The 56,569-nt window shown below is 68.1% G+C and carries 51 protein-coding genes (2 of these 51 only partly in view); 23 read left to right on the top strand and 28 right to left on the bottom strand.

What is annotated here, in order from left to right; translation table 11 throughout:
* A protein-coding gene (gene ileS / locus VES41_RS12095) for an isoleucine--tRNA ligase (protein WP_324816969.1) crosses the window boundary here: on the bottom strand, positions 1-22 show its 5' end (the start). The gene continues 2,840 nt to the left of window position 1, outside the view; only the first 22 of its 2,862 coding nucleotides appear in the window; it begins with the start codon at positions 20-22; the stop codon falls past the left edge of the window.
* A gap of 204 nt (positions 23-226) precedes the next feature.
* Positions 227-1,252 (bottom strand): bifunctional riboflavin kinase/FAD synthetase, encoded by a 1,026-nt coding sequence (locus VES41_RS12090; protein WP_324816967.1) that lies wholly within the window; start codon positions 1,250-1,252, stop codon positions 227-229.
* Positions 1,253-1,399: 147 nt separating this feature from the next.
* On the opposite strand from VES41_RS12090, the gene VES41_RS12085 reads away from it, so the two are divergent.
* Positions 1,400-1,960, top strand: coding sequence for an HNH endonuclease (locus tag VES41_RS12085; RefSeq protein WP_324816965.1), 561 nt, complete (start codon positions 1,400-1,402; stop codon positions 1,958-1,960).
* A 61-nt stretch (positions 1,961-2,021) separates the two neighbouring features.
* Here VES41_RS12085 and VES41_RS12080 read toward each other — a convergent pair whose 3' ends face one another.
* Together VES41_RS12080 and VES41_RS12075 are read right to left on the bottom strand one after the other, a co-directional pair.
* Positions 2,022-3,137, bottom strand: coding sequence for an acyl-CoA dehydrogenase family protein (locus tag VES41_RS12080; RefSeq protein WP_324816963.1), 1,116 nt, complete (start codon positions 3,135-3,137; stop codon positions 2,022-2,024).
* Positions 3,138-3,156: 19 nt separating this feature from the next.
* Positions 3,157-4,338 carry an acyl-CoA dehydrogenase family protein gene (locus VES41_RS12075; RefSeq protein ID WP_324816961.1) on the bottom strand — a complete coding sequence of 394 codons (1,182 nt, stop codon included), beginning with the start codon at positions 4,336-4,338 and terminating at the stop codon, positions 3,157-3,159.
* Positions 4,339-4,425: 87 nt separating this feature from the next.
* Between VES41_RS12075 and purN the strand changes: the two genes are divergently transcribed.
* The 4 genes from purN to VES41_RS12055 all read left to right on the top strand — a co-directional run bounded on the left by purN (position 4,426) and on the right by VES41_RS12055 (position 9,670).
* Complete coding sequence (gene purN / locus VES41_RS12070) at positions 4,426-5,019, top strand: phosphoribosylglycinamide formyltransferase (protein ID WP_324816959.1); 594 nt, start codon at positions 4,426-4,428, stop codon at positions 5,017-5,019.
* Positions 5,020-5,128: 109 nt separating this feature from the next.
* The gene (locus tag VES41_RS12065) at positions 5,129-6,982 is read left to right on the top strand and encodes a M48 family metallopeptidase (RefSeq protein ID WP_324816956.1); all 1,854 of its coding nucleotides are present in this window, start codon (positions 5,129-5,131) and stop codon (positions 6,980-6,982) included.
* 52 nt (positions 6,983-7,034) lie between these two features.
* Positions 7,035-8,306 (top strand): RsmB/NOP family class I SAM-dependent RNA methyltransferase, encoded by a 1,272-nt coding sequence (locus tag VES41_RS12060; RefSeq protein WP_324817039.1) that lies wholly within the window; start codon positions 7,035-7,037, stop codon positions 8,304-8,306.
* A 146-nt stretch (positions 8,307-8,452) separates the two neighbouring features.
* A complete protein-coding gene (locus VES41_RS12055) occupies positions 8,453-9,670 on the top strand; it encodes a DesA family fatty acid desaturase (protein ID WP_324816953.1) in 1,218 nt (405 codons plus the stop codon).
* 231 nt (positions 9,671-9,901) lie between these two features.
* Here VES41_RS12055 and rpmG read toward each other — a convergent pair whose 3' ends face one another.
* The 3 genes from rpmG to trxB form a co-directional block, all read right to left on the bottom strand.
* Positions 9,902-10,075: a 50S ribosomal protein L33 gene (gene rpmG / locus VES41_RS12050; protein WP_007830291.1), complete on the bottom strand. Its 174-nt coding sequence runs from the start codon at positions 10,073-10,075 to the stop codon at positions 9,902-9,904.
* 22 nt (positions 10,076-10,097) lie between these two features.
* A complete protein-coding gene (gene rpmB, locus VES41_RS12045) occupies positions 10,098-10,331 on the bottom strand; it encodes a 50S ribosomal protein L28 (protein WP_093381525.1) in 234 nt (77 codons plus the stop codon).
* 222 nt (positions 10,332-10,553) lie between these two features.
* Positions 10,554-11,504 carry a thioredoxin-disulfide reductase gene (gene trxB / locus VES41_RS12040; protein ID WP_324816918.1) on the bottom strand — a complete coding sequence of 317 codons (951 nt, stop codon included), beginning with the start codon at positions 11,502-11,504 and terminating at the stop codon, positions 10,554-10,556.
* A gap of 176 nt (positions 11,505-11,680) precedes the next feature.
* Here trxB and VES41_RS12035 point away from each other — a divergent pair, with 176 nt between their 5' ends.
* The 3 genes from VES41_RS12035 to lolA all read left to right on the top strand — a co-directional run bounded on the left by VES41_RS12035 (position 11,681) and on the right by lolA (position 15,579).
* Positions 11,681-12,355, top strand: coding sequence for a Crp/Fnr family transcriptional regulator (locus tag VES41_RS12035; RefSeq protein WP_324816915.1), 675 nt, complete (start codon positions 11,681-11,683; stop codon positions 12,353-12,355).
* A gap of 168 nt (positions 12,356-12,523) precedes the next feature.
* Positions 12,524-14,920, top strand: coding sequence for a DNA translocase FtsK (locus tag VES41_RS12030; RefSeq protein ID WP_324816912.1), 2,397 nt, complete (start codon positions 12,524-12,526; stop codon positions 14,918-14,920).
* 14 nt (positions 14,921-14,934) lie between these two features.
* On the top strand, positions 14,935-15,579 hold the full coding sequence (gene lolA / locus VES41_RS12025) for an outer membrane lipoprotein chaperone LolA (RefSeq protein WP_324816910.1): 645 nt from the start codon (positions 14,935-14,937) through the stop codon (positions 15,577-15,579).
* A gap of 16 nt (positions 15,580-15,595) precedes the next feature.
* On the opposite strand, the gene VES41_RS12020 is transcribed toward lolA, so the two are convergent.
* On the bottom strand, positions 15,596-16,240 hold the full coding sequence (locus VES41_RS12020; RefSeq protein ID WP_324816907.1) for a dihydrofolate reductase family protein: 645 nt from the start codon (positions 16,238-16,240) through the stop codon (positions 15,596-15,598).
* 158 nt (positions 16,241-16,398) lie between these two features.
* Between VES41_RS12020 and VES41_RS12015 the strand changes: the two genes are divergently transcribed.
* The 5 genes from VES41_RS12015 (at position 16,399) to VES41_RS11995 (ending at position 21,640) form a co-directional block, all read left to right on the top strand.
* On the top strand, positions 16,399-17,733 hold the full coding sequence (locus VES41_RS12015) for a replication-associated recombination protein A (protein WP_324816905.1): 1,335 nt from the start codon (positions 16,399-16,401) through the stop codon (positions 17,731-17,733).
* 264 nt (positions 17,734-17,997) lie between these two features.
* Positions 17,998-18,927, top strand: a complete 930-nt coding sequence (locus VES41_RS12010) for a branched-chain amino acid ABC transporter permease (protein ID WP_324816902.1) — start codon at positions 17,998-18,000, stop codon at positions 18,925-18,927.
* A 13-nt stretch (positions 18,928-18,940) separates the two neighbouring features.
* Entirely contained in the window at positions 18,941-20,131 is a 1,191-nt protein-coding gene (locus VES41_RS12005) for a branched-chain amino acid ABC transporter permease (RefSeq protein ID WP_324816899.1), read from the top strand.
* Positions 20,132-20,146: 15 nt separating this feature from the next.
* On the top strand, positions 20,147-20,917 hold the full coding sequence (locus VES41_RS12000) for an ABC transporter ATP-binding protein (RefSeq protein WP_324816897.1): 771 nt from the start codon (positions 20,147-20,149) through the stop codon (positions 20,915-20,917).
* Positions 20,918-20,920: 3 nt separating this feature from the next.
* Positions 20,921-21,640, top strand: a complete 720-nt coding sequence (locus VES41_RS11995) for an ABC transporter ATP-binding protein (protein ID WP_324816896.1) — start codon at positions 20,921-20,923, stop codon at positions 21,638-21,640.
* 19 nt (positions 21,641-21,659) lie between these two features.
* Here the strand turns inward: VES41_RS11995 and VES41_RS11990 are convergent, their stop codons facing one another.
* Together VES41_RS11990 and VES41_RS11985 are read right to left on the bottom strand one after the other, a co-directional pair.
* Positions 21,660-22,634: a tripartite tricarboxylate transporter substrate binding protein gene (locus VES41_RS11990; RefSeq protein WP_324816893.1), complete on the bottom strand. Its 975-nt coding sequence runs from the start codon at positions 22,632-22,634 to the stop codon at positions 21,660-21,662.
* A 51-nt stretch (positions 22,635-22,685) separates the two neighbouring features.
* A complete protein-coding gene (locus VES41_RS11985; protein WP_324816891.1) occupies positions 22,686-23,747 on the bottom strand; it encodes a CDP-6-deoxy-delta-3,4-glucoseen reductase in 1,062 nt (353 codons plus the stop codon).
* A gap of 38 nt (positions 23,748-23,785) precedes the next feature.
* On the opposite strand from VES41_RS11985, the gene VES41_RS11980 reads away from it, so the two are divergent.
* A complete protein-coding gene (locus VES41_RS11980) occupies positions 23,786-24,712 on the top strand; it encodes an NAD-dependent epimerase/dehydratase family protein (RefSeq protein ID WP_324816888.1) in 927 nt (308 codons plus the stop codon).
* A 20-nt stretch (positions 24,713-24,732) separates the two neighbouring features.
* Here VES41_RS11980 and VES41_RS11975 read toward each other — a convergent pair whose 3' ends face one another.
* The 3 genes from VES41_RS11975 to VES41_RS11965 form a co-directional block, all read right to left on the bottom strand.
* Positions 24,733-26,241, bottom strand: coding sequence for a class I adenylate-forming enzyme family protein (locus tag VES41_RS11975; RefSeq protein WP_324816886.1), 1,509 nt, complete (start codon positions 26,239-26,241; stop codon positions 24,733-24,735).
* Positions 26,238-27,254: a tripartite tricarboxylate transporter substrate binding protein gene (locus tag VES41_RS11970; RefSeq protein ID WP_324816883.1), complete on the bottom strand. Its 1,017-nt coding sequence runs from the start codon at positions 27,252-27,254 to the stop codon at positions 26,238-26,240. Before VES41_RS11970 ends, VES41_RS11975 begins: the two co-directional genes overlap by 4 nt.
* A 79-nt stretch (positions 27,255-27,333) precedes the next feature.
* Positions 27,334-29,673 (bottom strand): acyl-CoA dehydrogenase, encoded by a 2,340-nt coding sequence (locus tag VES41_RS11965; RefSeq protein WP_324817037.1) that lies wholly within the window; start codon positions 29,671-29,673, stop codon positions 27,334-27,336.
* Between the two features lie 215 nt (positions 29,674-29,888).
* On the opposite strand from VES41_RS11965, the gene VES41_RS11960 reads away from it, so the two are divergent.
* From VES41_RS11960 to VES41_RS11945, 4 genes are all read left to right on the top strand, one after another.
* Positions 29,889-30,764, top strand: coding sequence for an FAS1-like dehydratase domain-containing protein (locus VES41_RS11960; RefSeq protein WP_324816882.1), 876 nt, complete (start codon positions 29,889-29,891; stop codon positions 30,762-30,764).
* A gap of 16 nt (positions 30,765-30,780) precedes the next feature.
* Positions 30,781-31,944, top strand: coding sequence for an acyl-CoA dehydrogenase family protein (locus VES41_RS11955; protein WP_324816880.1), 1,164 nt, complete (start codon positions 30,781-30,783; stop codon positions 31,942-31,944).
* Positions 31,945-32,034: 90 nt separating this feature from the next.
* Positions 32,035-33,225: a CaiB/BaiF CoA-transferase family protein gene (locus VES41_RS11950; RefSeq protein WP_324816878.1), complete on the top strand. Its 1,191-nt coding sequence runs from the start codon at positions 32,035-32,037 to the stop codon at positions 33,223-33,225.
* Positions 33,226-33,257: 32 nt separating this feature from the next.
* Positions 33,258-34,622 carry an MmgE/PrpD family protein gene (locus VES41_RS11945; protein ID WP_324816876.1) on the top strand — a complete coding sequence of 455 codons (1,365 nt, stop codon included), beginning with the start codon at positions 33,258-33,260 and terminating at the stop codon, positions 34,620-34,622.
* Between the two features lie 8 nt (positions 34,623-34,630).
* Here VES41_RS11945 and VES41_RS11940 read toward each other — a convergent pair whose 3' ends face one another.
* The 3 genes from VES41_RS11940 to VES41_RS11930 form a co-directional block, all read right to left on the bottom strand.
* On the bottom strand, positions 34,631-35,527 hold the full coding sequence (locus VES41_RS11940) for a LysR substrate-binding domain-containing protein (protein ID WP_324816874.1): 897 nt from the start codon (positions 35,525-35,527) through the stop codon (positions 34,631-34,633).
* Positions 35,528-35,593: 66 nt separating this feature from the next.
* Entirely contained in the window at positions 35,594-36,499 is a 906-nt protein-coding gene (locus VES41_RS11935) for an SDR family NAD(P)-dependent oxidoreductase (RefSeq protein WP_324816872.1), read from the bottom strand.
* A gap of 123 nt (positions 36,500-36,622) precedes the next feature.
* Complete coding sequence (locus tag VES41_RS11930; protein ID WP_324816870.1) at positions 36,623-37,582, bottom strand: LysR substrate-binding domain-containing protein; 960 nt, start codon at positions 37,580-37,582, stop codon at positions 36,623-36,625.
* A 91-nt stretch (positions 37,583-37,673) separates the two neighbouring features.
* Between VES41_RS11930 and VES41_RS11925 the strand changes: the two genes are divergently transcribed.
* Positions 37,674-38,654, top strand: coding sequence for a Bug family tripartite tricarboxylate transporter substrate binding protein (locus VES41_RS11925; RefSeq protein WP_324816868.1), 981 nt, complete (start codon positions 37,674-37,676; stop codon positions 38,652-38,654).
* Positions 38,651-39,553, top strand: coding sequence for an alpha/beta hydrolase (locus VES41_RS11920; RefSeq protein WP_324816866.1), 903 nt, complete (start codon positions 38,651-38,653; stop codon positions 39,551-39,553). The genes VES41_RS11925 and VES41_RS11920 overlap by 4 nt, the downstream gene beginning before the upstream one ends.
* 3 nt (positions 39,554-39,556) lie before the next feature.
* Here VES41_RS11920 and VES41_RS11915 read toward each other — a convergent pair whose 3' ends face one another.
* A complete protein-coding gene (locus VES41_RS11915; RefSeq protein ID WP_324816865.1) occupies positions 39,557-40,555 on the bottom strand; it encodes a bifunctional enoyl-CoA hydratase/phosphate acetyltransferase in 999 nt (332 codons plus the stop codon).
* A gap of 28 nt (positions 40,556-40,583) precedes the next feature.
* On the bottom strand, positions 40,584-42,410 hold the full coding sequence (gene xsc / locus VES41_RS11910) for a sulfoacetaldehyde acetyltransferase (protein WP_324816862.1): 1,827 nt from the start codon (positions 42,408-42,410) through the stop codon (positions 40,584-40,586).
* Between the two features lie 192 nt (positions 42,411-42,602).
* Between xsc and VES41_RS11905 the strand changes: the two genes are divergently transcribed.
* The 3 genes from VES41_RS11905 to VES41_RS11895 are packed head-to-tail and all read left to right on the top strand — an operon-like array spanning position 42,603 to position 46,188.
* Positions 42,603-43,457: an IclR family transcriptional regulator gene (locus VES41_RS11905; RefSeq protein ID WP_324816859.1), complete on the top strand. Its 855-nt coding sequence runs from the start codon at positions 42,603-42,605 to the stop codon at positions 43,455-43,457.
* Positions 43,458-43,498: 41 nt separating this feature from the next.
* On the top strand, positions 43,499-44,473 hold the full coding sequence (locus VES41_RS11900; RefSeq protein WP_324816857.1) for an AAA family ATPase: 975 nt from the start codon (positions 43,499-43,501) through the stop codon (positions 44,471-44,473).
* A gap of 8 nt (positions 44,474-44,481) precedes the next feature.
* Positions 44,482-46,188, top strand: a complete 1,707-nt coding sequence (locus VES41_RS11895) for a cobaltochelatase CobT-related protein (RefSeq protein ID WP_324816854.1) — start codon at positions 44,482-44,484, stop codon at positions 46,186-46,188.
* On the opposite strand, the gene dnaJ is transcribed toward VES41_RS11895, so the two are convergent.
* The 10 genes from dnaJ to VES41_RS11845 all read right to left on the bottom strand — a co-directional run.
* The gene (gene dnaJ / locus VES41_RS11890) at positions 46,185-47,318 is read right to left on the bottom strand and encodes a molecular chaperone DnaJ (protein ID WP_324816851.1); all 1,134 of its coding nucleotides are present in this window, start codon (positions 47,316-47,318) and stop codon (positions 46,185-46,187) included. The two genes, VES41_RS11895 and dnaJ, sit on opposite strands and share 4 nt — an antisense overlap.
* 91 nt (positions 47,319-47,409) lie before the next feature.
* Positions 47,410-49,413, bottom strand: coding sequence for a molecular chaperone DnaK (gene dnaK / locus VES41_RS11885; protein WP_324817034.1), 2,004 nt, complete (start codon positions 49,411-49,413; stop codon positions 47,410-47,412).
* 47 nt (positions 49,414-49,460) lie between these two features.
* The gene (gene grpE / locus VES41_RS11880; protein ID WP_324816848.1) at positions 49,461-50,060 is read right to left on the bottom strand and encodes a nucleotide exchange factor GrpE; all 600 of its coding nucleotides are present in this window, start codon (positions 50,058-50,060) and stop codon (positions 49,461-49,463) included.
* Positions 50,061-50,238: 178 nt separating this feature from the next.
* On the bottom strand, positions 50,239-50,589 hold the full coding sequence (locus VES41_RS11875; RefSeq protein WP_324816846.1) for an FKBP-type peptidyl-prolyl cis-trans isomerase: 351 nt from the start codon (positions 50,587-50,589) through the stop codon (positions 50,239-50,241).
* A gap of 148 nt (positions 50,590-50,737) precedes the next feature.
* Positions 50,738-51,085, bottom strand: a complete 348-nt coding sequence (locus VES41_RS11870; protein ID WP_324816843.1) for a winged helix-turn-helix transcriptional regulator — start codon at positions 51,083-51,085, stop codon at positions 50,738-50,740.
* 197 nt (positions 51,086-51,282) lie between these two features.
* Complete coding sequence (asd, locus tag VES41_RS11865) at positions 51,283-52,146, bottom strand: archaetidylserine decarboxylase (protein WP_324816840.1); 864 nt, start codon at positions 52,144-52,146, stop codon at positions 51,283-51,285.
* A gap of 77 nt (positions 52,147-52,223) precedes the next feature.
* The gene (locus VES41_RS11860) at positions 52,224-53,213 is read right to left on the bottom strand and encodes a tripartite tricarboxylate transporter substrate binding protein (protein WP_324816838.1); all 990 of its coding nucleotides are present in this window, start codon (positions 53,211-53,213) and stop codon (positions 52,224-52,226) included.
* Positions 53,214-53,263: 50 nt separating this feature from the next.
* Positions 53,264-54,028 carry a glucose 1-dehydrogenase gene (locus VES41_RS11855; protein ID WP_324816835.1) on the bottom strand — a complete coding sequence of 255 codons (765 nt, stop codon included), beginning with the start codon at positions 54,026-54,028 and terminating at the stop codon, positions 53,264-53,266.
* 59 nt (positions 54,029-54,087) lie between these two features.
* Positions 54,088-55,695: a galactarate dehydratase gene (garD, locus tag VES41_RS11850; protein WP_324816833.1), complete on the bottom strand. Its 1,608-nt coding sequence runs from the start codon at positions 55,693-55,695 to the stop codon at positions 54,088-54,090.
* A gap of 27 nt (positions 55,696-55,722) precedes the next feature.
* Positions 55,723-56,569, bottom strand: partial view of a lactonase family protein gene (locus VES41_RS11845; protein WP_324816830.1) — the 3' portion only. The gene runs 167 nt beyond the window's last position; 847 of the gene's 1,014 nt are visible here — the last part of the coding sequence; its start codon lies beyond the right edge, outside the window; its stop codon occupies positions 55,723-55,725.

Here is a 56,569-nt window from a genome sequence, read left to right as displayed (position 1 = left end):
CATCGTCAGGGGTGTCGGCCATGGTCGTTCGTTCGAGAAGTGGTCTCCGGACGGATCCGGAAGGGCGCTGCCGGACAGCGGCATGCGCGGGGGAGATCGATCGGCGAGCCGCCGGCGCTGGGGTGGCCGGCGCACTCGATGAAGTGCGGAGATCGGCGGAGGGATTCGGTCCGGGCAGCGGCGCGGGCAATGTGCCGGGCAGGTGCCTTGCGAGGCCATCCGCCGCTCAAATTCGGTCGCGGGTCGTCTGCCGATGGGTGGACGCGAAGAACGCACGGGCATCGTCGCGATCCTTCGCGATGCCGGCCGTGAGGGCCTCGAGGCTGGTGTAGCGCAGCTCGTCGTGAAGTTTGTGCAGCAGTTCCACGCGGGCAATTTTACCGTAGGCGCCTTCGTCGCCGAGGTTTTCCGGCCATTCCAGGCAATGCGTCTCCAGCAGCACCCGGCCGGCATTGACGTCATTTGCATCCAGCGAAGGCCGCACGCCCAGGTTGGCGACCCCAGGCAGCGGCTGCTCCGACAGGCCATGCACCAGCACGGCGAAGATCCCGCTGGCGGCCGGCTTCCAGTGCTTGAAGCGCATGTTGAGCGTGCGAAACCCGTCCTGGCCGCCCGGCTGGCTGGCCCCCAGCGCCCGGCCCAATTTGCGGCCATGGACCACGTGGCCGGAGATGGCGTAGGGCCGGCCGAGCAGCGCCTGGGTCAGGGACATGTCGCCCGCCGCCAGCGCCTCGCGCACGGCCGAACTGGACACGCGCTGACCGTGCACTTCGTAGCTCATCATGCGCGCCACGTCGAATCCGCTGGCCTCGCCGGCGGCATCGAGCATCGCGTAGTCGCCCGCGCGCTTGGCGCCGAAGCGGAAATCGTCGCCCACCAGGACGTATCGCACCCCGAGGCCGTCGCGCAGCACGTCCTGGATGAAAGCATCGGGCGAGAGCGACGCCAGCCGGGCGTCGAACGGCAGCACCACGGTCTGGTTGACCCCGCACGCGGCCAGCTCGCCGAGCTTGTCCCGCAAGGTGCCGATGCGCGCCGGGGCCAGGTCGGGCTTGCGCATGGTCTGGGCGAAGTAGTCGCGTGGATGCGGCTCGAACGTCAGCACGCAGCTCGGCACGCCGCGCTGGCGCGCCTCGTTGGCCAGCAGGCCCAACATCGCCTGGTGGCCGCGATGGACACCGTCGAAATTGCCAATGGTCAAGGCGCACGCCGGGGCAATCCCGGGATGGCGAAATCCTCTGAAGATTTGCATCGGCAGTTATGGTTTTGATAGCACGTCATCCCCGGGTGATGCCCGGTCGCAGACGACTTGTCATGAAAGCGGGGTAATATTGTGACTCGTTGCGACGAATTGTTTGCCTGTAGTTTCTTTTCTCTCCCAGTCGAGAAGGAGGCGTTGGTGGTCAAGGTGTTGAAGCTGTCGGCCCAGGGGCTGCCGCAGTCGTGGATCTCGCTGGAGCAGGCGGTGATCCACTACGCGGCGGACGAGGTACGCTGGGAAGTCGGCGCCCAGGTCGCCGTGTTCCGCGGCGGGCACAACGCCGTGACGGGCCAGCAGTCGCAGATCGCCATCAACAGCATCATCGGCACCAAGGGCGTGCCGAAGATCAACCCCTTCGAGCAGCGCCCGGGCCTGACCAACAGCAAGCTGTTTGCCCGCGACCGCAACATCTGCGCCTACTGCGGCGGTCATTTCGCCGACGAGGATCTCACGCGCGAGCACATCCGCCCATTTGCCCAAAGCGGCGTCGACAACTGGATGAACGTCGTGACCGCCTGCCGCGCCTGCAATCACCGCAAGGCCAACCGCACGCCCGAGCAGGCCGGCATGTCGCTGCTGTATACGCCGTACGTGCCCAGCCTGTGGGAAGACTTCATTTTGCGCAACCGCCGCATACTGGCCGACCAGATGGAGTTCCTGATGGCGCACCTGCCCAAGACGTCCCGCCTGCACGGCTGACGATCCCCCAAGGAAAAAGCCCGCCGGATCACGGCGGGCTTTTCTCATTGGAGCGATGGCATCAGGCGAAGACGCCGGCCGTGTCCTGCATGCGATCGGACACCTGGCCCAGGTGGTACAGGCTGTCGCCGAACGTCATTTCCATCTGCGTGAGCCTTCGGAAGTAGTGGCTGGCGATGTACTCGTCGGTCACGCCGATGCCGCCGTGCAACTGCACGGACTGCTGGCTGACGAAGCGCATCGACTGGCCGAGCTGGTACTTGGCGCGGGCGATGGCCTGGCGGCGTTCGGGTGCCGGGGCATTGAGCTTGAGAGTGGCGTAGTAGCTCATCGAGCGGGCCAGCTCCAGTTGCATCTTCATGTCGGCCATCCGGTGGCGCAAGGCCTGGAAGCTGCCGATCAGCACGCCGAACTGTTTGCGGGTGTTGAGATATTCGGCGGTGACGGCCAGGGTCTTTTCCATGACGCCCACCGCTTCGGCGCAGAGCGAGGCGATGCCGATGTCGACTGCGTGCTCGAGCACCGGCAAGCCGTCGGCCGCGACCAGGGTGGCCGACGCGTTGTCGAACACCACCTCGGCGGCGCGGCTGCCGTCCTGGGTGCCGTAGCCCCGCGCCTCGACGCCGCTGGCGTTGCGCTCGACCAGGAACAGCGCGATTCGGCCATCGGCCTGGGCCGGCACCAGGAAGGCGTCGGCCTGGTCTCCGACCGGCACCAGGCTCTTGGTGCCGCTCAGGGTCCAGGCACTGCCGGATTTCTTCGCCTGCGCCTCGCACACGTCCAGGCGGTAGCGCGCCTTGCGCTCCTGGTAGGCCAGCACGACCAGGGCCTGCCCGCCAGCGATGCGCGGCAGCCAGTTGTCCTTCGTGTCCTCGTCGGCATGTCCGGCCAGCACCGCGCCGGCGATGAGGCTCTGCGCCAGCGGCTCGAGCACGATCCCGCGCCCGAGCTCCTCCATCACCACCATGCCCTCGACCGGGCCCATGCCCAGTCCGCCTTCATCCTCGGGGATGTAGAGCCCGCCCAGGCCCAGCTCGGCCAGTTCGTCCCAGGCCTCGCGCGAGAAGCCGCCGGCTGCCTCGATGCCGCGCCTGCGCTCGAACGCATAGGCCTTTTCCACCCACTTGGCGACCGCGTCGCGAAGCTGTTGCTGGTCGTCGGAAAAATCGAAGTCCATTTGTCTTTCTCTTTCTTCTTCAGCCCAGCACGGTCTGGGCGACGATGTTGCGCTGCACTTCGTTCGAGCCGCCGTAGATGGTGGTCTTGCGCATGTTGAAATAGGTGGAGGCCAGCGGCGCCAGGTTGGCCTGGCCGCCAGGGAAGTTACCCTGCCAGCCGGCTTCCATCGCCTCGCGGACGAGTGGCAGCGCATAGGGGCCGCCGGCCAGCATCATGAGTTCGGAATAGCGCTGCTGGATTTCGCTGCCGCGGATCTTCAGCAGGCCGGCGATGTCCAGCGGGTTCTTGCCCGATTTCTCGGCCGACAGCACGCGCAGCACCAGCATCTCGAGCGCAACGACGTCCACCTCGAGCTTGGCGATCTCGTCGCGAAAGCGCGCATCGTCCCACAGGCCTTCCTGCCGGGAGATGCGCTTGAGGCGCTCGAGCTCGCGCTTGGCGCGGTTCACGTCCGCGATGTTCGTGCGCTCGTGCGACAGCAGGTGCTTGGCGTAGGTCCAGCCCTTGTTCTCTTCGCCGATGAGGTTCTCCGCCGGCACTTCGACGTTGTCGAAGAACACGTCGTTGACCTCCACGCTGCCGTCCATGAGCTTGATCGGGCGGACCGTGACGCCGGGTGTCTTCATGTCCAGCACGATGAAGCTGATGCCGGTCTGCGGCTTGCCCTCCGTGCTGGTGCGCACCAGGTTGAACATCCAGTCGCCGTGCTGGCCGAGCGTGGTCCAGGTCTTCTGGCCGTTGATGATGAACTTGTCGCCCTTGCGCTCTGCCCGGGTGCGCAGCGAGGCCAGGTCGGAGCCGGAGCCCGGCTCGCTGTAGCCCTGGCTCCACCAGACTTCGCCGCTGGCGATGCCGGGCAGGAATCGCTTGTGCTGCTCGGCATTGCCGAAAGCCATGATCACCGGGGCCACCATCACCGGGCCGAAGGGAATGATTCGCGGCGCGCCGGCCAAGGCGGTTTCTTCCTCGAACAGGTGCTTTTGCACCGCGGTCCAGCCCGGGCCGCCGAACTGCTTGGGCCAGCCGTAGCCGAGCCAGCCCTTCTTGCCCAGGATCTTGGCCCAGCGCTGCATGTCGTCACGCGTGAGCTCGAGCGCGTTGTGCACCTTGTGCGACAGGTCCTTGGGCAGGTTCTCCGCGACCCAGGCGCGGACTTCTTCGCGGAACTTCTGTTCTTCAGGGGTAAAGGCCAAATCCATGTGGACGTCTCCAGTGAATCCGAATTTTTAGCACGATCGTTCGGGCCCGCGAGTCAGCCCGGCGACAGCTGGATAATCCGCGCCGGAATGAACCAGAACATTGTGATCCTGATCTCCGGCACCGGCTCCAACATGATGGCCGTGGTCAATGCAGCGCGTGCCGCTTCTTGGGAGCGCAGATTCGGTGCCCGGGTGGCAGCCGTCATCAGCAACAGAGAGGAGGCGGGGGGACTGGTGCTCGCGCGCGAGGCCGGGATTGCGACCGGGGTCGTCCCGCACCGGGACTTCGCCACGCGCGAAGCCTTCGACGAGGCGCTGGCCCGCGCCGTCGATGCGCACGCACCGCAACTCGTGGTCCTGGCCGGCTTCATGCGGATTCTCACGCCCGCTTTCGTCGACCGCTATGCCGGCCGGCTGCTGAATATCCATCCGTCGCTCCTGCCGGCGTTTCCGGGCCTGGATACCCATCGCCGCGCGATCGAGGCAGGGTGCAAGGTGGCCGGCGCGACGGTCCACCAGGTCACGGCGGCACTGGACCACGGGCCGATCCTGGACCAGGCCGTGGTGCCCGTGCTTCCGGACGATGATCCGGCCAGCCTTTCCAGGCGGGTCCTGGCCCAGGAACACACGCTGTTCCCCCGGGCGATAGAACGGTTTCTCCTGGCCCGCCGCGGCGGCTGACGCATCGGCGCCACGGAGATAAGTTACGAAAAGCGAGCCATTCCGCGGCGTGAGGTAACAATTTGTATTCAGACCACTAATATGTACTGAATGCTTCATTGAACCTCCTGTGGATCGCGCCGACTTCGTCCATCTCGTACGCATCAGCGAACACGACAGCGCCCGCAACAGCGGCCGCTATCGTCGCGGCGTCGCCGCCTTTGCGGCGCTGGGCTTCGCCTGGGTGCTTGCCTGCCTGGCCCTGGCCGTCGGTCTGTTGGCCTGGGCTTGGAGTGCCCACGGCCAACGGGCGATCACGCGCGGCTGGGTGGCCTTGTTCGCCATCGGGCTGTTGTGGACGACGGTGCGAGCGCTCTGGGTGCGTTTCGACCGGCCGGACGGCGTGCGCCTGGAACGGGCTGACGCGCCGCGGCTGTTCGACGCGCTCGATCGCATCCGAGAGCGGATCGACGGTCCGCCGGTCCATCACGTCTATCTGGACGACGCGTTCAACGCCAGCATCCGGCAATTGCCTCGCTTCGGGCTCCTCGGAGGCGCCGTCAACTACCTGAGCGTGGGCCTGCCGCTGCTGATGGCGCTGGATCGCCGGCGTCTGCTGTCGGTGCTCGCGCATGAGTACGGCCACCTGCGCGGCAACCATGGCCGCCTAAGCGCCTGGATCTACCGCACCCGCATGTCCTGGATCAGGCTGGACGAAAGCCTGCGCCGCGGCGAGGGGGTGATGTCGACACTGTCGCAATTCTTCTTCCGTTGGTACGTGCCGCGCTTTGCCGCCAAGACCTTCGCGCTGGCGCGGCAGGACGAGTACGAGGCTGATCGCGTCTCGGCCCGATTGCTGGGCACGTCGGTCGTCGCCGCGGCGCTGGCCGAGATCGCCGTCAAGGGGCATTGGTATGCCGAGTGCTTCTGGACCGCGCATTGGGCGCGTGCCGCGAGCGAGCAACTGCCGGTGGGCCCTTTTGGCGCCCTGCGCGAACAGCTGCGCGCCGCACCGGAGCCGGTGTTCGCCCGCGGCGCGCTGCGCGAGGCATTGCGGCGCCTCAGTGACGTGGACGACACCCACCCGGTCTTGCGTGACCGCCTGGAGGCCCTCAATGAAAAGCCCGGCGTACCCGAATGGTCCGTCAAGCCGGCGCTCGACATGTTTGCCGACAAGGGCGACCGGTGGATTGTCCATTTCGACCGCAAGTGGCGCGCCGAGCATGCCAGCGACTGGAAGCAGCACTTCCAGCATCTGGCGCGGGTGCGCGAGCGCGTGCAGGTGCTGGCCGGCAGCGCGGCGCGCAACAACGCAGACGAGATGGTCGAATGGGCGGACCTCGAGCGTCGGCTCGACCCCCACGCCAATGTTCGCGACCGGTACGAACGGGCGCTGGAGCTGGCGCCCGGGCACGCAGGAGCTTTGCGAGGCCATGTCCAGATGCTCCCTCCACTCGACCGGAACGCGCGGCTGCCGGCCCTCGACCGGTTGTACGAGACCGGAAGCGGCAGCCGGTGGTGGGCCGCCCGCTGCGCCGTGCAACTGCTCGAAAACCCCGATGCCGGCGCACATGACGAGGCGGCGCTCAAGCTGTGGCGCGGCCGGCTCAAGGAGGCGGACGAGGCCGAGCGGCGGGCGTGGGAGGAACTCACCGAGACATCCTTCTTCAGCCATGTCGCGCCGCACGACCTGAGCGAGTTCGAGGCGGGTGAACTGCGGGCCGACCTGGCCCGCTGCCACTCCGTCGCCAGCGCCTGGCTGGTGCGCAAGAAGCTGCACGAGTTTCCGTGGCGGCGCGCGTACATCCTGTTCCTCGACCTGCCTGGACTGGCGGATGAAGAACGCCATGCCTTGTGCCGCCACCTGGAGCAGACCTCGAGCCTGCCAGGTGTCGCGCTGGTGCTGTGGGCCGGCCTGGCGCCGACGCGGCAGGAGATCGAGCGCAACGTGCACGCGCCTTTCTGGCAACGCGCCGCTCGCTGAACCTTTTTGCCGCCGACGCCGTCAGGCGGCGTGCCGATGGGACAATCGGCACATGCATCCCAGAGCCCTGTTGGACGCGGCGGCGGAACTCGTCGCACGCGTCCTGCGTTTCGACCATCCGGCCGACGCCATCGTTTCCCGCCATTTCCGGGAAAACCGGTCGCTGGGCCCGCGCGAGCGGGCCACACTGGCCGAAACCACCTACAACGTGCTGCGGCGCAAGCTGCAGTACGAGCATTTCGCCGCCTCCGGCAGTGGGTCGCGCGAGCGCCGCCTGGCCATTCTCGGATTTCATGGGCCGCGCGACTTCCTGCGCAGCGCGCTCACCGATACAGAGGCCGCGTGGCTTGCCGCCTGCGAATCGGTGTCGCCGGCAGAACTGCTGGACAGGCATCGGCACAATCTGCCGGAATGGCTGGCCGGCCCCCTTCGGGCTGAATTGGGCGACGATTTCTGGCCCCTGGCCGAGTCGCTGCTGCGGGCCGCACCGCTGGACCTGCGCGTGAACGCGCTGGCCGACAAGCGTGCGGACGTCCGCAAGGAACTCGAACTGGCTGGCATCCACGCCGTGACGACCCCGTATTCGCCGTGGGGCCTGCGCATCGACGGCAAGCCGGCGCTGACGCGGCTGGACGCGTTCGCGCGCGGCGCCATCGAAGTTCAGGATGAAGGCTCCCAGCTGCTGGCGCTGCTGCTCGACGCCAAGCGTGGAGAGATGGTGGTGGACTTCTGCGCCGGCGCCGGCGGCAAGACCCTCGCCATCGGGGCCAGCATGCGCAGCACCGGCCGCCTGTATGCCTTCGATACGTCGGCGCACAGGCTGGACGCGCTCAAGCCAAGGCTGGCGCGCAGCGGCCTGTCGAATGTCCACCCGGCGGCGATTGCCCACGAGCGCGACGACCGGATCAAGCGGCTGGCCGGCAAGATCGACCGGGTGCTGATCGATGCGCCGTGCTCCGGCCTGGGCACCCTGCGGCGCAATCCGGACCTGAAATGGCGCCAGTCGCCCAAGTCGATCGAGGAGCTCACGGCCAAGCAGGCGGCGATCCTGCAGTCGGCATCGCGTCTGGTCAAGCCCGGCGGACGCCTTGTCTACGCCACCTGCAGCGTCCTGACACAGGAAAACGAGGCGATCGCCGAGGCTTTTGGTGCGGCGCATCCCGAATTCGAACCGGTCGAGGCCGGCGAATTGCTGGCCGGGCTGAAGGTGGAAGGCGCCGCGGCGCTGACCAGGGGCGGCGCCTCCGGCCAACGCTACCTGCGCCTGTGGCCGCACCGGCATGACACCGACGGTTTTTTTGCCGCTGTCTGGAAACGCGCCTAAACGCCCCAAACTATTCAATTCGGCCAACTCTTTTGAATGCCCTTCCTTTTCCTGATGAAAATCAAGGGTCTTTTTAGGCCATGGACCGGTAAAATCGCTATTTCTACGAACAGGCCGTCGTCATGTGCGGCCATGGAGAACCAAAGTTGTTTTTCCCTGACTCCGCCGTATTGAATGCGGCCGTCGACTGGCTCGCCAACGGGCTGTGGAACCTGAGCTGGTGGGAGATCGTGCTGTACACGCTCTTCACCACCCACATCACCATTGCCGCGGTCACCATCTTCCTGCACCGGACCCAGGCGCACCGCGCCATGGATCTGGGGCCGATTCCTTCGCATTTCTTCCGTTTCTGGCTGTGGCTGGGCACCGGCATGGTCACGCGCGAATGGGTTGCCATCCACCGCAAGCACCACGCCAAGTGCGAGACCGAGGACGATCCGCACAGCCCCCAGACGCGCGGCATCGACACCGTGCTGTGGCGCGGCGCCGAGCTGTATCGCGCCGAGGCCAAGAATGCGGAGACCATCGCCAAGTTCAGCCACGGCGTGCCCAATGACTGGATCGAGCGCAACCTCTACAGCCGCTACAGCTGGCAGGGCGTCGGCCTCATGCTCGTGATCAACGTGGCCTTGTTCGGCGCGCTCGGCCTGACGGTGTGGGCGGTCCAGATGCTCTGGATCCCGATCACGGCGGCCGGCATCATCAACGGCATCGGCCACTACTGGGGCTACCGCAACTTCGAGGCGCCGGACGCCAGCACCAATATCTCGCCGTGGGGGCTGATCATCGGCGGCGAGGAGCTGCACAACAACCACCACACCTACCCGACGTCGGCCAAGTTCTCCGTCAAGAAGTACGAGTTCGACATCGGCTGGGTCTACATCCGTGCCTTCGAGGCGCTCGGCTGGGCCAAGGTCAAGAAGGTGCCGCCCAAGCTGCAGCTGGGCGCCGTCCAGCCTGTGGCCGACGAGAAGACGCTCGAGGCGGTCATCGCCAATCGCTACGAGGTCATGGCCGGCTACGCCCGCGGCATGCGCAGCGCCTGCAAGGCCGAGATCGTGCAACTCAAGTCCAAGGGCGCCGACCTGTCGCTGCTCAAGGCCGCCAAGCGCTGGCTGCACCGCGACGACGACAAGATGCCGGCTTCTGCCCGCCAGACCCTGGTGCAGGCACGGGCGGCACATCCGGCGCTCGACAAGATGCTGACCATGCGCGAAGAATTGCGCCAGATGTGGCTGAACACGTCGCAGTCGCGCGAACAGCTCACCGCCGAACTCGCGGCCTGGTGCCATCGCGCCGAAGCCAGCGGCATTGCCGCCCTTCAAGAGTTTTCGGTTCGCCTGCGCGCTGCGCGGGCCGCCTGACAGCAAGGTCGCTGACCACCACCATCTTGCTTGCCGGCGGGCTCGGTCTCTCTGGAGACTGTGCCAATCGAACAAAAGCCGCCCTCGGGCGGCTTTTCTTTTTGCTCGTCACGGAGCGAATTTCAGCGCCCCTGAACCCCCGCAAACGAAACAACCCGCCGGGTCATGGACCGCGGCGGGTTGCTTGAAGGCTTTGGGGAAACGGCCGGGCCGGTTGGCCTGGCAGCTGAATTACTTCAGCTTGATTTCCTTGTATTCGACGTGCTTGCGTGCCTTGGGGTCGAACTTCATGATCGACATCTTTTCAGGCATCGTCTTCTTGTTCTTGCTGGTCGTGTAGAAGTGGCCGGTACCCGCGGTGGATTCCAGCTTGATCTTTTCGCGTCCGCCCTTGCTCGTGGCCATGGTTGCGCTCCTTAACTAGTGATCAGGCTTGGCCGCGCGCACGCAGGTCGGCGAGCACGGCGTCAATGCCATTCTTGTCGATCAGGCGCAGGGCCGCGCTCGAAACGCGCAGGCGAACCCAGCGGTTTTCGGTCTCGACCCAGAAACGGCGATATTGCAGGTTCGGCATGAACCGGCGCTTGGTTTTGTTGTTGGCGTGGGAAACGTTGTTCCCGACCATCGGGCCCTTGCCCGTGACTTCGCATACGCGTGCCATTTGGGACACTCTTTCTTCAAACAGCTGGCATCGGTCCGCGCCGGGCGCATCGGCGATGCGCCTGAGGCAATTTGCGGGCAAAGCGTGGGTGCCTTGCCACAACGCCGGACCGGTGGGTTACAGCTTGACCTCGCCAAAATGATCCGGGTGGCGGGTTCCCGGCTCTGCCAAATCCGGCAAAGCCAAGCATTATAGCCCGAATGCCGATCTGGCGGCGGGCGCTTATTCCTGCTCGAGGAAGCGCTGGGCGTCGAGTGCCGCCATGCAGCCGGTGCCGGCGCTGGTGATGGCCTGGCGATAGACATGGTCCTGCACGTCGCCGGCGGCGAACACACCCGGAATGCTGGTCATGGTCGCGAACCCCTGCAGGCCCGACTTGGTCAGGATGTAGCCGTCCTTCATCTCGAGCTGGCCCTGGAAGATCTCGGTATTGGGCTGATGGCCGATGGCGATGAAGCAGCCTTTGAGGTCGATCTGCTCGGTGGCGCCGGTCTTGGTGTTCTTCAGCCGCACGCCCGTCACGCCGGAATCGTCGCCGAGGACCTCGTCGAGCGTGCTGTGCAGCTTCAACTCGATCTTGCCCTGGGCGACCTTTTCTTCCAGCTTGTCCACCAGGATCGGCTCGGCCCGGAACTTGTCGCGGCGGTGCACCAGCGTTACCTTGTTGGCGATGTTCGACAGGTACAGCGCTTCCTCGACCGCGGTGTTGCCGCCACCGATGACGCATACCTCCTGCTCGCGGTAGAAGAAGCCGTCGCACGTTGCGCAGCCCGATACGCCGCGCCCCATGAAGTTCTGTTCGGACGGCAGTCCCAGATACTTGGCCGAGGCGCCGGTGGCAATGATCAGCGTGTCGCAGGTGTAGGTTCCACTGTCACCCGTCAGGGTGAACGGGCGCCTGCCCAGGTCGACCTTGTTGACGTGGTCGAATACCACTTTTGTCTTGAATCGCTCCGCGTGCTCGAGGAAGCGCTGCATCAGTTCGGGGCCCTGAACGCCGTGAACATCCGCCGGCCAATTGTCGACTTCGGTGGTGGTCATCAACTGGCCGCCCTGGGCCATTCCGGTGATCAGCAGCGGCTGAAGGTTGGCGCGGGCCGCATAGACTGCAGCGGTGTACCCGGCGGGGCCGGATCCAAGAATGAGGACCTTGGCGTGTTGCGTGTTCGACATGAGAAACCCTGTGTGACGTGATAAATACACGCGCCGAGCGTGTACATTTTGGAGCCAATCGGATGGATACAGAGTATCCGGTCCGGGTTCCGGCGGGAGGCCGGAGTGTTTTCAATGCGTGCGATTGTAGGAATCCATCGCCATCCTCGATCGCGCCACATAAAAGGGATCCTTGAATGTCGATGCTTTCCAATATCGATCTCCTGCGGCGCGTGCCGCTGTTTTCGGCGCTGACCACGGCGCAATCGGCAAGCATCGCCGACGTCATCGTCAAGCGCCGCTTCAAGCGCGCAGAGGTGATCGTGGAGCAAGGCAAGAAGTCGGATTCCCTCTACATCATCCTGACCGGCAGGGCCCGCGTCATGAGTACCGACAACCGCGGCCGCGAGGTCATCCTGGCCACGTTGCAGCCAGGCGACTACTTCGGCGAGATGAGCCTGATCGACGACGAACCCCATTCGGCAACGGTGCGCACCGAGGTGCAGACGGACGTGCTGATGCTCGGGCGCGACGGCTTTGCGCGGTGCCTGCCGGAAGTCAACTCGATGCCCTACAACATCCTGCGCGGACTGGTCGGGCGCCTGCGCCACGCCGACCGCAAGATCGAGTCGCTGGCCCTGATGGACGTCTACGGCCGCGTGGCCCGGTCGCTGCTGGAGTTCGCCTCGGACGACGGGCTGGGCAACATGAAGATTCGCGAGAAGATCTCGCGCCAGGACCTGGCCAAGATGGTCGGCGCGTCGCGCGAGATGGTCAGCCGCGTCATGAAAGACCTGGAAGAGCGCGGCTTCGTGCAGACGCAGGGCGATGGCTCGATGATCGTCAAGGACCGCCTGTCTTCGCTGGCCTGAGTCCGGAGTGCGGGTCGCGTCGATGCGACACGCCTTCGCGCGACGGGCAAGGCGCCGCGCGCCTGCGCGGCCGATTTGTGACAATGGGGCCCTCGCGCCCCGAGGCGCGCCCATTCAACCGACGACGGCGTCGCTGTGCCCGCCCGCGGGCTGGTCGCCGTCACTGACATGACCTATTCGCTGAACACGCTCAATTCTGCTTCCGGCGCCGGCCAGCCGGCGCGCGTGCGCGTCATGCGCTTTGCGCACGAGATCACCCTGATCGCCGGCTTCGTCGCGCTGCTGTTCTGGCTGCTGGCAATGCTGAGCTACACGCCTTCGGATGCGGCGTGGTCCACCTCGGGCAGCGGCGGCGCGCTCAAGAACTGGGCCGGTCGGCTGGGTGCCTGGCTGGCCGACGGCAGCTACTTCCTGGCCGGCTACTCCGTGTGGTGGTGCCTTGCGGCGGGCTGGCGCGTCTGGCTCTCTTCGCTGGCCGGATGGCTGCGCGGCGCCGATGCTGCTGCCAACTCGCAACAAGCTCCCCTGGGTCGATTCAACCGCAGCCGCCTAGCGTTCTGGGGCGGCCTCATTCTGCTGCTTTGCGCCAGCGCCGTGCTGGAATGGTCGCGCCTGTACCGCTTGGAGTCGCACCTGCCGGGGCATGGCGGTGGCGTGCTGGGATATCTGGTCGGCCCGGCCAGCGTGCGCTGGCTTGGGTTCACCGGCTCTGCGCTGGTGGCCATTGCCGGCGGCGTCATCGGCTCGGCCCTGGTGTTCCGCTTTTCCTGGTCGCACATCGCCGAAGGGATCGGCGCGCGACTTTATTCGTTGTTCGAATGGCGCCGCGAGAAGCGCGAGCGGGCACAGGACATCGCGCTTGGCAAGCGCGCCGCACGCGAACGCGCCCAGGAAGAGGAATCGATTCTCGGCGACCGCGAGGACCAGGCCGTCGAGTCGCCCGACGAGGAATTGCGCATCGAGCCCAAGGCCAGGCGCCGGCAGGCGACGCCGCCGGTGCAGATCGAGCCCGCGCTGGCCGAGGTGCCCAAGAGCGATCGGATGGTCAAGGAGCGCCAGAAGCCGCTGTTCCGCGAACTGCCCGACAGCAAGTTGCCGCAGGTGGACCTGCTCGATGCCGCGCCTGGCCGGCAGGAAACCGTCTCGTCCGACACGCTGGAGATGACCAGCCGGCTGATCGAGAAGAAGCTCAAGGACTTCGGTGTCGAGGTGCGGGTCGTGCTGGCTTCGCCCGGCCCGGTGATCACGCGCTACGAGATCGAGCCGGCCACCGGCGTGAAGGGCTCGCAGATCGTCAATCTGGCGAAGGACCTGGCCCGTTCGCTGTCGTTGGTGTCGATCCGCGTGATCGAGACCATTCCCGGCAAGAACTTCATGGCGCTGGAACTGCCCAATGCCAAGCGGCAGTCGATCCGGCTGTCGGAGATCCTCGGTTCGCAGATCTACAACGAAGCCAAGTCCATGCTCACCATGGGCCTGGGCAAGGACATCGTCGGCAACCCGGTGGTGGCCGACCTCGCCAAGATGCCCCACGTGCTGGTGGCCGGCACCACCGGGTCGGGCAAGTCGGTGGGGATCAACGCGATGATCCTGTCGCTGCTCTACAAGGCCGAGGCGAACGACGTCCGCGTCCTCATGATCGACCCCAAGATGCTGGAAATGTCGGTCTATGAAGGCATTCCCCATCTGCTCGCGCCGGTCGTCACCGACATGAAGCAGGCGGCGCACGGCCTGAACTGGTGCGTCGCCGAGATGGAACGGCGCTACAAGGTCATGAGCAAGCTGGGCGTGCGCAACCTGGCCGGCTACAACGCCAAGATCGACGAGGCCAAGGGCAGGGGCGAGTTCATCTACAACCCCTTCAGCCTGACGCCCGACGACCCGGAGCCGCTCAAGCGCGAGCCGCACATCGTCGTGGTGATCGACGAGCTGGCCGACCTGATGATGGTCGTGGGCAAGAAGATCGAGGAGCTGATCGCACGGCTGGCGCAGAAGGCGCGGGCGGCGGGCATCCACCTGATCCTGGCCACCCAGCGCCCCAGCGTGGACGTGATCACCGGCCTGATCAAGGCCAACATCCCGACGCGCATCGCGTTCCAGGTGTCCAGCAAGATCGACAGCCGCACCATCCTCGACCAGATGGGGGCCGAGGCACTGCTGGGCATGGGCGACATGCTCTACATGGCCAGCGGCACCGGCCTGCCTGTGCGGGTGCATGGCGCCTTCGTCTCCGACGAGGAAGTGCATCGCGTGGTGGCCTACCTCAAGGCACAGGGCGAACCCGACTACATCGAGGGCGTGCTCGAGGGCGGCACCGTCGATGGCGACAGCGATCTTCTGGGTGAAGGCGGCGAGGGGGGCGGCGAGAAGGACCCGATGTACGACCAGGCGGTCGAAGTCGTGCTCAAGCACCGCAAGGCCAGCATCTCGCTGGTGCAGCGGCACCTGAAGATCGGCTACAACCGTGCGGCGCGCCTGGTCGAGGACATGGAGCATGCCGGCCTGGTCAGTGCGATGAGCACCAACGGGCAGCGCGAGATCCTGGTTCCGGCGCGCGCCGAGTGAGGAAGATTCCGAACATGACCATTCATTTCCCGCGGCTGGCCGCCCTGGTGCTGGCATTGGGCGCAGCCGGCGCCGCCTGGGCGGACGGCATGGCCAGCCTGGAGAACTTCGTCAAGGGCGTGCGCACTGGCAGTGCCCAGTTCACCCAGACCGTGACGCCGCCGGCCAAGGACGGCCAGGCGCAGCGAGACCGCGTCTCCAACGGCACCTTCGAATTCCAGCGGCCGGGCAGGTTCCGGTTCGACTACAAGAAGCCGTTTGCCCAGACCATCGTGGCCGACGGCACCACGCTGTGGCTCTATGACGCCGACCTCAACCAGGTGACGCAGCGCAGCCAGGCGCAGGCGCTCGGCTCGACGCCGGCGGCGCTGATCGCCTCGGCCGCCGACCTGAGCGCGCTCAAGGCCGATTTCACGCTCGAGGCCCAGCCCGAGCGCGACGGAATGCAATGGGTCAAGGCCACGCCGCGCAGCAAGGACGGGCAGTTGCAGTACGTGCAGGTGGGCTTTCGCGGCGACGCCTTGGCGTCGCTGGAGATCCTCGACAGCTTCGGCCAGCGATCGGTGCTCAGGTTCGAGCAGGTCCAGGTGAATCCGGCGCTGCCGGACGGCGCATTCCGCTTCCAGCCGCCGGCTGGCGCGGACGTCGTGAAGCAATAGCGGGCGGTTCCCGGCCTCAGGGTCGCTCGAATCGCAGGTGCACCGCGTTGGGTGCCGCCACCGTGCGCGCCAGGCGCAACCCGTGCAGCTCGGTGCCCATGCCCTCGAACAGGCGTTCGCCTTCGCCGAGAAGGATCGGGGCCAGGTTGATGTCCATCTGGTCGACGAAGCCGGCCGCGAGGCATTGCCGGGCGACGTCGGCGCCGCCGCCCAGGCCGACATCCTGGTCGCCGGCAGCGATTCGCGCCTTCTCCAGCGCCGAGCGCAATCCTTCCGTCACGAAGTAGAACGTGGTGCCTCCTTCGAGCGCGAGCGGCGCGCGGGCGTGCCGGGTGAGCACGAAAACGGGATGGTGAAACGGCGGGTTGTCGCCCCACCAGCCGTTCCAGGGCGGATCCTCGCTCCACGGCCCCGGTCCGCCGCCGAACATGTTGCGACCCATCACCGTAGCGCCGATCCCGGCGAGCTGCTCGTCGATGACGGCGCTGCTCGCGTTCACGACGCCGCCTTCCAGGCCCAGGTGCCGGCGGAAGGCGGCCGTCTCGAATGCCCAGTCGTGCAGGCGTTCACCGCCGACGCCCAGCGGGTGTTGCACACTCTGCCCGGGCCCGGCCACAAAGCCGTCGAGCGACATCGAGATACGAAAGCGAAGTCGCGGCATGACCTGCCTCCTGAGGGATGCGGCCGCGCACGGCGGCCCAAGGCGCGGATGGTAGAGGCCGGTGGCTGCGGCTGCAACGAATGCCATGCCGCGGGCATCCCGCGCCGCGGAATGCAAGAATCGACGTTCATGCCACTGCACCCGCGCCCGCCGAATCGATGAAAGCCGCCGACCCGAACGCCGCCCCCCACCAGCCGCTGGCCGAACGCCTGCGGCCGCGCAGCCTGGGCGAAGTCATCGGCCAGCAGCACCTGCTGGGGCCCGGCATGGCGCTGCGCATCGCGTTCGAGTCGGGCGAGCCGCATTCGTGCATCCTGTGGGGGCCGCCGGGCACCGGCAAGACCACCATCGCCCGGCTGATGGCCGACGCTTTCGATGCGCAGTTCATCGCCATCAGCGCGGTGCTCGGCGGTGTGAAGGACGTGCGCGAGGCGGTCGAACGCGCCCAGGCGGCGCGCGAGGGGCTGGCACCGCAGCGCACCATCGTGTTCGTCGACGAGGTGCACCGCTTCAACAAGAGCCAGCAGGACGCATTCCTTCCCCATGTGGAAAGCGGGTTGTTCACTTTCATCGGCGCGACCACCGAGAATCCGTCCTTCGAGGTCAACTCGGCGCTGCTGTCGCGCGCCGCCGTTTATGTGCTGCAGCCGCTGGCAGAGGCCGACCTAGCCCGGATCATCGCCAAGGCCCAGGCCATCGGCGCGGTGCCGGCGCTCGACGATGCCGCGCGCGACCGCCTGGTGGCCTATGCCGACGGCGACGCGCGCCGGCTTCTCAACACGCTCGAGAACCTGTCGACGGCCGCGCGCAGCGAAAAGCGAACGGCCATCGACGACGCCTGGCTGCTGCGGGTACTGGGCGAGCGCATGCGCCGGTATGACAAGGGCGGCGAGCAGTTCTACGACACCATCTCCGCACTGCACAAGTCGGTGCGCGGCAGCGACCCGGACGCGGCCCTGTACTGGTTCGTGCGCATGCTCGACGGAGGCGCCGATCCACGCTACATGGCGCGCCGCCTGATCCGCATGGCCAGCGAGGACATCGGGCTGGCCGACCCGCGCGCGCTGCGCCTGGCGCTCGACGCCGCCGAGGTCTACGAGCGGCTGGGTTCGCCCGAAGGCGAACTGGCGCTGGCCGAGTGCGTGGTCTACCTGGCGGTGGCGGCCAAGTCGAATGCGGTCTATGCCGCCTACAACGCCGCCCGCGCCTTCGTCCGGCAGGACAGCACGCGGCCCGTGCCCATGCGGCTGCGCAATGCGCCCACGAAGTTGATGAAGCAACTCGACTACGGCAAAGGCTACCGCTACGCGCACGACGAAGCCGGCGGGTTCGCCGCCGGCGAGAACTACCTGCCCGACGGCATGGCGCCGCCCGACTTCTACCAACCGGTCGAGCGTGGGCTGGAACTGAGGATCGCCGAGAAACTTCGCGAATTGCGCCGCCTCAACGAGGAGGCCGGCGGCCAGGCGCCGGCACCGGCACCACGGGGCTGAAGGCGCCGGCCGCGCAGGTGCCGCCGTTCCGGAATCCGGGTCGCCGGCGGCGTCCCGAGTGCCGTCCGATGGCTGCCGTCAGCGGGAAAACCCCCGTCCGCCGTGCACCGAAACGGCGCTTTCTCTTGTCTAGAATCGCAACCGACAAACCCGCGGCCAACAATGCTGGCGGGTTTTTTGCTAACAAAGCCCCATGGTGCCAACCCGGCGCTCTGGCAAGTAGAAAAGTGGCTCTCGAGGCTGCTCAGGTAAAGGGACTTTCTTATGGACATCCTGCTGCAACAGATCATCAACGGTCTGGTTCTCGGCAGCATGTACGCCTTGATAGCCTTGGGCTACACCATGGTGTACGGCATCATCAACCTCATCAATTTCGCGCACGGCGAGGTGCTCATGGTCGGTGCGCTGACCAGTTGGACCGTCATCGGCTGGATGCGCGAGGCCATGCCCAACTCGCCCGGCTGGCTCATTCTCTTGCTGGCGCTGATCATCGCCTGCGTCGTGGCGGGGGCGCTGAACTTCGTGATCGAGAAGGTGGCCTACCGGCCGCTGCGCAACAGCCCCAAGCTGGCGCCGCTCATCACCGCCATCGGCATGTCGATCCTGCTGCAGACGCTGGCCATGATCATCTGGCGGCCGACCAACAAGGCCTACCCGACGCTGCTGCCGAGCGATTCGATCCACGTGGCGGGCGCCTCGATCTCGCCGACGCAGATCATGATCCTGGCGCTGACGGCCGCGTCCCTGGCGGTGCTCAGCTACATCGTCAACTTCACCAAGCTCGGCCGCGCCATGCGCGCGACGGCCGAGAACCCGCGCGTCGCGGCCCTGATGGGCATCCGGCCCGACATGGTGATCTCGGCCACCTTCGTCATCGGTGCCGTGCTGGCGGCCATCGCGGGCGTCATGTACGCATCCAACTACGGCATCGCGCAGCACGCCATGGGCTTCATTCCCGGCCTGAAGGCATTCACCGCGGCGGTGTTCGGCGGCATCGGCAACCTGCCCGGCGCGGTCGTCGGCGGCATCCTGCTGGGGCTGATCGAGGCCATCGGGGCCGGCTACCTGAGCGACGTGACCGGCGGCCTGCTGGGCAGCCAGCACAGCGACATCTTCGCCTTCATCATCCTGATCCTCACGCTGACCGTGCGGCCTTCCGGCCTGCTGGGCGAGCGGGTGGCGGATCGGGCCTGAGCCGGAGGCACGCATGAACAGCTCCTTCAAGAAGATCGCGGTCTTCCTCGTCTGTGGCGTCCTGCTGCTGGCGCTGCCGCTGGTGCTGCAGACCCAGGGCAACGCCTGGGTGCGCATCGTCGACATCGCGCTGCTGTACGTGATGCTGGCCCTGGGCCTGAACATCGTCGTGGGCTACGCCGGCCTGCTCGACCTGGGCTACGTGGCATTCTTCGCCATCGGCGCGTACATCTACGCGCTTGCCGCGTCGCCGCACCTGACCGACACGTTCGTCGCCTTCAAGGCCATGTTCCCGAACGGCGTGCACGTCTCGCTGCTGTGGGTCATCCCGGTGGCATTCGTGGTGGCGGCCATTTTCGGGGTGATTCTCGGGGCGCCGACGCTCAAGCTGCGCGGCGACTACCTGGCCATCGTGACGCTCGGCTTCGGCGAGATCATCCGCGTGTTCCTCAACACGCTCGACCACCCGGTCAACATCACCAACGGGCCCAAGGGCATCACCTCGATCGACTCGGTCAAGCTGTTCGGCCTGGACCTCGGCCGCACCCTCAAGCTCGACGGGTACGCGATCTCGTCGGTGACGCTGTACTACTACCTGTTCCTGGTGCTGGTGATCATCACTGTGTTCATCTCGCACCGCCTGCAAAACTCGCGCGTGGGCCGCGCCTGGATGGCCATTCGCGAGGACGAGATCGCCGCCAAGGCGATGGGCATCAATACCCGCAACCTGAAACTGCTGGCCTTCGGCATGGGCGCCAGCTTCGGCGGCGTGGCCGGATCGATGTTCGCGGCCTTCCAGGGTTTCGTGTCGCCCGAATCCTTCAGCCTGATGGAGTCGGTGATGATCGTTGCCATGGTGGTGCTGGGCGGCCTCGGCCACCTGCCCGGCGTGATCCTGGGCGCGGTGCTGCTGGCGGCGCTGCCTGAGGTCCTGCGCTACGTGGCCGGCCCGCTGCAGCAGATGACGGGCGGGCGCCTCGACGCCTCGATCCTGCGGCAGTTGTTCATCGCGCTGGCCATGATCGTGATCATGCTGGTGCGCCCGCGCGGCCTGTGGCCGTCGCCCGAGCATGGCAAGTCGCTCAACAAGCGCAAGGCGCCAGACCCGGTGCCCGGCTCGACCCAGGCGATCAAGCCTGGCGTGGACGGCCCGGCGGACGAAGTCCCCGGCGATTCGTCGCGTCCCATGTCCATCAACCCTTGATCGAGGCCATCAGCAATGACTGAAATCATCCTCGACGTCCGGGGCATCTCCAAGCGGTTCGGCGGCCTGCAGGCGCTGTCCGACGTCGGCATCTCCATCCAGCGCGGCCAGGTCTACGGCCTCATCGGTCCCAACGGCGCCGGCAAGACCACGTTCTTCAACGTCATCACCGGCCTGTACACGCCCGACAGCGGCACCTTCCAGCTCGGCGGCCAGCCCTATACGCCATCGGCGGTCCACGAGGTGGCCAAGGCCGGCATCGCGCGCACCTTCCAGAACATCCGTCTGTTCGCCGACATGACGGCGCTGGAGAACGTGATGGTCGGCCGGCACGTGCGCACCCATTCCGGAGTGCTGGGGGCGGTGCTGCGCACGCGGTCGTTCAAGGCCGAGGAGGAAGCCATCGCCGAGCGGGCGCACGAGCTGCTCGACTATGTCGGCGTCGGCCGCTATGCCGACTACAAGGCCAGGACCCTCAGCTACGGTGACCAGCGCCGCCTGGAGATCGCGCGCGCCCTCGCCACCGATCCGAAGCTCATCGCGCTCGATGAACCCGCGGCCGGCATGAACGCCACCGAAAAGGTGCAGCTGCGCGAGCTGATCGACCGCATTCGCAACGACAACCGCACCATCTTGCTGATCGAGCACGACGTGAAGCTGGTCATGGGCCTGTGCGACCGCGTCACCGTGCTCGACTACGGCAAGCAGATCGCCGAAGGCACGCCGGCCGAGGTGCAGAAGAACGAAAAGGTGATCGAGGCCTACCTCGGCACCGGAGGACATTGAGCGATGAGCGGCAAACCCCTGTTGAAAGTCAGCGGCCTGAAGGTGGCCTACGGCGGCATCCAGGCCGTCAAGGGCGTGGACTTCGAGGTGCGCGAGGGTGAACTGGTCTCGCTGATCGGCTCCAATGGCGCCGGCAAGACCACCACCATGAAGGCGATCACCGGCACGCTGCCGAGCCTGGCCGGCGAGATCGAGTTCCTGGGCAAGAGCATCAAGGGCCGCGGCGCCTGGGACCTCGTGGCCGAGGGGCTGGTGATGGTGCCCGAGGGCCGCGGCGTGTTCGCGCGAATGACCATCGTCGAGAACCTGCAGATCGGAGCCTACATCCGCAACGACAAGGCCGGCATTTCCGCCGACATCGACCGCATGTTCGGCATCTTCCCGCGCCTGAAGGAGCGTGCCGGGCAACTGGCCGGCACCATGTCCGGCGGCGAGCAGCAGATGCTGGCCATGGCGCGGGCGCTGATGGCGCGGCCCAAGGTGCTGCTGCTGGACGAGCCGTCCATGGGCCTGTCGCCGATCATGGTCGACAAGATCTTCGAAGTGGTGCAGGACGTCTACCGCCAGGGCGTGACCGTTCTGCTGGTGGAGCAGAACGCCAGCCGGGCGCTGCAGCTGGCCGATCGCGGCTACGTGATGGAGTCCGGGATGATCTCGATGAGCGGCGACGCCAAGGCCATGCTCAGCGACCCGAAGGTCCGGGCCGCCTACCTCGGCGAATAGCCGCTGCGGCCCGGGTCGGTCAATCCACCCGCGCGCCGGTGGCCTTGACGACGTCCTGGTACTTGGCCAGTTCGCTCTTCATGAACGCGCCGAACTGCTCCGGGCTGTTGCCGACGGGCTCTGCCAGCAGGCCTTCGAAGCGCGTGCGGGTCTGCGGCGAATGCAATGCGGCAATGAAGGCCTTGCTCAGGCGGTCGATGACGTCCCTGGGCGTGCCCGCCGGAGCAACCAGGCCCCACCAGGTGTCGATCGAGAAGCCCTTGATCGTGTCAGCCACCGGCGGCACGTCGGGCAGCATCGGGCTGCGCGTCGGCGTGGTCACGGCCAGGGCCACCAGGCGGCCGGAGCGGATGTTCGGCGCCGCGGTGGCCAGGTTGTCGAAGTTGAAGTCGACCTGGTTCGACAGCAGCGCCAGTTGTGCCGGGTTGCCGCCGTTGAACGGAATGTGCACCGCGAAGATGCCCGCGTCCTTCTTGAACATCTCGCCGGCCAGGTGGCCGGCGCTGCCATTGCCGCCGCTGCCATAGTTGAGCTTGCCGGGGTTGGCCTTGGCATAGGCAATCAGGTCGCCGACGCTGTGGATGTTCAGGCGCTTGGCGACTTCGGCGTTCATCACCAGCACGTTGGGCACGCGCACCATCTGCGTGATGGGCGCGAAGTCGGTGGCGGCGTTGAACGGCATCTTCGCGTACAGCCACGGGTTGACCGCGTTCGTCGCGGTGGCGGCGATGCCGATGGTCAGGCCGTCCGGCGCGGCCTTGGCAACCGCGTCGGCGCCGATGTTGCCGCCGGCGCCCGGCTTGTTGTCGATGATCACCGTGCCCAGCGAATCCTTGACCTGCTCGGCCAGCGCGCGCGCGGTGACGTCGATCGGCCCGCCGGCGCCGTACGGCACCACCAGGCGGATCGGGTGCCCCTGTTGAGCATGCGCGGCTAGGGCGGCCGCGGCCAGGACGGCCACCGCGCTGGAAATCAGCAGGCGTCTGCTATTCATTGTCTTCCTCGTTGTTGTCGAAAAAATCGTGGGATGCGCGGGCCGCGTGGCTCAAGGCAGCGCCTTGTCGGCCTCGGTGGTGAAGGAGTCGGCAAAGAATTCCTCTTCGGGCAGGCCGGCCCGCGCGACGTAGTCGCGCCTGGCCGACTCCACCACGATCGGCGCGCCGCATGCATAGACCTGGTGGCCCGACAGGTCGGGATAGTCCTCGAGCACAGCCAGGTGCACGAAGCCGGTGCGGCCGTGCCAGTTGTCTTCGGGTACCGCGTTGGACACCACCGGCACGTAACGCAACCCGGGCAGGGCGGCGGCCTGCTCGCGGACCCAGTCGTCCATGTACAGGTCCTGCGGGCGGCGCCCGCCCCAATACAGCGTGGCGGGACGGTCGATCCCCTTGTGCGCCATGTGCTCGACCAATGCCTTGATCGGCGCGAAGCCGGTGCCCGATGCGAGCAGCACGATCGGCTTGTCGGAATCCTCGCGCAGGAAGAAGCTGCCGTACGGGCCTTCGACGCGCAGGATCTCCTTCTCCTTCATCGCGCCGAACACATGGTCGGTGAAGCGGCCGCCCGGCATGTGGCGCACGTGCAGCTCGAGCCCGGTGCCCGGCGTCGCCAGCGTGTGCGGGGCGTTGGCCATCGAGTAGCTTCGGCGCACGCCGCCCTGGAGAATGAACTCGATGTACTGCCCGGCGTGGAACTGCAGCGGCTCGCCAGCCGGCAACTGCAGCCGCAGGCCCATCACGTCGTGCGACAGGCGCGTGAGCGCGAGCACGCGCACCGGCATCTTGCGGATCGGGTGGGCTCCGGCTTCGGTCACCTGCCGCGACTCGAGCACGACGTCGCTGCGGGCCCGCGCACAGCAAGTGAGCACGTAGCCCCTGGCTTGTTCCTCGGCCGTCAGTGCCTTGCTCTGGTGGGGCCCGATCTCGACCTCGCCCGAGAGCTTCTTGCACTTGCACGAGCCGCAGGCGCCGTCCTTGCAGCCATAGGGCAGGCCGATGCCTTGACGAATGGCCGCCGACAGGATCGTCTCGTCCTGGGCAACCGAGAAACTCCGCCCGCTGGGTTCGACGGTGATGGAATGGGTCGCGTCCTGCGCGCCGGCACTCATGATCGCTATTCTTCGCTGGAAGGAACAAAGGAACGATTTTGCCCGTATTCCAAACCCCTCTCGGCGCCTTGCCATCGCGCTTCCGCCGCGAACGGATCCTGGTGGTCGGCTGCGGCGACGTCGGCCTGCGCGCTGCGCGCCTGCTGCGTGGCCGTGTCCGGCTGTTGGCGCTGACCTCGTCGCCGGCGCGCGCAGACGAATTGCGCCGCGCGGGCCTGACGCCGCTGGTCGGCGACCTGGACGATCCCGGGCGCATTTCCCGCCTGTCCGGCCTGGCCGACCGCGTGCTCCACCTGGCGCCCCCGCCGCGCGAAGCGGCGGGGGCGCAGTGGCGCGACACCCGCACCACTGCCCTGGTGCGGGCGCTCAAGCGACGCAGCCCGCCACAGGTTCTGGTGTACGGCTCGACCAGTGGGGTCTACGGCGACTGCGGGGGCGCGCACGTGGCCGAGTCACGCGCGGTGAACCCTTCGACGCCGCGCGCGCGCCGCCGCGTCGACGCCGAGCGCGCGGTGCGCTGGCTGGGCCGCTCGGGCGTGCGGGTAGGCATCCTGCGCATCCCGGGCATCTATGCGCCCGATCGCGAAGGCGGCACCCCGCGCGAGCGCCTGCTGCGCGGCACACCCGCACTGCGCCCCGAGGACGATGCCTACACCAACCACATCCACGCCGACGACCTGGCGCGCGCCTGCGTGCTGGCGCTGTGGCGTGGCGGCGCCCAGCGCGTCTTCCACGTCAGCGACGACAGCGAACTCAAGATGGGCGACTACTTCGACCTGGCCGCCGACCTCTACGGCTTGCCGCGTCCGTCCCGCCTGACGCGCGAGGAGGCGGCGGCGCAACTGCCTGCGCAGTTGCTCAGCTTCATGGGCGAATCGCGCCGTCTGGACAACACGCGCCTCAAGCGCGAACTGCGGTTGCGGCTGCGCTATCCGACGGTGGATGTCGGCCTGCGGCCGGGTTGAGGGAGCCGAGCGGCGCAGCGCTAGCCCGACATTGCGCGGTCGCGCAATTCACGCTTGAGCAGCTTGCCGTTCGCCGTGGTGGGCAGCGCGTCGATCAGCTCGATGCGGGCGGGCCGCTTGTAGGGCGCCAGCTGATCGGCCAGCCAGGCACGCAGGCCGTCGCGATCGAGCGCGGCGCCGGACGTCAGCTCGACGAAGGCGACGATCTGCTCGTTGCCGTCCGCCTCGGGAATGCCGACCACCGCGCTCTGGTGCACGCCGCCGAACCGGTTGAGCGCGGACTCCACCTCGGCCGGATACACGTTGAAGCCGGAGCGGATGATCATCTCCTTGAGGCGCCCGACCACGAACAGCGCGCCGTCGGCCTCGATGCGGCCCAGGTCGCCAGTGGCGTACCAGCCGCCCGGGCGCATCACGGCCGCGGTGGTGGCCGGGTCGCGGAAGTAGCCGAGCATCAGGCCGGCGCCGCGCAGCCAGATCTCGCCCACTTCGCCCGGGGCGGCGACGTCCTGCTCTTGCGGCGTGACGATGCGCGCTTCGCCGCCTTCGACCACGTAGCCGGCCGAGACGTCGGCGCGCGGAGCATCGCGGCGCGTCAGGAAGACCGACCCCGCGTATTCCGACAGCCCGTAGCCGTAGTGCAGCGGCTGGCCGAAGAAGGACTCCACGCGCGTCTTGAGGGTTGGGTCCAGCGGGGCGGAACCGGTGTAGACATAGCGCAGCCGGGGAAAGGTCGGCGCCAGGCCGTGCGCCTCGATATGCGCCAGCAGGCGTGCATACATGGTGGGCGGGCCGAGCAGGTTGCTCACGCCGTCGCCGGCGAGTGCCAGCAGCATGTCGTCGGGTGCGAAGGCGGTGCGCAGAACCAGCGCCGTGGCGCCGGACAGGGCGGCCATCAGCACCGTGCCCAGTCCGAAGATGTGCGTCATCGGCACGAACGCGTACAGCCGGTCGTCGACGCCGAGCGCACGCGCCGACGCGGAGACGCGGCCGAAGTGCAGCAGCCCGTGGTGCGAGACCATCACCCCCTTGGGCGCGCCGGATGTGCCCGATGTGAAGATGATGGCGGCGGTGTCCGCCAGCGCGTCGGCCGGCTCCGGCGTGGCGTTCGCGCGCAGCGCGCCGCGGGCCACGCCGGCGATGCCCGATTGCGTCGCCCCGGCGCGCAGCGCATGCGCGTTCGCGGCCGGTGACACGCCGGTGGTGTAGTACACGACGCGTGCATCGGCGCGTTCGACGATGGCGGCGATCTCGCCCGGGGCCATGCGCGCGTTGACTCCGCAAGACCAGGCTCCGACGCGGCTGCACGCCATGATGAGCGCGATGTGCGCGGCGCAGTTCTCGGCCACCAGCACCACGCGGTCGGTCGGGCGCACGCCGGCAGCCCGCAAGTCGCGCACGCCGTCTTCCACCAGCGCCTGCAGCGCGGCAAAGGTGGTGTTGCCGGAAGGCTCGTACAGGAACACCGCATCGGGCGTCTCGCCCGCACGCTGCGCCAGCAGTTGGTGGATTCGGGTGTGGGTGGTCATTCGGTCTGGATGCCCTTGGCCGCCATGGCCCAGAGTTGACGGTCCGCCTGCCCCTTGCGCGCCAGGGCGGCGGGGTCGCCGGACCAGGCGTCGTAGCCGAGGTCGCTCAGGCGTTTGGTGACGTCCTCGCGTGCCAGCATCCGGCCGGTGGCGGCGTTGATCGCCGTCACCAGCGCCGGGTTCATCTTCGCTGGGCCGTACAGGCCGTACCAGCCGCCGACGTCGTAGTCGGGCACGCCCGATTCGATCATGGTCGGCACCTCGGGCAGCATGCGGTTGCGTTCGCGCGAGGTGACGGCCAGCGCCCTGACCTTGCCGGCCACGATGTAGGTGCGCGCAGTGGCGACGATGTCGAACATCATGGCCAGCGTGCCGCCCATCACGTCGGCCATGGCGGGTGCATTGCCTTTGTACGGCACGTGCGCGAACGGCGCGCCGGTCATCTTCTCGAGCAATGCTCCGCACATGTGGTTGGACGCGCCCACGCCAGCGGAGCCGTAGAACACCTTGCCCGGGTGCGCACGCGCATACGCGATCAGCTCCTTCACGTTGCGCACCGGCAGGTCGTTGTTGACCACCAGCACGTTGGTGTACGCCAGCAGCGGCGCCAGCGGTGTGAGGTCCCTGGCCGGGTCGAAGGTCATCGCGCGCTGGATGTTCGGATTGATGGTGATCGTCGGGCTGGCGCCGAAGTAGATCGTGGCGCCGTCGGGCGCGGCCCGGGTCACCGCTTCACCGCCCAGCGAGCCGCTGGCCCCCGGCCTGTTCTCGACGATCACCTGCGTGCCCAGAGCCTCGCCCAGCGCCGGTGCCAGCAGCCGCGCGGCGCCGTCCACCGGGCCGCCCGCCGAATAGCCGACGATGAGCTTGACCAGCGGTGGAATGGCCGCGCCGGCGTTGCCGGCGGCCCAGCTCAGAGCGGGCAGGGTCGCCGAGGCGCCGGCGGCAAGCAGCAGCGACCGCCTGCGCAACAGGCCGGTTGATTCGAGGTTCTGCGACTGTGTCTTCTTCATGGCTTGTCTCTTTGTGGTTGCAGGGAAAACCGGGAGCGCCGCGCACCATGGCGGACGCGGCGTTGCTTCATGGACAGACTCAGGCGGGCAGCTCCAGCACCTGGCGCGCGAGGATGTTGCGCTGGATCTCGTTGCTGCCGCCGTAGATCATGGCGGAGGTGGAACCGATCAACGGCGCCAGCGCGTTGAACGGCTGGCCGTCGAGTTCCTGGTCGCCGGCGATGGCGCCTTGTTCCTCGCAGGTCTGCACCAGCAGTGCGCCGATGCGGTGATACGTCTCGCTGGCCCAGATCTTGAGCAGCGACACCGAGGGAGGCAGCGGCTTGCCGGCCTTCACGATGTTGGCAAAGCCCGTGTAGGCCGCACACAGGTCGGCCACGTCCAGCCGCAGGGCGGTGTAGCGTTCGAGGAAGACCGGCTCGGCGAACAGGCGCCGCGACCGTGCGAAGCGGGCCAGCTGGCCCAGCGCGTACTGGCTCTGCTTGGGGCTGCCCAGGAAGATGCGCTCGAAGCCCAGCAGAGCCTTGGCGATGCTCCATCCGCCGTTGAGGCGCCCGACCAGGTTCTCGGCCGGCACGCGCACGTTGTCGAAGAAGACCTCGCAGAACTCCTCTTCGCCCGCCAGCGTGCGGATGGGCCGGATGGTGATGCCGGGCGTCTTCAGGTCGGCCAGCAGAAAGCTGATGCCTTCCTGCTTGCGGGCCGACTTGTCGGTGCGCACCAGCATGAAGATGTGGCTGGCATCCTGCGCCAGCGTGGTCCAGATCTTCTGGCCGTTGACGATGAAGTGATCGCCGTCGAGCACGGCCTCGGTGCGCAGGCCGGCGAGGTCGGAGCCGGCGTTCGGTTCCGAGTAGCCCTGGCACCAGACGTGCTCGCCGCTCACGATGTGCGGCAGGAAGCGCTTCTGCTGCTCGGGCGTGCCGTGCTGGATCAGCAGCGGGCCGATCATGACGATGCCCTGGTCCGGCGCGCGGGCGACCCCGTACTGCTCCAGCTCCTCGATCCAGGCGATCAGCTTGTCGGCCGGCAGGCCCATGCCGCCATGCGCCTGCGGCCAGGCCGGCGCAATCCAGCCCTGGCGCGCCAGCGTGAGGGTCCAGTCGAGCATCTCGGCTCGGCGGGCCCTGTGCGACAGGTAGCGCAGGTTCTCGGGATAGTGCCGCTGCAGGAACGCACGCACCATGGCGCGGAACTCGGGTTCGGCCATGGCCGACCAGTCGGCCTGGCGCGGGAACTCGCCGCTCCAGCCGCCGCGCTGATCGGTCCCCGGGCCGTCGTCGGCCAGGCCGGCGTAGCGGCGCTGGTGCGACGGCGCGTTGCCCAGCCAGGCGCACTGGCAAAGCACGCGCTTGTAGTAGAGGCTGACGTCGCACTCCTGCGTGTAGCCGATGGCGCCGTGCAGTTGCACCGCCGAGCGCGAGGCCTGCAGCGCGGCGGCGGCGCAGCGCGCCTTCGCGCGGCTGGCCTCGGCCTCGAGCCGATTCAGCGGCAGTTCGTCCGGCGCGCTGGCCAGTGCCAACACTTCGTCGAGTGTGGCCCGGGCGATCTCCAGGTGGATGAACATGTCGGCGCAGCGGTGCTGCAGCGCCTGGAAGCTGCCGATGGGCTTGCCGAACTGCGCGCGCGTGCAGAGGTAGTCGCGCGTGCGGGCCAGGAGTGCCTGGCCCAGGCCCAGCAGTTCCGCCGCCTGCAGGATCTGCGCGAAGGCCAGGGCGCGGCGCAGCGCCGCCTCTGCGCGGTCGCCGCGCCCCAGGACGGCGGACGGCGGCAGCGCCACGCGCTCGAAGCGCAACTGGCTGCACCGGTTGCCGTCCACCAGGGTCACAATCGACTCCTCGACGCCGGCGGTGCCGCGTGGCACCCACAGAACGACCGTCTCTTCGCTGTCGCGCGCGGACACCAGCCACCCGCTGGCGGCCGGGCCGGGCTGCACCATCGTCTTGTCGCCCTGCAGGACCAGGTGGCCGACCTTGTCTGGGTCGGGCTCGCAGCCGCACGACAGCGGCTCGGCGCTGAGTTCTCCCGCGCTCTCCTGCCAGGCCAGTGCCGGCAGCAGGCGGCCGGCGGCGAGCTCGGCCAGCAGCTCACGGGCCGCGGGAGTGTCCAGCCTTGCAAGCAGGGTGGCCGCCAGGCCGGCGACCGCCAGCAATGGCTCCGGCGCCACGTGTTCGCCGGCCGCGCGCAGCACCTGCGCTGCAGCGGTCAGGTCGAAATCGAGGCCGCCGACGGCCTCGGGCGCGAGCATGCCGGGCCAGCCGAGGGCCGCCAGTTCACGCCAGGCGCCGGCCTGGGCGTCGCTCTGGCTTTCTTGCGCCTGGGACTGCTCGAGCAGGATGCGGCTTCGCTGAACACTCTTGCTGCGGGTGAAATAGTCGATGGCGGCATCGCGGATGGCGGCCAGCGATTCGGTGTCCATGGACATGCGCGGTCCCTCTTTGTTGATGGACCTCAGCGTGCCAGAAGGGTCGTGTTACCGGCTTCGGCTTTGCCAAAGGGAGCCTTTCGCAATCGAGAAGCACCGACGCGCCGGATTGGACTAGATTCAACCGTGTCGCATTCCGAATGAATCCGCCGCATGAGCACCAAGTTCAACAAGCCCCCGCAGCCCGGCCTGGACAGGCGGGTCCCGCGATGACCGCATCGACGCTCGACCTCGAACACCTGCGCGGCTGGATCGACCGCACAGAGACGCGCGACGACGCCCTGTCGCCCTGGACGGCCAGTGCCATGGCCGCCATGTTGCGAAACGATGACCGCGCCTGGCTGGCCGGCGACGCCTTGCCGCCGCTGTGGTACTGGAGCTACTTCCTGCCGGTGGCCGCGCAGAACGGACTGGGTCCGGACGGCCATCCGGCCCGCGGCGGCTTCCTGCCGCCGGTGCCGCTGCCGCGGCGCATGTGGGCGGGCAGCCAGCTCGAGTTCCTGGCCGACCTGAAGGTGGGCCAGCCCGCGCGCAAGACATCGCGCGTGGCCGATGTCTCGCTCAAGCAGGGCAAGGGTGGGGCGCTGGTCTTCGTGAAGGTGCAGCACGAGGTGCATGACGCCAAGGGCGCGCTGCTGCTGCGCGACGCGCATGACATCGTCTACCGCGAAGCAGCCCGCGCCGGAGACCCCGCGCCGCCCCCCCAGTCGCCTCCGGGAGCGGCCGCCTGGGAGGTACCGCACCTCCCGGACCCGACCCTGCTGTTCCGCTACTCGGCGCTGACCTTCAACAGCCACCGCATCCACTACGATTTTCCCTACGTGACCCAGGTCGAGGGCTATGCGGACTTGGTCGTTCACGGGCCGCTGATCGCCACGCTGATCCTCGAGGCCGCGCAGGCGCAGAACCCGGGCCGCGCCGTGCGCGCCTACCGCTTCCGGGCCGTGCGGCCGCTGGTGTGCAACCGTCCGATGCGCGTGTGCGGCCAGGCAGTGCAGGCGGACGGCAGCGTCACCCTGTGGGCGCAAGACCATGACGGCGCCCTGCTGATGCAGGCCAGCGCGCAGTTCGCCCCCGCCACCTGATTCAATCTCCAATGCCATGACCGCTTCTTCCAGACACGTCTACCAGGACATCCGCGACGCGGTGCGCGACCTCTGCGCGCAGTTCCCCGACGAATACCACCGCAAGGTCGACGAGCAGCGTGCCTACCCCGAGGCCTTCGTCGACGCACTCACCAAGGCCGGCTGGATGGCCGCGCTGATTCCGCAGGAGTACGGCGGCTCCGGCCTGGGCCTGACCGAAGCCTCGGTCATCATGGAAGAGATCAATCGTGCCGGCGGCAACTCCGGCGCCTGCCACGGGCAGATGTACAACATGGGCACGCTGCTGCGGCACGGCTCCAAGGCGCAGAAGGAACACTACCTGCCGCGCATCGCCAGCGGCGAGTGGCGCCTGCAATCGATGGGCGTGACCGAGCCCACCACCGGCACCGACACCACCAAGATCAAGACCACGGCCGTCAGGAAGGGTGACCGCTACGTCGTCAACGGCCAGAAGGTGTGGATCTCGCGCGTGCAGCACTCGGACTTCATGATCCTGCTGGCGCGCACCACGCCGCTGGCGGACGTCAAGCGCAAGTCCGAAGGCATGTCGATCTTCATGGTCGACCTGCGCGAGGCGGTCGGGCAGGGCCTGACGGTGCGGCCCATCCTGAACATGGTCAATCACGAGACCAACGAGCTGTTCTTCGAAAACCTGGAGATCCCCGCCGAGAACCTCATCGGCGAGGAGGGGCAGGGCTTCAAGTACATCCTCGACGGCCTCAATGCCGAGCGCACGCTGATCGCGGCCGAGTGCATCGGCGACGGCTACTGGTTCGTCGACCGGGTGAGCAAGTACGTCAAGGAGCGCGTTGTGTTCGGCCGGCCCACGGGCCAGAACCAGGGCGTGCAGTTTCCCATTGCCGAGAGCTTCATCGAGGTTGAGGCGGCCAATCTGATGCGCTGGAAGGCATGCGAGCTGTTCGATGCGCACCAGCCCTGCGGCGCCGAGGCCAACATGGCCAAGTACCTGGCGGCCAAGGCGAGCTGGGAGGCCGCCAACGTATGCCTGCAGATGCACGGCGGCTTTGGCTTCGCCTGCGAATACGACATCGAGCGAAAGTTCCGCGAGACGCGCCTGTACCAGGTGGCGCCGATCTCCACCAACCTGATCCTCAGCTACGTGGCCGAGCACGTGCTGGGGCTGCCGAGGAGCTTCTGATGTACCCCTCGCGCCCACGTTCGTGGCTTTGCGTATCGCTGCCCCCCGAAGGGGCGCGCCAGTGCCTTCGGGCGGCGGAGCGGCACTGACATGCGCCCTCTCGAAGGCATCACCGTCGTGACGCTGGAGCACGCCATTGCCGCTCCGTTCTGCACGCGCCAGCTGGCCGACCTCGGCGCGCGCGTGATCAAGGTCGAGCGTCCCGGCGTCGGCGACTTCGCGCGCGGCTACGACGAGCGCGTGCACGGCCTGGCCTCGCACTTCGTGTGGACCAATCGCTCGAAGGAAAGCCTGACGCTCGACCTCAAGCACGACCAGGGTCGCGAGATCCTGGCGCGCCTGGTGGCCAGGGCCGACGTGCTGGTGCAGAACCTCGCGCCCGGCGCCGCCGCGCGCATGGGCCTGTCGCACGAGGCCTTGTCGCCCGGCCACCCCGGGTTGATCGTGTGCGACATCTCCGGCTACGGCGACGACCCGGCGCAGCCCGGGCCGTACCGCGACAAGAAGGCCTACGACCTGCTCATCCAGAGCGAGTCGGGTTTCCTGTCGGTGACCGGCACGCCGCAGGAGATGGCAAAGGCCGGCTGCTCCATCGCTGACATCGCGGCGGGCATGTACGCCTACAGCAATATCCTGGCCGCACTGCTGCAGCGCGGCCGAACCGGACGCGGCACACGCATCGACGTGTCCATGCTCGAAGGCATGGCCGAGTGGATGAGCTTTCCCATGTACTACGCATTCGAGGGCGCGCCGCCACCGCCGCGCGCCGGCGCGGCGCATGCCACCATCTATCCGTACGGGCCGTTCCCGGCCGGTGACGGCAAGCTGGTCATGCTGGGCCTGCAGAACGAGCGCGAATGGCAGGCGTTCTGCACCAAGGTGCTCGAGCAGCCCGGCCTGGCCATGGATGCGCGCTTTGCCTCCACCTCGCTGCGCGTGGCCGCGCGCGAGGAATTGCGGGCGCTGATCGTGCAGGCCTTCGCACCCTTCACCGCCGAGCAGATCGTCGCCCGGCTGGAGGCCGCGCAGATCGCCAATGCGCAGGTCAACACCATGGCCGACCTGTGGGCCCATCCGCAACTGCGCGCGCGCGAGCGCTGGACCGAGGTGGACACCAGCGCCGGTCCCATTCCCGCCCTGTGGCCACCCGGCATGCCGCGCGAGTGGCAGCCGCGCATGGACCCGGTGCCCGCATTGGGCGCCCACACCGACGCGATCCTCGCCGAGATCGGCTATGACGCGCAGGCAGTCGACCGCCTGCGCGAGGCCGGCGTGGTCTGAACTCCGAGTACCCGTTTTCCAAGGACACTTCCATGAACTCCAACAGCGACCATCCCAGCCAGGTGTTGGCGGAATTCGCAGCCCGGCTGGATGCCGCCGACATTCCCGCGCCGGTGCTGCGCCGCGCCGAGGATCTCGTGCTGGACTGGCTCGGCTCGGTGCTCGCCGCACGCCAGGCCCGCCCGGTGCGCAGCATCGATGCATTCGCCCAGGCCATGGGTACGGCGCAGGGCGACAGCGAAGTGTTCGGCTCGGCGCGCACCACGTCGCCGTTGTTCGCTGCGCTGGTCAACGCCGCGGCTTCGCATTTCGTCGAGCAGGACGACGTGCACAACGGCTCGGTGTTCCATCCGGCTGCGGTCGTCATCGCGCCCGCGCTCGCGGTGGCGCAATCCATCGGCGCCAGTGGGCGCGAGTTCCTCGCGGCAGTGGTGGCGGGCTACGAAGTCGGCATTCGCGTGGGCGAATTCCTGGGGCGCTCGCACTACGTCATCTTCCACACCACCGCGACAGCCGGCACCCTGGCCGCTGCCGCCGCCGTCGGGCGCCTGCTGCGCCTGGACGCAGCGCAGATGCTGCACGCCTTCGGCTCGGCCGGCACGCAGTCGGGCGGCCTGTGGGAGTTCCTGCGCGACGCGGCCGATTCCAAGCAGCTGCATTGCGCGCATGCGGCATCGGCGGGCCTGATGTCGGCCTACCTGGCCAAGGACGGATTCACCGGCGCGCGGCGCGTGCTGGAAGGCGCGCAGGGGCTGGCCGCGGGCATGTCCACCGACGCCGATCCGGCACGCCTGACCGACGGTCTCGGCACCCGCTGGGCACTGGCGGAGACTTCGTTCAAGTTCCATGCGTCCTGCCGTCACACGCACCCGGCCGCCGACGCGCTGCTGCAGGTGATGCGGGCGAACGGCCTGACGGCCGCCGACGTCGAGCAGGTCACGGCGCACGTGCACCAGGGTGCGATCGACGTGCTCGGGCGCGTGGTCGTGCCGGCCACCGTGCACCAGGCCAAGTTTTCCATGGGCACCGTCCTGGGCCTGATTGCGGTGCATGGCCGTGCCGGCCTGGCCGACTTCGACAGCGAATTCCTGGCGCCCGCGGTGGCCCGCGTGCGTGATCGCGTGAAGATGCAGCTCGACCCCGAGGTCGACGCCGCCTACCCGGCGCGATGGATCGGCAAGGTCACGCTGACGACGACCGACGGACGCCGGTTCGACGGGCGCGTGGACGAGCCCAAGGGCGACCCGGGCAACACGCTCAGCCGCCCCGAGCTGGAGGACAAGATGCGCCGGCTCGCAGCCTACGGCCAGGGCGTCACTGCCGAGCAGGCGAAGGCGCTGTGCCAGCGCGTCTGGCAGCTCGAGCAGGCGCCCGAGGTGGGCCGCTGGCTGGCCTGAGCGGCGGCTCAGGGCTGCTCGCCGCAGAGGTGGTCGAACAGTTCGCGCGCCGCGGCGGGAAGCGTCTCGCGGTTGCGCACCACCACTTTCAGGTCGCGGCTGGCCCAGGCTTCCTGCAGCGGAACGATGGCGATGCGCATGGCTCGCGCCAGGCGCCGCGCTGACGAAGCGGGCAGCACGCCCAGGCCGACGCCGGCCTCGATCATCAGGCAGATGGCCTCGAAGCTGTTGACCTGGATGCGCGGATTGAAGTTGCGCCCCGCCGATTCGGCGCGCAGTTGCAGGAAGCGGTGGATCGCGCTGCCATGATGAAGGCCCACGTGCTGGTCGTCCAGCGTGTCGATGAACGCCACCGACGCGGCGCCGGCGAGCGGATGCGCCGCCGGCACAACGAGCACCAGTTGGTTGCTGCCGAACGGTCGCGATTCGAACTCGCCCGTGTGCACGTCCCCCGCCAGGATGCCGATGTCGGCCTCGCCATCGCCCACCGCTCGCACGATCTCCTCGGACAGGAATTCGCGCAGGTCGACCTGCACCGTGGGATGGCGCGTGAGAAAGCCGGCCAGCTTCTCCGGCAGGTATTCGGTGATCGAGGTGGTGTTGGCGAACACCCGCACATGGCCCTTGATGCCCTTGCCGAAGTCCTGCATGTCGCAGCGCAGGTGCTCCATCTGCTGGAGCACGCGCTTGGCGTGATAGAGCAGGGCCAGGCCGGCGGGTGTCGGGTCGACCCCTTGCGCATTGCGATACAGCAGCTTGGCGCCCACCGATTCCTCCATCTGCTTGATGCGGGTGGAGGCGGCGGTGAGCGAGATGCAGGCTTTCTCCGCGCCGCGCGTGAGGCTCTTGGCCTCGGCGACGGCGGCAAAGAGCTTGAGGTCGAAGAGGTCGACGTGGAGGTTCACTTGGGGCCGGTTCGCAGCTTGGTTGCCAGCCCGCGATTGTCCCTCAGCGGCCAGCGAAGCGCTTGCTCAGACCGGGTCCCAGCTGAACACGTCGGCCGAGCGGTCCAGGTCGAAGAAAGAGGCGCGCAGCGCCGGCATGGCGTGCTCTGCAATGGTCTCGGCCGTCCAGCCCTCGGCGCGATGGACCGAGCGCACCGGGCGCGGCTGGCTCATCAGGAAGATCTCGTTGTTGCGCACCGTGAAGACCTGTGCGTTGACGTGTGCTGCCTGGTCGCTGAGCAGGTAGACCGCCAGCGGCGCGATCTTGGCCGGCGTCATCTGCTGGATCTTGGCCACGCGCACGCGCTGCTCCTCCGTGTCGACCGGAATGGCGCCGATCATGCGGCTCCAGGCGAACGGCGCGATGCAGTTCGAGCGCACCTTGAATTTCTGCATGTCCAGCGCGATGGATTTCGACAGCCCCACCAGGCCCAGCTTGGCTGCGGAGTAGTTGGCCTGCCCGAGGTTGCCGATCAGCCCTGACGTGGAGGTCATGTGCACGAAGGCGCCGCTCTCCTGCTCCTTGAAGTGGTTGGCCGCGGCCCGGCTCATGTAGTAGGAGCCGTACAGGTGCACCTTGAGCACCGCGTCCCACTCGTCGGTCGACATCTTGTGGAAGAAGCGGTCGCGCAGGATGCCGGCGTTGTTGACGACCGCGTCGATGCGGCCGAAGTGATCGAGCGCGCACTGCACCACGCGCGCGGCGCTGGCCGATTCGCAGACGCTGTCGGTACTCGCCGCCGCCTGGCCACCGGCCTCGCGGATCTCGGCGACCACCTGCTGCGCCGGACCGTCGCTGCCACCCGCGCCATCGACCGCGGCGCCGATGTCGTTGACCACCACGCGCGCGCCATGGCGTGCCATGGCCAAAGCCATGTCGCGGCCAATGCCGCCGCCTGCGCCCGTGACCACCACCACCTTGTTCTCAAGCATTCGTCTGGCCCTTGTTGTCCTGAAGCGCGATTCAGTATGCCAGCCGGTATCGGGCGCGGCTTTGCGATTCAGGAAGGGGGCCTTCCGTTGGCGCGGAGACGATCGCAGCCGCCGTGCGCGGCGTCAGCGGGCCTGTTGCGCGAGCAGTGCGCCTTCGGTGCGCAGCGCGTCGATCACGCGCAGCACGGCCGGCGCCGGATGCGCATCTCGCCACACGACCCCCACCGGCGCGTCATGTCCGGCCAGTGCCAGCGGCAGCGTACGCAGCAGCCCGTCGGCCTGCGCGATCCGGCCGGCGGTGCCCGACATGACGCCCAGGCAATCGCTGTCGCGCAGGATCGCCTGCGTCGCGGCGAGCGAACTCGATTCGACCTGCGGCCGTGGCGCCGGCAGGCCGGCCGCGCTGAAGGTGCCCACGACGGCCCGGCGCAAGGCGGTGTCGTCCGGGGGCAGCACCCACGGATAGGCCAGCGTATCGGCCCATGAGGGACGGCGCCGCCGCGCCAGCGGATGGCCGGCGCGCAGGGCCACGCAGTGGCGGTCGGCAACCAGTGGCAGGTTGGGAAGCCCCGTCGCGTGCACGCGATCGTCGATGCGGCCGACCATCAGGTCCAGCTCGCCGTCCACCAGGCGTGGCCACAGCCCTTGCAGGATGTCCTCATGCAGCGCCAGACGCAGCGCCGGATCCTCGCGCGCCACCCGGGCCGCGACGCGCGGCACGAGTTCCAGCGCCGCCACCAGCATCACGCCGAGACGGACCCGTCCCGAGGCCCCTTCGCGCAGCGCCTGCAGCTCGGCGTCGAGCCGCTCGGCGCCGGCCAGGGTCTGGGCGGCCCAGCGCAGCGCGGCCTGGCCGAACGGCGTGGGCCGCAGGCCGCGCGCGCGCTCGAACAGCTGCACGCCCAGTGCCGACTCGATCTCGGCCAATTGCTGCGACACCGCAGGCTGGGTCAGGTGCAGGGCATCGGCCACGGCGGTGAGGCTGCCGCGCCGCGCGAGTTCCTGCAGCAACTGCAGCTGGCGCAGGCGCAGGCGGCGCGCCCACGCGGTCGAAGGAAGCGGATCCGGATCGACATGGGCCATTAGGATTTCCTGATGGATCGAGAAGAACTTCCAAGTTGGAAATTATGTGGCTGGCGCCTAGAGTGAGTCCATCCATTCCAGAGGAGCTGCCGTGAACTTCACTCTCTCCCGCCGCAAGGCATTGCTCGCCATGCTGGCATCGACGCTGTCGGCCGGCAGCGTGCGCGCCGCCGATGCCTTCCCTTCGCGGCCGGTCAGGCTGCTGGTGAACTACCCGCCGGGCGGCGGCACCGACATCATGGCGCGCGTGCTGGCCGAAGCCATGCGCGACGATCTCGGCCAGGCGGTGGTGGTGGAGAACCGCCCGGGCGCAGGTGGCGCCGTGGGCGCGGCCGAAGTGGCGCGCAGCGCCGCCGACGGGCACACCGTGCTGGTCACCGCGGCGGGCTTCGTGATCGGGCCGTCGGTGCTCAGGTCGCCCGGCTACGACCCGGCCAAGGACTTCGTCGGCGTGGCGCAGATCGCGATCGTGCCGTTGCTGGTGGTGGTTCCGCCGACCAGCCGCTTCAAGACATTCCAGGATGTGCTGGCGGCGGGCCGACGGGGAGAGTCGCTGTCGTTCGCCTCCTTCGGCAACGCCACGCCCTCGCACCTGATCGGCGAGGCCATCAATCACCACGCGAAGATCTCGATGCTGCACGTGCCCTACAAGGGTGGCATGCAGGCGCTGCCGGACATCGTGGCCGGCTCGGTCGACCTGGGCTTGCTGGACGCCGTGTCGATGACGCCATTGGTGCAGCAGGGCAGGCTTCGCGCACTGGCCGTGACCGGTCCGCGCCGGCTGCCGGCGTTGCCCGGGCTGCCGACGCTGGTCGAGCTGGGCATTCCCTTCGATGCCGTCGGCTGGCATGGCGCCTTCGCGCCGGCCGGCACGCCGACGGCGGCGGTGGCCCGGCTGAACGCGGCCTTCGTGAAGGCGCTGGCGCGGCCGGACATCCACAAGCGCATCGTCGAAGGCGGCTCGGTGCCCATCGAGCCGCCGCTGACGCCGGCGCAATGGACCGCGCAGGCGCGTCGCGAGGTTGGCCAGTGGGCCGAAGCTGCGCGCATGGCCGGGGTGGAGCCGGCATGAACACTGGAGAAACGACGGCCGTCGCCCTGACGCCCGACATCGTCTACGGCGAAGGGCGCATTCATGCGGGCCGAACGCCGGTGCTGCGCTCGCTGCGCCTGGACCGCTATGCCCCTGCCGATGATGGCAACGGACCCAGGCCGGCGCTGATCATGGCCTTCGGCGGCGCCTTCCACCGCGGCGATCGGCGCAACGACGAGTTCGGCGAGGGCGAGCACCGCAATACGCCGGTTGCGGCCTACTGCGAGGCAGCTGCGCGGCGCGGATGGGTGGCCTGTTCCATCGACTACCGCCTGGTGAGCGAAGACCCGGATCCCGGCAGCACGCCGGTGATCGGGTCGCCCACTCGCGTGCCAATGTCGCGCGTCGACCAGGTGCGCCAGTGGCTCGGCCTGCCACCGATCGACGCGATGACGCTGTGCCGCGGCATCGAGGCAGCCACGGACGACATGGCACTGGCCTTTCGCTACGTGCAGGCCCATGCCGACGCGTGGGGCATCGATGCGGCGCGCATCGTGATTGGCGGCTTTTCCGCCGGCGCGCGCATCGCGCTGGGCGCAGCCTACGGTGAGCGGGTGCCGGCGGCCGGCGTGATCGCACTGTCCGGGTACATGGCCGACGACGATCTGGCGCGCTGTGTCCATGGCGGCCCCGGCGAGCCGCCGGCGCTGCTGGTGCACGGCGATGACGACCTCGACTATGTGGCGCGGCAGATGCCGGCGATGGCGCGCCATTTCGCACGCGCCGGACGCGGCAGCGAAAGCTGGTGCGTGGCCGGGGGTGGGCATTTCTATCCGGCCGACGCACGCGCGCGTCGTCTCGAGGATGGGCGCGAGGCGACGGTCGGCGCGGCGATGGACGCCTTTCTCGATCGAGTGGCCGGGGCTGCTGCGCCGTGACCTTCAGGCAGAGGAAGCGGACCGAGGCGTCGGCGTGCCGGCCAGCACTGCCAATGCGACCGACGCCACGCGCGAAGCCAGCGAGTCGGCGCGCGAGGTGAGCACCACCGGTACCTGCGTGCCCAGCACGATGCCGGCGCATTCGCCGCCGCCGATGTAGACGAAGCTCTTGTAGAGCATGTTGCCGGCATTGAGATCGGGCACGATGAGAAGGTCGGCGTGGCCGCTGACGGGCGACTCGATGTGCTTGGTTTGCGCAGCGGCGGCGGAGATCGCGTTGTCGAAGCCGAACGGCCCGTCGACGATGGCGCCCGGCCACTCGCCGGCGCGGGCGCGCTCGACCAGGGCCTGCGCGTCCACCGTGGCCGGAATGGCCGGGTTGACCGTCTCCACCGCAGCGACGATGCCCACGCGCGGCCTGGCGATGCCGATCTTCTGCAGGGCCTCGACCGCATTGCCGAGGATGTCGGCCTTGGTCTTCAGGTTGGGTGCGATGTTGACCACGCAGTCGGCCACGCCCAGAAGTTGCGGATAGCGCGGCAGGTCGAACAGGAACAGGTGGCTGATGCGGCGATGGCCGCGCAGGCCGTGCGTGCGGTCCACCAGTTGGGACATCAGTTCGTCGGTGTGCAGCGAACCCTTCATGAGCGCCTGCACCCGCCCGTCGCGTGCGAGTGCGCAGGCTCGCCGGGCCGAGTCTGCCGGCGGGTCCGGCACGTCTTCCAGCGGCCAGGCGCCGATGTCGATTCCGGCTTCGGCCGCGGCACGCTCGATGCGTGCGCGCGGGCCCACCAGCATGGGGTGGGCGATGCCCTCGCGAGACATTTCCCGGGCCGCCTCCAGGGCCAGTTCGTCGCATGGGTAGACCATGGCGATCACCGGCGCCCGGACGGCCGCCATGGCGCGCGCGCGGGCGGCCAGGGCCGCCAGGCGCGGATGCGCCCAGGGCGCGTCGCCCGGCAGCGCGGGCGGCGGCTCGGCTGGCAGGGGTGGCAGTTGCATGGGGCGCACCGTTGCGTTCACCAGCGCCTCAGACGTAGTCCTTGTACTTGTCCAGCAGGCGCACCGGCTTGGCCAATGCGTCACGGCGGAAGGGGTCGCCGAGCTCGCGCGTGCACATGATCTCGATGACGCAGGTCTTCTTCTGGTTCATCTGCATGTCGATGGCTTTCTTCAGGGCCGCACCGACCTGTTCGATGTCGTCCACCACGATGCCCTCGGCACCCATGCTCTTGGCGATGCCCGCGAAGCTGGGGCTTTCCAGTTCACCGGCCACGAAGCGGCGGTTGTAGAAATCCACCTGGTTCTTCTTCTCGGCGCCCCACTGGCGGTTGTGGAACACGACCGCCGTCACCGGTATGTCGTGCCGCACCGCGGTCATGATCTCGACCATGCTCATGGCCCAGGCGCCGTCGCCGGCGTAGGCGATCGCGGGGCGGTCAGGGCAGGCCAGCTTGGCGCCGATCATCGTCGGCAGCGAGTAGCCGCAATTGCCGAAGCTCATCGGCGCGAAGAAGCTGCGCGGCTCCTCGAAGCGCAGGTAGCTGTTGCTCACGGCGTTGATGTTGCCGATGTCGGTGGACACCATCGCGCGCGGCGGCATGGCCTTTTCCAGCTCGCGCAGCACCTGGCGCGGCGACAGGTACTTGCCGCCCGAGAACGGCTTCTCGCCCTTGGCTTCCTCGATCATGTCCAGGCTGTACGTGTCGCGTTCGTGCGTCCACTCGGTCAGCTCCTTTTCCCAGGCCGCCTTCTCGTCGGCGATCTTGCGGGCGCGCTCGGCCTTGGTGGCATCGCAGGCGAGTTCCTTGTCGGCCAGCATGCCCAGCAGCGCCTTGGCGACCGCCTTGGCGTCGCCGTGGATGCCCACCTGGATCTTCTTGACCAGGCCCAGGTTGGTGTGGTCGGCCTCCACCTGGATGATCTTGGCGGTCTTGGGCCAGTAGTCCATGCCGTGCTGGGGCAGGGTGCCGAAAGGCCCCATGCGCGAGCCCAGCGCGATGACCACGTCGGCCTGGCTGATCAGCTTCATGGCAGCCTTGGAACCCTGGTAGCCCAGCGGGCCGGCCCACAGCGGATGGCTGGCCGGGAAGCTGTCGTTGCGCAGGTAGCCGTTGCACACCGGCGCACCCAGGCGCTCGGCCAGTTGCTTGCATTCCTCCACCGCGTTGCCCATGACCACGCCGCCGCCGGACAGGATGACGGGGAACTTGGCCGACGCGAGCAGTTCGGCCGCCTCCTTCAGGCTCTGCTCGCCGCCGCTGCCGCGCTCGACGCGCATCGGCTTCGGGATCTCGCATTCGATCTCGCCGTAGAAGTAGTCGCGCGGGATGTTCAGCTGCGTCGGACCCATCTCGGAGATGGCGCGGTCGAAGCAGCGCGCCGTGTACTCGGCCATGCGCTTGGGGTTGTTCACGTGGCCCTGGTACCGGGTGAACTCCTGGAACATCGGCAGCTGGTTGGCCTCCTGGAAGCCACCCAGGCCCATGCCCATGGTGCCGGTCTCGGGCGTGATCATGACCACCGGGCTGTGCGCCCAGTAGGCCGCGGCAATGGCGGTGACGCAGTTGCTGATGCCGGGCCCGTTCTGCCCGATGACCACGCCATGCTGGCCGCTGGCGCGCGCATAGCCGTCAGCCATGTGGGCGGCGCCTTGCTCGTGCACCACCGGGATCAGGGTGATGCCCGCCGGCGCGAAGATGTCCATGGCGTCCATGAACGCCGAGCCCATGATGCCGAACATGTGGCGCACGCCATTGGCCACCATCGTCTCGACGAAGGCTTCCGAGGGCGTCATCTTTTGCACGCCCTGCACGGCGGTGCGGGCGGCGGCGGTGGCGGGGGGCTGTTGGGTCATGGCCAAGGTCTCCATTAAAAAAATGCGGGTCGCAACTGGATGGAAATAAATGTCTCATAAAACGGAACTCAGAGTTCCATAATTTCGTGAGACGCCGGCCGACTATAGGCCTCACTTCCACGTGGGTCAACGGAAATTCCGAAAAACGGTACCTGGTGTACTGATAAATGGAATTTCTCTATGATGCGTGCCATGTCATCCTTGCCCCGCGCCCAAGCCGAAGCCGGCGTCACCGGCGCCGACACGCCGGCGCTGCGCCTTTTCTCGCTGCTCGAGACCATCGCCGCGCGCGACCGTCGCTATTCCTTGCAGGGCCTGGTCGACCAGATCGGCCTGCCCAAGCCCACCGTGCACCGCATGCTGCAGCAACTGGAGGCCGGCGGCCTGCTGCAGCGAGAGGACGGCGGGCGCCTCTACAGCATGGGCTCGCGCCTGCGCCGGCTGGCCGAGAGCCTGCTGCTCAACGACAGCTTGCACGGCGCACGCCATGCGGTGCTGCGCAAGCTGGTCGAGCAGGTGGGCGAAAGCTGCAACCTGACGGCGCTGTCGGGCGGCGAGGTTGTGTACCTGGACCGGGTGGAAACGGCGGCTCCGCTGCGTTTCTACCTGCACCCCGGCTCGCGCGTGCCGGTCCACTGCTCGGCCAGCGGCAAGGTGTTCCTGGCGCAGATGGGCCAGGCGCAGCGCGCCCGGTTGCTCGCCGCCGGCGCCCTGGAGGCCTACACGCCGCAGACGCTCACGTCGATGGAGCAGTTCGAGGCCGAGATCGCCCAGGTAAAGGCGCAGGGCTTCGCGCTGGACAACGAGGAATTCCTGCCGGGCTTGCTGTGCATCGCGATGCTGGTCCCCGCGCCTCACGGCGGCCTGTCGAACTTGTGCGTTGCCGTGCAGGCGCCGCTGGTACGGCTCGACCGGGCGCGCGCCGAGCAACTGCTGCCGGCACTGCGCCAGGCGGTGGAGGCGCTCGCGCGTGTCGAGGCCGATGCCGCCCAGCGTGCCGGCGAACACGCCCCGGATGGCCGCGACGCCGAGGACGGCGACGCCTGAGCCCGCTTCAATCTCACCCTTTTCGTAGGACCGCACCGGCCGTGACTGATCTCGCTTCCCTTCAACCGCAGCGCATGCTGCGCGTGTGCGACGTGTTCGGATTCCCCAGCACGCTCGAAGTAGCCGCCTTCGCCGAGCGCGAGGACCATGTGCCGGAGATCGACCCGGCCTACCGTTTCAACCCGGACGTGACGCTCGCCATCCTGGCGGGCTTCATGCGCAATCGGCGCGTCATGGTCCAGGGGCTGCACGGCACCGGCAAGTCCAGCCACATCGAACAGGTGGCGGCCCGGTTGAACTGGCCTTGCGTGCGGCTCAACCTGGACGGCCACGTCAGCCGGCTCGACCTTGTCGGTCGTGATGCGGTCGTGCTGCGCGAAGGCAGGCAGGTGACCGAGTTCCAGGAGGGCATCGTGCCTTGGGCGCTTCAGCGTCCGGTGGCGCTGGTGTTCGACGAATACGATGCCGGCCGGCCGGACGTGATGTTCGTGATCCAGCGCATCCTCGAGCGCGACGGGCATTTCACCCTGCTGGACCAGAACCGGGTGATCCGGCCGCACGCCAGCTTTCGCCTGTTCGCCACCGCCAACACGGTGGGCCTGGGCAACCTCAACGGGCTCTATCACGGGGCGCAGCGCCTGAACCATGCGCAGATCGACCGCTGGAACATCGTCGCCTCGCTCGACTACCTGCCGCGCGAGGAGGAGATCGCCATCGTGCAGGCGCGCGTGCCGTCGATGGCGGACGCTGCCGGGCATGCCCGGGTCGATGCCATGGTGGCGCTGGCCGAACTCACGCGCAAGGGCTTCGCAGCCGGCGACCTGTCGACCTTGATGTCGCCGCGCACGGTGATCACCTGGGCCGAGAACCTGGAAATCTTCGGCGACGTCGCGCTTGCGTTCCGACTGTCGTTCCTCAACAAGTGCGACGACGCCGAGCGCGCGCTCGTGGCCGAGTACTTCCAGCGTTGCTTCGACCAGGAACTGGCCGAATCGCAGCAGATGGCCGCGTCCTGAGCGATGCCGTGAACGAGCGCCAGCAACAGGAGCGGACAAGCGACCTGTGCGCCGGCCTGCTGCGGGCTTGGTGCGGGGACGCCTCGCTGCATTTCCGCGGGCAGCGGTTGCACCGCGGCCGCATGCCGGTGCCATGGTTCGCCCCGCACCTGCATCCGACGCCGGGGCAGGATGACTTCTCGTCGTTCCGCGGCGCTGCCGACGGGCTGGCGCTGCGGCTCACGCGCTCGGACGCTGCGCTGCACGACAGCCTGCGCCCGGCCGATCCGCTCGAACGGATGATCTTCGAGATGCTCGAGCAGTTTCGCGTCGAGTCGCTGGCGCCGCCCGACATGCCCGGCATGCGGCAGAACCTGCGCCACCGCAACGAGGCCTGGTCGCTGGCCTACCACCACCAGGGCCACACGGATACGGTGCGCGGGCTGATCCTCTACACGGTGGCGCAGATCAGCCGCTCGCGCGTGTGCGCAGAGCCGGTGCTCGAACTGACCGAAGACCTGATGGAAGCCACGCGCTTCGCGCTGGCGCCGCGCCTGGGCCACGACCTCGCCGGCATGCGCCGCCACCGGCATGAACAGGCTGCCTATGCGCAGCACGCGCGGTCCGTCGCGGCCGTCGTGGCCGGCATGCTCGTGTCCGCGGACGACGCGCAGGACCAGCCGGAACAGGACGGTGCGAAGGACGAGCGCCTGAGCGTCTTCAGCCTGGTCCAGGACATGGAGCGCGAAGTGGTGGAGCAGTTCGCCAGTGCGGCCTCGGGCCGCAGCGTGCTGATGGAAGGTGAGGGCGCCGGCTACCGCGTCTTCACACGGGCCTACGACCAGGAACTGGCGGCCGCCTCGCTGGTGCGCCCGGCGTTGCTCGCCCAGTTGCGCGAGCAACTCGACCGGCGCGTGGCCGCCCAGGCCGTCAACATCGGGCGCCTGGCGCGGGCGTTGCAAGGCCTGCTGTCGCACCCCGAAGCCGACGACTGGGACAGCGGCCAGGAAGAAGGGCGAATCGACGGCAGACGGCTTTCGCAACTGGTGGCCAAGCCAACCGAGCGCCGGCTGTTCCGGACCGAGCGGTACGAGCCACGCGCCGATTGCGCGGTCACCTTGCTGATCGACTGCTCGGGCTCGATGAAGGCGCATGCCGAATCGGTGGCCATGCTCGCCGACGTGCTGGCGCGTGCGCTGGAGCAGGCCGGCGTCGCCTGCGAGGTGCTGGGCTTCACTACCGGCGCGTGGAACGGCGGCCGCGCGCTGCGCGAGTGGCAGCGCGAGGGGCGGCCGGCGCATCCGGGGCGCCTCAACGAGCGCCGCCACATCGTCTTCAAGGATGCGGATGCAAGCTGGCGCCGCGCACGGCCGTCAATGGCGGCGTTGCTCAAGCCGGACCTGTTTCGCGAAGGCATCGACGGCGAGGCACTCGAGTGGGCATGCGCGCGCCTGGCAGCCAGGCCCGAGTCGCGCAGGCTGGTGCTGGTGGTGTCGGACGGCTCGCCCATGGACAGCGCCACCGCGCTGGCCAATGACGATCACTACCTCGACCACCACCTGCAGGACGTGGTGGCCCGCCACGAGCAGCTTGGAGACATTGCGATCGCGGGCGTCGGCGTCGGGCTCGACCTGAGCCCGTACTACCGCGTCAGCCACGTGCTGGACTTCTCCCGGGCGCGTGGGCAGGCGGTGTTCGCCGAGATCCTGCGCCTGATCGCCAGGCGGCTGGCCTAGCTGAAGAATTCCTTGGCCTTGTCCAGCCAGCCCTTGTCATTGGGGCTGTGCTTGCCGCCGCCCTTCTTGAGCGAATCGTCGAGATCCTTGAGCAGCTTGCGCTGGTACTCGGTGAGCTTGACCGGCGTCTCGACACGCACGTGGCAATACAGGTCGCCGGGGTAGCTCGAGCGCACGCCCTTGATGCCTTTGCCGCGCAGCCGGAACTGCTTGCCACCCTGCGTGCCTTCGGGAATGTCGATGGCGGCGTTGCCCTTGAGCGTGGGCACCTCGATCTCGCCGCCCAGCGCGGCGGTCGTCATGCTGACCGGCACGACGCAGTGCAGGTCGTCGCCGTCGCGCTCGAAGCTCTCGTGCTTCTTGAGGCGGATCTCGATGTACAGGTCCCCGGGCGGGCCGCCGTTGGTGCCCGGTTCGCCGTTGCCGGTGGAGCGGATGCGCATGCCGTCGTCGATGCCGGCGGGGATCTTCACCTCGAGCGTCTTGTTGTTCTTGATCTTGCCCTGGCCGTGGCACGTGGCGCAGGGCTCGGGAATGATCTTGCCGGTGCCCCGGCACTGCGGGCAGGTCTGCTGCACGCTGAAGAAGCCCTGCCGCATCTGCACCGCGCCCTGGCCGTGGCATGTGGTGCACACGATCGGCTTGGTGCCCGGCTTGGCGCCGCTGCCGTGACAGGTGCCGCATTCGTCCCAGCTGGGAATGCGGATCTGCGCGTCCTTGCCGTCGGCCGCCTCTTCCAGCGTGATCTCCATGGCGTAGCTCAGGTCGTTGCCGCGATACACCTGCCGGCCGCCGCGGCCGCGTCCAGCGCCGCCACCGAACACGTCGCCGAAGATGTCGCCGAAGGCCTCGGCGAAGCCGCCGAAGCCTTCCGCGCCGGGGCCGCGCATGTTCGGGTCCACGCCCGCATGGCCATACTGGTCATAGGCGGCCCGCTTCTGCGGGTCGGACAGCATTTCGTAGGCCTCCTTGGCCTCCTTGAACTTGGCCTCCGATTCCTTCGCCCCGTCGCCGTGGTTGCGGTCGGGGTGGTGCTTCATCGCCAGCTTGCGATAGGCCTTCTTGAGTTCGTCGTCGCTGGCGTTCTTGGGAACACCGAGGATTTCGTAGTAGTCGCGTTTGGTTGCCATGGTCGATCGCGTGATGGGTGCCGTGCTTGCCCGGAAACGGAAAAAGGCTGGCCACCGGCAGCGGTGGTCCAGCCTTCGAATGGGACCGGGATCAGTCCTTCTTCACTTCCTTGACTTCGGCGTCGACCACGTTGTCGTCGCCGCCCGCCGGGCCCGAGCCGGAGTCGCCGCCGCCGCCAGCCGCCGCCTGGGCCGCCGCCGCAGCGCCGCCCTGGTCGGCGTACATCTTCTCGCCCAGCTTCTGGCTGGCCGTGATCAGCGCCGTGGTCTTCTCTTCGATGGCCGCCTTGTCATCGCCCTTGAGCGCGTCCTCGAGCGTCTTGATCGCCGACTCGATGCCTTCCTTCTCGGAGGCATCGAGCTTGTCTCCATGCTCGCCGAGCGACTTCCTCACGCTGTGGACCATGGCTTCGCCCTGGTTGCGCGCCTGTGCGAGCTCGACCTTCTTCTTGTCTTCGGCCGCATTGAGCTCGGCGTCCTTGACCATGTTCTGGATCTCTTCCTCGGACAGGCCGGAGTTCGCCTTGATGGTGATCTTGTTTTCCTTGCCCGTGCCCTTGTCCTTGGCGCCCACGTGCAGGATGCCGTTGGCGTCGATGTCGAAGCTCACCTCGATCTGCGGCGTGCCGCGCGCTGCCGGCGGAATGCCTTCCAGGTTGAACTCGCCCAGCAGCTTGTTGCCTGCCGCGACCTCGCGCTCGCCCTGGAAGACCTTGATCGTCACGGCCGGCTGGTTGTCGTCGGCGGTGGAGAAGGTCTGCGCGAACTTGGTCGGGATGGTCGTGTTCTTGGTGATCATCTTCGTCATCACGCCGCCCATGGTCTCGATGCCCAGGGACAGCGGCGTGACGTCGAGCAGCAGCACGTCCTTGCGGTCACCCGAGAGCACCTGGCCCTGGATGGCGGCGCCGACGGCCACGGCCTCGTCGGGGTTGACGTCCTTGCGCGGCTCCTTGCCGAAGAACTCCTTGACCTTCTCCTGCACCTTCGGCATGCGCGACATGCCGCCGACCAGGATGACGTCGCTGATGTCGTTGACCGACACGCCGGCATCCTTGATGGCGGTGCGGCAAGGGGCGATGGTGCGCTCGATCAGTTCGTCGACCAGGCTTTCCAGCTTGGCGCGGGTCAGCTTGATGTTCAGGTGCTTGGGGCCCGACGCGTCCGCCGTGATGTAGGGCAGGTTGATGTCGGTCGCCGCGCTGTTGGACAGCTCGATCTTGGCCTTCTCGGCCGCTTCCTTCAGGCGCTGGAGCGCCAGCACGTCCTTGGACAGGTCGACGCCCTGTTCCTTCTTGAACTCGGCAATGATGTAGTCGATCACGCGCTGGTCGAAGTCCTCGCCGCCGAGGAAGGTGTCGCCGTTGGTCGAGAGCACCTCGAACTGCTTTTCGCCGTCGACGTCCGCGATCTCGATGATCGAGATGTCGAACGTGCCGCCACCCAGGTCATACACGGCGATCTTGCGGTCGGCCTTGTCCTGCTTGTCCAGGCCGAAGGCCAGCGCTGCCGCGGTCGGCTCGTTGATGATGCGCTTGACGTCCAGGCCGGCGATGCGGCCGGCGTCCTTGGTGGCCTGGCGCTGGCTGTCGTTGAAGTACGCCGGCACGGTGATGACGGCCTCGGTGACCGGCTCGCCCAGGTAGTCCTCGGCGGTCTTCTTCATCTTGCGCAGCACCTCGGCGCTGATCTGCGGCGGTGCCAGCTTCTTGCCGCGCACCTCGACCCAGGCGTCGCCGTTGTCGGCCTTGGAGATGGTGTAGGGCATCAGGTCGATGTCCTTCTGCACTTCCTTTTCCTCGAACTTGCGGCCGATCAGGCGCTTGACGGCGTACAGCGTGTTCTTGGGGTTGGTCACCGCCTGGCGCTTGGCCGAGGCGCCGACCAGCACTTCGCCGTCTTCCTGGTAGGCAATGATCGAAGGGGTGGTGCGCGCGCCTTCGGAGTTCTCGATCACGCGGGTCGTGTTGCCCTCCATGATCGCCACGCAAGAGTTGGTGGTGCCGAGGTCGATGCCGATGATTTTGGCCATGTTGTGATGCTCCTGATTCCTAGAGAATTTCTTGTGTCGAACTTGTGGATAACCCGGTCGGATTCAAGGGATGACTTGGGGGTGGGCTGTGAATATGTGTGCGGCGGCGATTAGTTGGGCGCGCTGACGGTGACCAGCGCCGGGCGCAGCACCCGCTCGGCGATGGTGAAGCCCTTCTGCAGCAGGCCCACGACGGTGTTGGGCTCCTGGCCGGGCGCCGGCACCACCGAGATCGCCTGGTGCAGGTTGGGGTCGAACTTGTCGCCGGCCGCCGGCGCGATCTCGAGCACCTTGTTGCGCTCCATGGCGCTCTTGAGCTGGCGCAAGGTGGCCTCGGCGCCCTCGCGGATCTGCTCGACCGTGCCGTCCTGGACCGCGAGACCGGCCTCGAGGCTGTCGGTGACCGGCAGCAGGGACTCGGCAAAGGCCTCGATGGCGAACTTGCGCGCCTTGCTCGCTTCCTCTTCGGCGCGGCGGCGGGTGTTCTGCATGTCGGCCTGGGTCCGCATGACCTGGTCGGTCAGTTCGGCGTTCTTGGCCTGCAATGCGGCCACTTCCTCCTGCAGGCTGGCGAGCGCTGCCTGCAACTCGGCCTCGTTGGCGGCCTGCGCGGCCTCTTGTTCCTCCGGGCTCATGTCGGCGAACGGCGAGCGCTCGTTCTGGTCGTCCTGGGGGAGCGGGTTTTGGGCGGGGTCGGGTCGGTCGGACATCATCGATTGGCGGGCAGAAATGTCAGGCAATGGTTGAATGGGGGACAATTGCCACTTCAAGTATGGGCGCGGGCGCCAACTTCAAGGGGCATTCGCCCGTGAAACGGAGAAAAAAGCGGCCCGTAGGCCGCTGTTGTTCTTCAAGTTTGGCGCCGCGGCGCCGGATATCAAGCCACGCTCAGCGCACGGCCAGCAGTTCGACGTCGAACTTGAGCGTCGCGTTCGGCGGAATCACGCCGCCTGCGCCGCGGCTGCCATAGCCCAGTTCGGCCGGAATGACGAGCGTACGCTGGCCGCCGACCTTCATGCCGGCCACTCCCTCATCCCAGCCGCGGATGACCTGGCCGGCACCCAGCGCGAAGACGAACGGGTCGTTGCGGTCGCGGCTGGAGTCGAACTTGGCGCCTTGCACGCCGTTGTTGTAGAGCCAGCCGGTGTAATGCACTTGGACCTGCTGGCCGGGGCGGGCTTCGTCACCGCTGCCGACGGTCGTGTCTTCGTATTGCAGGCCGGAGGGAGCTGTTTGCATGGTCATGTGTCCTTGAGATGGCTACGGAAAAATTCGGAAAACGGCTGAACGGGCAAGTCTAAGCCCCTGGCGCGGCCGGGCCGCGCGGCGGCCCGGAGGCCGCCGGGGCGACGGCGCCACCGAAGGACGGGATTGTCCCAAACCTGCTTCACGCCGCCGGCGCGGCCTGCGGCGGGTTGACCGCGGGTGCCGTCTTGCGCGCCTGGCCTTGCTGCCAACGCACGGCGAAGGCCTGGAGGTCGGACAGCCGCTTGAGCAGGTCGAGGCCGCTGGCGGTGAGGCAGTAGCCCTCGCCGCCATGCGACAGGATGCCGGCCTCGCGCAGTTCCTTGATGCGGGTGTTGAGCGTGTTGGGCGTCACGCCGCCGACGCTGTCCTGCAGCAGCCGGAACGTCTGGGCGTGGCCGTCGCGCAAGGCCCACAGCACTCTCATGGCATAGCGGGCCTCGAGCAGCGCCAGCAGCTGGCTGATGGCCGCGGTTTCCTTCGTGCTCATTCGCGTCGAGTCTCCTCGGCAACTGCTGTCTGTGGTTTTGGCTGGGCCGCTCCCCCTCGTGCACCAGCGCACCGGTGCATCGGCGGGCCGGCGACTATAGCGCGAAAGGTCTGCTGCTGCTACGACTTTTGTAGCTGCAAAGACAGGCAGGCCGCGGCTTCCGAGGGAAGGTCGGCCGTCAGTGGCCCGCCTCCGCCTCAGGCGGAGCGCGGTGCCCAGGCCGGCACCATGACCTCGCCCAGGCGCACCGCGCCGCCGGGCTGCCAGGCCGGGTTGAACGCCAGCCGGGGCGGGGGAAACAGCATGACCACGGTCGAGCCGAGCAGGAACCGGCCCATCTCCTCGCCGCGCCGGAGTGCAATGCGCTCGTCGTCGTAGCGCCATTCGCGCACCTGCGCAACGCGCGGGGCGTTGATCACGCCGTGCCAGACAGTTGCCATGCTGCCGACGATCGTGGCACCGACCAGCACCAGCACGAACGGGCCGTGCGCCGACTCGAACACGCACACCACGCGCTCGTTGCGCGCGAACAGGCCGCGCACGCCGCGGGCGGTGGCCGGGTTGACCGAGAACAGCGAGCCCGGCACGTGGATCATCCGCAGCAGCCGGCCGTCGCACGGCATGTGGATGCGGTGGTAGTCGCGCGGGCTCAGGTACAGCGTGGCAAAGCTGCCGTGCGCGAACTGCGCCGCCAGGCGGGCGTCGCCGCCCACCAGCGCGGTCGTCGTGTAGTGGTGGCCCTTGGCCTGGAAGATCTGGTCGTTGTCGATCTCGCCGAACTGGCTGATGGCGCCGTCCACCGGCGACACCAGCGCGGCGTCGGCGATCGGCCGCATGCCCGGCTTGAGCGCGCGGGTGAAGAAGTCGTTGAAGGTGGCGTAGTGCGTCGGATCGGAATCGAGCGCCTCGCCCATGTCGACCCGGTATTTCTCGATGAACCGCGCGATCACCCACGGCGTCAGCCGGTGCGGGCGGCCAGCGACCCAGCCCGCGAAGGAAGTCAGCGCCTGCTTGGGCAGCAGGTGCTGTGACGAGACGGACAGGCGTTCGGAAAAGCTCAAGGGCGCGGCCTCGCGGCGAGAAGTCGGGGCCTGCGATTCTAGGGTCGTGGGCCCGGGCGGGTGCGGCGCCCCGTCGGTCACTCGGCCTTGATGCCCGCGGCCTTGATCACCTGCGCCCATTTCTCGACCTCGGCTTTCTGGAAGGCCGCGATCTCGGCGGTGCTCATGTCGGCCGGCGCCATGCCGAAACCCTTGAGCTTGTCCTGCATCTCCGGCTCGGCCAGGATCTTGCGGATCTCGGCATGCAGGCGGTCGATGATCGGCGCCGGCGTGCCGGCCGGCACGAAGATGGCCTGCCACGACAGCACCGAATAGTCCGCCAGTCCCGGAATGCCCGACTCCGCCACGGTGGGCACGTCGGGCATCGAGTCGAGCCGCTTGGGCGACGTGACCGCGATGGCGCGCAGCTTGCCGCTCTGGATGTGCGGGGCGGCCACGACGGTGGTGTCGAACATCATGTCGACCTGCCCTCCGATGACGTCCTGGATGGCAGGGCCGCTGCCCTTGTACGGCACGTGGTTGAACTTCACGCCCGACTTGTAGGCCAGCAGTTCCAGCGACAGGTGCTGCGAAGTTCCGATGCCGGCCGAGGCGGAGGACAGGCCGCCGGGCTTGGCCTTGCTCGCCGCGACGATGTCCTTGAGCGTCTTGTACGGGCTGCTGGCCGGCACCACCAGCACCGTCGGATTGGTGCCGATGAGCGTCACCGGCGCGAACGACTTGATCGGGTCGTAGCCGATCTTGGCGTAAAGGCTGACGTTGATGGCGTGCGAGCTGACCGTGCCGCCCAGCAGCGTGTACCCGTCGGGCGCCGCCCGCGAGGCCACTTCGGAGCCGACGCTGCCGCCGGCGCCGCCGCGGTTCTCGACCACCACGGTGGCGCCGAGCGCCGGGCCCAGCTTCTGGGCGATCAGGCGGGCCAGCACGTCGGTCGTGCCGCCGGCCGGGAAGGGCACCATGTAGTTGATGGGCTTGCCGGTGGGCCAGTTGCCTTGCGCCAGCGCCGGCAGTCCGAAGGTGGCGACGGAAGCGGCGATGGCGCCGGTGATGAGGGTGCGACGTTGCATGTGGAGTCTCCTTTTTTTGCGATGGTTCGACGGGAGCACCCGCCTGGCGCTCAGGGCATGTACTGCCCGCCGTTGACCTCCAGGATCTGCCCGGTCACGTAGCCGGACAGCGCCTCGGAGGCCAGGAACAGGAACGCGCCGACGCACTCGTCTGGCGTGCCGATGCGGCCCATCGGAATGGTGGCGCGGAAGGACTCGAGCATCTGCGGGGTCGAGAACTGGTCGTGGAAGGGCGTCTGGATCACGCCCGGCGCGACCGCGTTGACACGGATGCGATCGCCCACGAGTTCCTTGGCCAACCCGCGGGTGGCGGTGCTCACGAAGCCCTTGGCGCCGGCATAGAGATAGGCGCCCGGGCCGCCGCCGTGCCGCGCGGCGACCGAGCTCACGTTGATGATGCTGCCGCCCTGGCCGCGGCTGCGCATGTGCGGCACCGCTTCCCGGCAGAACGCCAGCACCGACCGGGCATTGAGATGCAGCACCTCGTCGAACAGTGCGTCGGGCATCTCGCCGATGGGCACGCGCTTGACCAGGCCGCCGGCATTGTTCACCAGCACGTCGATGCTGCCGAGGCGGGAATGGGCCTCTTGCACCACGCGCGCGATGGCGGCCGTGTCGCGCACGTCGCCTTGCAGCGCGAACGCATCGCCGCCGGCCGCGGCGATGTCGGCCACGACCTTGTGGGCGGCGTCGGCAGAGCTGTTGTAGTGCACGGCCACGCGCATGCCGTGCGCCGCGAAGCCGGCGGCCACGGCGGCGCCGATGCCGGTGCTGGCGCCGGTGACCAGCGCGGTCTTGCCTTGGAGATCCTTCATGCGTCGTTTCCTTTCGTCGGGGTGGCTCGCAATCGCGGGCCTGCACTGTTCAGGCGCGGTCAGGTCACCGGCGCCGGGTTGAAAAGGACCAGGGCGTTGTGCAACTTCCATTGCTCGGCCCACGTCTTCCTGCGGCCGCTGGCCACGTCCAGCATCAGGCGGAACAGCTCCCAGCCCACTTCCTCGATGGTGGCCTGGCCGTCGGCGATGCGTCCGGCGTTGACGTCCATCAGGTCGTGCCAGCGCCGCGCCAGGTCGCTGCGCGTGGCCACCTTGATCACCGGCACCTCGGCCAGGCCGTACGGCGTGCCGCGGCCGGTGGTGAACACGTGCAGGTTCATGCCGGCGGCCAGCTGCAGCGTGCCGCAGATGAAATCCGACGCCGGCGTGGCGGCATACAGCAGGCCCTTGCTCCTGGCTTTCTCGCCCGGCGGCACCACGCCCGAGATCGGCACCGAGCCGCTCTTGACGATCGAGCCCATGGCCTTCTCGACGATGTTGGACAGTCCGCCCTTCTTGTTGCCCGGGGTGGTGTTGGCGCTGCGGTCGACGCGCCCGCGCTGCAGGTACGCGTCGTACCAGGCCATCTCGCGGATCATCGCCTCGGCCACCTCCGGCGTCGCGGCGCGGGCGGTGAGCTGGTCGATGCCGTCGCGCACCTCGGTCACCTCCGAGAACATGACCGTGGCGCCGGCGCGCACCAGCAGGTCGGTGCAGAAGCCCACCGCGGGATTGGCGGTGACGCCGGAGAAGGCATCGCTGCCGCCGCATTGCACGCCGACCACCAGCTCGCTCGCCGGCACGGTCTCGCGGCGGCGGGCGTTGAGGCGCTCGAGGTGTTCCTCGGCCTGGCGCAGGATCGACTCGACCATCGACATGAAGCCCACGTGCGCCTCGTCCTGCAGGCACACCACGTCCAGCTGGTTCTCGGCAGAGGCGCCGATGTCGGCCACGTTGCGCTCGTCCACCAGCGGGATCGTGCCCGGGGGCAGCAGGCGCTCGGGCTGGAGCTTCTCGCAGCCCAGGCTGATCACCATGACCTCGCCGCCGAAGTTCGGGTTCAGGCTGATGTTGCGCAGCGTGCGGATCGGGATGACGGCGTCGGGCGCGTCGATGGCGACGCCGCAGCCGTAGGTGTGTTCCAGCGCCACGACGTCATCGACGTTGGGGTACCTGGGCAGCAGTTCCGCCTTGATGCGCTGCACGGCGAAGTCGGTGACGCCGGCGACGCATTGCACCGTCTGCGTGATGGCCAGGATGTTGCGCGTGCCGACCGATCCGTCGGGATTGCGAAAACCCTCGAAGGTGTAGCCCGACAGGGGTGCCTGCGGCGCGGGCTTCACGGTGGCCACCGGCAAGCCTTCGAGCGAGCGCGCTTCGGGCATGCGCAGCAGCCGCTCGTGCACCCAGCTTCCCGCGGGCAGCGGCTTGAGTGCCTCGCCGATGACGACGCCATAGCGCAGCACCGCGCCGCCTTCGGGAATGTCCACCAGCGCGACCTTGTGCGCCTGGGGCACCTTCTCGATGAGCGCCAGGCCTGACGGGAACACCGTACCGGCCGGCAGCCCTCCGTCATTGGCGACGATGGCGACGTTGTCGTCCGGATGCATGAGGATGTGCAGCGGCGCGGCGGTCGCGGGCGGGGTGGATGCGGCGGTCTCGGCCATGTCGTGGGGCTCGGAAGCAGTCTGGTTCTAGGTGTCGATTGGAATGATCTCGACCCAGTTGGGGTCGCCGCCGGTGGCGACGCGGTCCACCAGGGCCAGCGCGCCACTGTCGGGATCGATCGAGTAGCTGCTCGCATGGTGCGACAACTGGCCCGTCGCCACCAGGAATCGCCCTTCGGGGTCGATGGCAAAGCCGCGCGGCTGCGCTTCGGTGCCCTGGTGGCCGCGCAGCGTCAGGCGGCCGCTGACCGGGTCCACCGCGAAGATCGCAAGCTGGCTGCCGGTGCGTTCGCTGGTGTAGAGGTGCCGGCCGTCGGGCGTGAGGTGCAGGTCGGCTGCCCAGGGCTTGCCCTGGAACACGTCGGGCAGGGCGGAGATCGTCTGCACCGGCGTCAGGCGGCCGCTGCCGGACGCGACCTCGAGCACGGTGACGGATGCGTCCAGCTCGCCGAGCAGGTAGGCGAAGCGCGCATCGGACGAAAAGACGAAGTGCCGCGGGCCGCTGCCGGCATGCAGGGCCAATGTGGGCTGGTCCGGGTCGGGCGTGAGCATGCCGCTGCCGGCGTCGAAGCGCCAATGGCCGATCACGCCGCCGCCGAGGCTGGTGGCGTAGACGTGGTGGTTGCTGGCGTCGGCCAGGATGCAGTGCGCGTTCGGTCCGGTTGCGATGCTCTGCGTCGGCGCCGCGGGCCGGCCGTCCGCGTCGAGCGGGTTCACCGCGATCAGGTGGCCGCCGTAGCTGGCGCTCAACAGCCAGCGGCCGCTGCGGTCCACGCTCAGGCTGGCCATGCTGTGCGCCAGCGGCGCCTCGCCCAGGGGCGTCAGCCGGCCATCGGCCGGGTCGATCGCGTGGGCCACCACCGCCAGCGGTTCG

It is taken from the genome of Variovorax sp. (assembly GCF_035634955.1).
GTDB lineage: Bacteria > Pseudomonadota > Gammaproteobacteria > Burkholderiales > Burkholderiaceae_C > Variovorax.
This window is presented reverse-complemented; position numbering and strand designations above follow the sequence as displayed.

What these genes read in the sequence shown, in the direction of transcription:
- VES41_RS12090 (WP_324816967.1), bottom strand. Translation starts at nt 1,252, where the DNA reads ATGCAAATCTTCAGAGGATTTCGCCATCCCGGGATTGCCCCGGCGTGC.
- VES41_RS12080 (WP_324816963.1), bottom strand. Translation starts at nt 3,137, where the DNA reads ATGGACTTCGATTTTTCCGACGACCAGCAACAGCTTCGCGACGCGGTC.
- VES41_RS12075 (WP_324816961.1), bottom strand. Translation starts at nt 4,338, where the DNA reads ATGGATTTGGCCTTTACCCCTGAAGAACAGAAGTTCCGCGAAGAAGTC.
- purN (WP_324816959.1), top strand. Translation starts at nt 4,426, where the DNA reads ATGAACCAGAACATTGTGATCCTGATCTCCGGCACCGGCTCCAACATG.
- VES41_RS12060 (WP_324817039.1), top strand. Translation starts at nt 7,035, where the DNA reads ATGCATCCCAGAGCCCTGTTGGACGCGGCGGCGGAACTCGTCGCACGC.
- rpmG (WP_007830291.1), bottom strand. Translation starts at nt 10,075, where the DNA reads ATGGCCACGAGCAAGGGCGGACGCGAAAAGATCAAGCTGGAATCCACC.
- rpmB (WP_093381525.1), bottom strand. Translation starts at nt 10,331, where the DNA reads ATGGCACGCGTATGCGAAGTCACGGGCAAGGGCCCGATGGTCGGGAAC.
- trxB (WP_324816918.1), bottom strand. Translation starts at nt 11,504, where the DNA reads ATGTCGAACACGCAACACGCCAAGGTCCTCATTCTTGGATCCGGCCCC.
- VES41_RS12035 (WP_324816915.1), top strand. Translation starts at nt 11,681, where the DNA reads ATGTCGATGCTTTCCAATATCGATCTCCTGCGGCGCGTGCCGCTGTTT.
- VES41_RS12030 (WP_324816912.1), top strand. Translation starts at nt 12,524, where the DNA reads ATGACCTATTCGCTGAACACGCTCAATTCTGCTTCCGGCGCCGGCCAG.
- lolA (WP_324816910.1), top strand. Translation starts at nt 14,935, where the DNA reads ATGACCATTCATTTCCCGCGGCTGGCCGCCCTGGTGCTGGCATTGGGC.
- VES41_RS12020 (WP_324816907.1), bottom strand. Translation starts at nt 16,240, where the DNA reads ATGCCGCGACTTCGCTTTCGTATCTCGATGTCGCTCGACGGCTTTGTG.
- VES41_RS12015 (WP_324816905.1), top strand. Translation starts at nt 16,399, where the DNA reads ATGAAAGCCGCCGACCCGAACGCCGCCCCCCACCAGCCGCTGGCCGAA.
- VES41_RS12010 (WP_324816902.1), top strand. Translation starts at nt 17,998, where the DNA reads ATGGACATCCTGCTGCAACAGATCATCAACGGTCTGGTTCTCGGCAGC.
- VES41_RS12005 (WP_324816899.1), top strand. Translation starts at nt 18,941, where the DNA reads ATGAACAGCTCCTTCAAGAAGATCGCGGTCTTCCTCGTCTGTGGCGTC.
- VES41_RS12000 (WP_324816897.1), top strand. Translation starts at nt 20,147, where the DNA reads ATGACTGAAATCATCCTCGACGTCCGGGGCATCTCCAAGCGGTTCGGC.
- VES41_RS11995 (WP_324816896.1), top strand. Translation starts at nt 20,921, where the DNA reads ATGAGCGGCAAACCCCTGTTGAAAGTCAGCGGCCTGAAGGTGGCCTAC.
- VES41_RS11990 (WP_324816893.1), bottom strand. Translation starts at nt 22,634, where the DNA reads ATGAATAGCAGACGCCTGCTGATTTCCAGCGCGGTGGCCGTCCTGGCC.
- VES41_RS11985 (WP_324816891.1), bottom strand. Translation starts at nt 23,747, where the DNA reads ATGAGTGCCGGCGCGCAGGACGCGACCCATTCCATCACCGTCGAACCC.
- VES41_RS11975 (WP_324816886.1), bottom strand. Translation starts at nt 26,241, where the DNA reads ATGACCACCCACACCCGAATCCACCAACTGCTGGCGCAGCGTGCGGGC.
- VES41_RS11970 (WP_324816883.1), bottom strand. Translation starts at nt 27,254, where the DNA reads ATGAAGAAGACACAGTCGCAGAACCTCGAATCAACCGGCCTGTTGCGC.
- VES41_RS11965 (WP_324817037.1), bottom strand. Translation starts at nt 29,673, where the DNA reads ATGGACACCGAATCGCTGGCCGCCATCCGCGATGCCGCCATCGACTAT.
- VES41_RS11960 (WP_324816882.1), top strand. Translation starts at nt 29,889, where the DNA reads ATGACCGCATCGACGCTCGACCTCGAACACCTGCGCGGCTGGATCGAC.
- VES41_RS11955 (WP_324816880.1), top strand. Translation starts at nt 30,781, where the DNA reads ATGACCGCTTCTTCCAGACACGTCTACCAGGACATCCGCGACGCGGTG.
- VES41_RS11950 (WP_324816878.1), top strand. Translation starts at nt 32,035, where the DNA reads ATGCGCCCTCTCGAAGGCATCACCGTCGTGACGCTGGAGCACGCCATT.
- VES41_RS11945 (WP_324816876.1), top strand. Translation starts at nt 33,258, where the DNA reads ATGAACTCCAACAGCGACCATCCCAGCCAGGTGTTGGCGGAATTCGCA.
- VES41_RS11935 (WP_324816872.1), bottom strand. Translation starts at nt 36,499, where the DNA reads ATGCTTGAGAACAAGGTGGTGGTGGTCACGGGCGCAGGCGGCGGCATT.
- VES41_RS11930 (WP_324816870.1), bottom strand. Translation starts at nt 37,582, where the DNA reads ATGGCCCATGTCGATCCGGATCCGCTTCCTTCGACCGCGTGGGCGCGC.
- VES41_RS11920 (WP_324816866.1), top strand. Translation starts at nt 38,651, where the DNA reads ATGAACACTGGAGAAACGACGGCCGTCGCCCTGACGCCCGACATCGTC.
- VES41_RS11915 (WP_324816865.1), bottom strand. Translation starts at nt 40,555, where the DNA reads ATGCAACTGCCACCCCTGCCAGCCGAGCCGCCGCCCGCGCTGCCGGGC.
- xsc (WP_324816862.1), bottom strand. Translation starts at nt 42,410, where the DNA reads ATGACCCAACAGCCCCCCGCCACCGCCGCCGCCCGCACCGCCGTGCAG.
- VES41_RS11905 (WP_324816859.1), top strand. Translation starts at nt 42,603, where the DNA reads ATGTCATCCTTGCCCCGCGCCCAAGCCGAAGCCGGCGTCACCGGCGCC.
- dnaJ (WP_324816851.1), bottom strand. Translation starts at nt 47,318, where the DNA reads ATGGCAACCAAACGCGACTACTACGAAATCCTCGGTGTTCCCAAGAAC.
- grpE (WP_324816848.1), bottom strand. Translation starts at nt 50,060, where the DNA reads ATGTCCGACCGACCCGACCCCGCCCAAAACCCGCTCCCCCAGGACGAC.
- VES41_RS11875 (WP_324816846.1), bottom strand. Translation starts at nt 50,589, where the DNA reads ATGCAAACAGCTCCCTCCGGCCTGCAATACGAAGACACGACCGTCGGC.
- VES41_RS11870 (WP_324816843.1), bottom strand. Translation starts at nt 51,085, where the DNA reads ATGAGCACGAAGGAAACCGCGGCCATCAGCCAGCTGCTGGCGCTGCTC.
- VES41_RS11860 (WP_324816838.1), bottom strand. Translation starts at nt 53,213, where the DNA reads ATGCAACGTCGCACCCTCATCACCGGCGCCATCGCCGCTTCCGTCGCC.
- VES41_RS11855 (WP_324816835.1), bottom strand. Translation starts at nt 54,028, where the DNA reads ATGAAGGATCTCCAAGGCAAGACCGCGCTGGTCACCGGCGCCAGCACC.
- garD (WP_324816833.1), bottom strand. Translation starts at nt 55,695, where the DNA reads ATGGCCGAGACCGCCGCATCCACCCCGCCCGCGACCGCCGCGCCGCTG.